This is a genomic window from Faecalicatena orotica, from assembly GCF_003149245.1.
GTDB lineage: Bacteria > Bacillota > Clostridia > Lachnospirales > Lachnospiraceae > Faecalicatena_A > Faecalicatena_A orotica.
Genome location: NZ_QGDL01000022.1, coordinates 1 through 57671 on the forward strand (window position 1 = coordinate 1; position 57671 = coordinate 57671).

General features: G+C 47.0%; 48 protein-coding genes (1 of these 48 running past the window's edge). 37 read left to right on the forward strand and 11 right to left on the reverse strand.

Going from position 1 to position 57671, the window contains the following annotated elements:
- Positions 1 to 350: 350 nt before the first annotated feature.
- The 8 genes from A8806_RS24430 (at position 351) to A8806_RS24465 (ending at position 8739) form a co-directional block, all read left to right on the forward strand.
- Positions 351 to 1655, forward strand: a complete 1305-nt coding sequence (locus A8806_RS24430) for an NCS2 family permease (RefSeq protein WP_109733783.1) — start codon at positions 351 to 353, stop codon at positions 1653 to 1655.
- A gap of 12 nt (positions 1656 to 1667) precedes the next feature.
- Positions 1668 to 3380 (forward strand): adenine deaminase C-terminal domain-containing protein, encoded by a 1713-nt coding sequence (locus A8806_RS24435; protein ID WP_109733784.1) that lies wholly within the window; start codon positions 1668 to 1670, stop codon positions 3378 to 3380.
- A 302-nt stretch (positions 3381 to 3682) separates the two neighbouring features.
- On the forward strand, positions 3683 to 3874 hold the full coding sequence (locus A8806_RS24440) for a hypothetical protein (RefSeq protein WP_109733785.1): 192 nt from the start codon (positions 3683 to 3685) through the stop codon (positions 3872 to 3874).
- Positions 3875 to 4000: 126 nt separating this feature from the next.
- Entirely contained in the window at positions 4001 to 4468 is a 468-nt protein-coding gene (locus A8806_RS24445; RefSeq protein ID WP_109733786.1) for a hypothetical protein, read from the forward strand.
- A complete protein-coding gene (locus tag A8806_RS24450) occupies positions 4465 to 5805 on the forward strand; it encodes a TrkH family potassium uptake protein (protein ID WP_109733787.1) in 1341 nt (446 codons plus the stop codon). The genes A8806_RS24445 and A8806_RS24450 overlap by 4 nt, the downstream gene beginning before the upstream one ends.
- Positions 5806 to 5821: 16 nt before the next feature.
- A complete protein-coding gene (locus A8806_RS24455) occupies positions 5822 to 6475 on the forward strand; it encodes a potassium channel family protein (protein WP_109733788.1) in 654 nt (217 codons plus the stop codon).
- Between the two features lie 53 nt (positions 6476 to 6528).
- Positions 6529 to 7965 carry a sensor histidine kinase gene (locus tag A8806_RS24460; protein WP_109733789.1) on the forward strand — a complete coding sequence of 479 codons (1437 nt, stop codon included), beginning with the start codon at positions 6529 to 6531 and terminating at the stop codon, positions 7963 to 7965.
- An 81-nt stretch (positions 7966 to 8046) separates the two neighbouring features.
- Positions 8047 to 8739, forward strand: coding sequence for a response regulator (locus A8806_RS24465; protein ID WP_109733790.1), 693 nt, complete (start codon positions 8047 to 8049; stop codon positions 8737 to 8739).
- A 51-nt stretch (positions 8740 to 8790) separates the two neighbouring features.
- Here A8806_RS24465 and A8806_RS24470 read toward each other — a convergent pair whose 3' ends face one another.
- The 5 genes from A8806_RS24470 to A8806_RS24490 are packed head-to-tail and all read right to left on the reverse strand — an operon-like array spanning position 8791 to position 12086.
- Complete coding sequence (locus tag A8806_RS24470; RefSeq protein WP_109733791.1) at positions 8791 to 9510, reverse strand: PHP domain-containing protein; 720 nt, start codon at positions 9508 to 9510, stop codon at positions 8791 to 8793.
- Positions 9507 to 9839, reverse strand: a complete 333-nt coding sequence (locus tag A8806_RS24475; protein ID WP_109733792.1) for a hypothetical protein — start codon at positions 9837 to 9839, stop codon at positions 9507 to 9509. The genes A8806_RS24470 and A8806_RS24475 overlap by 4 nt, the downstream gene beginning before the upstream one ends.
- 44 nt (positions 9840 to 9883) lie before the next feature.
- Positions 9884 to 11293 carry a [Fe-Fe] hydrogenase large subunit C-terminal domain-containing protein gene (locus A8806_RS24480; RefSeq protein ID WP_109733793.1) on the reverse strand — a complete coding sequence of 470 codons (1410 nt, stop codon included), beginning with the start codon at positions 11291 to 11293 and terminating at the stop codon, positions 9884 to 9886.
- A gap of 25 nt (positions 11294 to 11318) precedes the next feature.
- Positions 11319 to 11741, reverse strand: a complete 423-nt coding sequence (locus A8806_RS24485; RefSeq protein WP_109733794.1) for an ATP-binding protein — start codon at positions 11739 to 11741, stop codon at positions 11319 to 11321.
- Complete coding sequence (locus A8806_RS24490; RefSeq protein ID WP_109733848.1) at positions 11742 to 12086, reverse strand: DRTGG domain-containing protein; 345 nt, start codon at positions 12084 to 12086, stop codon at positions 11742 to 11744.
- A 319-nt stretch (positions 12087 to 12405) separates the two neighbouring features.
- Here A8806_RS24490 and A8806_RS24495 point away from each other — a divergent pair, with 319 nt between their 5' ends.
- Genes A8806_RS24495 through A8806_RS24515 form a run of 5 tightly spaced genes read left to right on the forward strand, consistent with a single transcriptional unit; the run spans position 12406 to position 17430 of the window.
- On the forward strand, positions 12406 to 12900 hold the full coding sequence (locus A8806_RS24495) for an NADH-quinone oxidoreductase subunit NuoE family protein (protein ID WP_109733795.1): 495 nt from the start codon (positions 12406 to 12408) through the stop codon (positions 12898 to 12900).
- Between the two features lie 4 nt (positions 12901 to 12904).
- Positions 12905 to 13465, forward strand: a complete 561-nt coding sequence (locus tag A8806_RS24500) for an ATP-binding protein (protein WP_109733796.1) — start codon at positions 12905 to 12907, stop codon at positions 13463 to 13465.
- Between the two features lie 16 nt (positions 13466 to 13481).
- Positions 13482 to 13865, forward strand: a complete 384-nt coding sequence (locus tag A8806_RS24505; protein WP_109733797.1) for a (2Fe-2S) ferredoxin domain-containing protein — start codon at positions 13482 to 13484, stop codon at positions 13863 to 13865.
- Positions 13866 to 13883: 18 nt separating this feature from the next.
- Positions 13884 to 15671, forward strand: coding sequence for an NADH-quinone oxidoreductase subunit NuoF (gene nuoF, locus A8806_RS24510; RefSeq protein WP_109733798.1), 1788 nt, complete (start codon positions 13884 to 13886; stop codon positions 15669 to 15671).
- 16 nt (positions 15672 to 15687) lie between these two features.
- The gene (locus A8806_RS24515; RefSeq protein WP_109733799.1) at positions 15688 to 17430 is read left to right on the forward strand and encodes an NADH-dependent [FeFe] hydrogenase, group A6; all 1743 of its coding nucleotides are present in this window, start codon (positions 15688 to 15690) and stop codon (positions 17428 to 17430) included.
- 99 nt (positions 17431 to 17529) lie between these two features.
- Here A8806_RS24515 and A8806_RS24520 read toward each other — a convergent pair whose 3' ends face one another.
- Positions 17530 to 18747: an amidohydrolase family protein gene (locus tag A8806_RS24520; RefSeq protein WP_109733849.1), complete on the reverse strand. Its 1218-nt coding sequence runs from the start codon at positions 18745 to 18747 to the stop codon at positions 17530 to 17532.
- Between the two features lie 291 nt (positions 18748 to 19038).
- Between A8806_RS24520 and A8806_RS24525 the strand changes: the two genes are divergently transcribed.
- The 3 genes from A8806_RS24525 to A8806_RS24535 all read left to right on the forward strand — a co-directional run bounded on the left by A8806_RS24525 (position 19039) and on the right by A8806_RS24535 (position 23125).
- Complete coding sequence (locus A8806_RS24525) at positions 19039 to 20142, forward strand: hypothetical protein (RefSeq protein WP_109733800.1); 1104 nt, start codon at positions 19039 to 19041, stop codon at positions 20140 to 20142.
- 93 nt (positions 20143 to 20235) lie between these two features.
- Complete coding sequence (locus A8806_RS24530; protein WP_109733801.1) at positions 20236 to 21948, forward strand: [Fe-Fe] hydrogenase large subunit C-terminal domain-containing protein; 1713 nt, start codon at positions 20236 to 20238, stop codon at positions 21946 to 21948.
- Position 21949: 1 nt separating this feature from the next.
- Positions 21950 to 23125 carry a SpoIIE family protein phosphatase gene (locus A8806_RS24535; RefSeq protein ID WP_109733802.1) on the forward strand — a complete coding sequence of 392 codons (1176 nt, stop codon included), beginning with the start codon at positions 21950 to 21952 and terminating at the stop codon, positions 23123 to 23125.
- Positions 23126 to 23317: 192 nt separating this feature from the next.
- Here the strand turns inward: A8806_RS24535 and A8806_RS24540 are convergent, their stop codons facing one another.
- The 3 genes from A8806_RS24540 to A8806_RS24550 are packed head-to-tail and all read right to left on the reverse strand — an operon-like array spanning position 23318 to position 26650.
- Positions 23318 to 25402, reverse strand: coding sequence for a DUF6449 domain-containing protein (locus A8806_RS24540; protein ID WP_109733803.1), 2085 nt, complete (start codon positions 25400 to 25402; stop codon positions 23318 to 23320).
- The gene (locus A8806_RS24545; protein ID WP_109733804.1) at positions 25377 to 26279 is read right to left on the reverse strand and encodes an ABC transporter ATP-binding protein; all 903 of its coding nucleotides are present in this window, start codon (positions 26277 to 26279) and stop codon (positions 25377 to 25379) included. The genes A8806_RS24540 and A8806_RS24545 overlap by 26 nt, the downstream gene beginning before the upstream one ends.
- Complete coding sequence (locus A8806_RS24550; protein ID WP_109733805.1) at positions 26276 to 26650, reverse strand: GntR family transcriptional regulator; 375 nt, start codon at positions 26648 to 26650, stop codon at positions 26276 to 26278. Before A8806_RS24550 ends, A8806_RS24545 begins: the two co-directional genes overlap by 4 nt.
- Positions 26651 to 26899: 249 nt before the next feature.
- Between A8806_RS24550 and A8806_RS24555 the strand changes: the two genes are divergently transcribed.
- The 15 genes from A8806_RS24555 to folK all read left to right on the forward strand — a co-directional run bounded on the left by A8806_RS24555 (position 26900) and on the right by folK (position 46552).
- Entirely contained in the window at positions 26900 to 27373 is a 474-nt protein-coding gene (locus A8806_RS24555; protein ID WP_109733806.1) for a complex I 24 kDa subunit family protein, read from the forward strand.
- A gap of 2 nt (positions 27374 to 27375) precedes the next feature.
- Positions 27376 to 29262 (forward strand): NADH-quinone oxidoreductase subunit NuoF, encoded by a 1887-nt coding sequence (gene nuoF, locus A8806_RS24560; RefSeq protein ID WP_109733807.1) that lies wholly within the window; start codon positions 27376 to 27378, stop codon positions 29260 to 29262.
- A 12-nt stretch (positions 29263 to 29274) separates the two neighbouring features.
- Positions 29275 to 30972 carry a [FeFe] hydrogenase, group A gene (locus A8806_RS24565; RefSeq protein ID WP_109733808.1) on the forward strand — a complete coding sequence of 566 codons (1698 nt, stop codon included), beginning with the start codon at positions 29275 to 29277 and terminating at the stop codon, positions 30970 to 30972.
- 1048 nt (positions 30973 to 32020) lie between these two features.
- Entirely contained in the window at positions 32021 to 34162 is a 2142-nt protein-coding gene (locus A8806_RS24570) for a hypothetical protein (protein ID WP_109733809.1), read from the forward strand.
- Positions 34163 to 34175: 13 nt separating this feature from the next.
- Entirely contained in the window at positions 34176 to 35471 is a 1296-nt protein-coding gene (locus A8806_RS24575) for an ABC transporter substrate-binding protein (protein ID WP_109733810.1), read from the forward strand.
- A gap of 24 nt (positions 35472 to 35495) precedes the next feature.
- Positions 35496 to 36362 carry a carbohydrate ABC transporter permease gene (locus A8806_RS24580; RefSeq protein WP_109733811.1) on the forward strand — a complete coding sequence of 289 codons (867 nt, stop codon included), beginning with the start codon at positions 35496 to 35498 and terminating at the stop codon, positions 36360 to 36362.
- On the forward strand, positions 36355 to 37182 hold the full coding sequence (locus A8806_RS24585) for a carbohydrate ABC transporter permease (RefSeq protein ID WP_109733812.1): 828 nt from the start codon (positions 36355 to 36357) through the stop codon (positions 37180 to 37182). Before A8806_RS24580 ends, A8806_RS24585 begins: the two co-directional genes overlap by 8 nt.
- Before the next feature lie 41 nt (positions 37183 to 37223).
- Positions 37224 to 38762: a response regulator transcription factor gene (locus A8806_RS24590; protein WP_109733813.1), complete on the forward strand. Its 1539-nt coding sequence runs from the start codon at positions 37224 to 37226 to the stop codon at positions 38760 to 38762.
- On the forward strand, positions 38759 to 40450 hold the full coding sequence (locus A8806_RS24595; protein ID WP_109733814.1) for a histidine kinase: 1692 nt from the start codon (positions 38759 to 38761) through the stop codon (positions 40448 to 40450). The genes A8806_RS24590 and A8806_RS24595 overlap by 4 nt, the downstream gene beginning before the upstream one ends.
- 14 nt (positions 40451 to 40464) lie before the next feature.
- The gene (locus A8806_RS24600) at positions 40465 to 42405 is read left to right on the forward strand and encodes a glycoside hydrolase family 127 protein (protein WP_109733815.1); all 1941 of its coding nucleotides are present in this window, start codon (positions 40465 to 40467) and stop codon (positions 42403 to 42405) included.
- A gap of 126 nt (positions 42406 to 42531) precedes the next feature.
- On the forward strand, positions 42532 to 43830 hold the full coding sequence (locus tag A8806_RS24605) for a bifunctional folylpolyglutamate synthase/dihydrofolate synthase (RefSeq protein WP_242996265.1): 1299 nt from the start codon (positions 42532 to 42534) through the stop codon (positions 43828 to 43830).
- 19 nt (positions 43831 to 43849) lie between these two features.
- Positions 43850 to 44404 (forward strand): GTP cyclohydrolase I FolE, encoded by a 555-nt coding sequence (gene folE, locus A8806_RS24610; protein WP_109733817.1) that lies wholly within the window; start codon positions 43850 to 43852, stop codon positions 44402 to 44404.
- Positions 44405 to 44410: 6 nt separating this feature from the next.
- A complete protein-coding gene (locus A8806_RS24615; RefSeq protein ID WP_109733818.1) occupies positions 44411 to 44893 on the forward strand; it encodes an HD domain-containing protein in 483 nt (160 codons plus the stop codon).
- A 16-nt stretch (positions 44894 to 44909) separates the two neighbouring features.
- The gene (gene folP, locus A8806_RS24620; protein WP_109733819.1) at positions 44910 to 45728 is read left to right on the forward strand and encodes a dihydropteroate synthase; all 819 of its coding nucleotides are present in this window, start codon (positions 44910 to 44912) and stop codon (positions 45726 to 45728) included.
- Between the two features lie 2 nt (positions 45729 to 45730).
- On the forward strand, positions 45731 to 46552 hold the full coding sequence (gene folK / locus A8806_RS24625) for a 2-amino-4-hydroxy-6-hydroxymethyldihydropteridine diphosphokinase (protein WP_109733820.1): 822 nt from the start codon (positions 45731 to 45733) through the stop codon (positions 46550 to 46552).
- Here folK and aroA read toward each other — a convergent pair.
- Both aroA and A8806_RS24635 read right to left on the reverse strand, forming a co-directional pair.
- Entirely contained in the window at positions 46547 to 47839 is a 1293-nt protein-coding gene (aroA, locus tag A8806_RS24630; protein ID WP_109733821.1) for a 3-phosphoshikimate 1-carboxyvinyltransferase, read from the reverse strand. The genes folK and aroA overlap by 6 nt on opposite strands.
- Positions 47840 to 47928: 89 nt before the next feature.
- Positions 47929 to 49026 carry a prephenate dehydrogenase gene (locus tag A8806_RS24635; protein ID WP_109733822.1) on the reverse strand — a complete coding sequence of 366 codons (1098 nt, stop codon included), beginning with the start codon at positions 49024 to 49026 and terminating at the stop codon, positions 47929 to 47931.
- Between the two features lie 224 nt (positions 49027 to 49250).
- On the opposite strand from A8806_RS24635, the gene A8806_RS24640 reads away from it, so the two are divergent.
- The 6 genes from A8806_RS24640 to A8806_RS24665 form a co-directional block, all read left to right on the forward strand.
- A complete protein-coding gene (locus tag A8806_RS24640; RefSeq protein ID WP_109733823.1) occupies positions 49251 to 51326 on the forward strand; it encodes an elongation factor G in 2076 nt (691 codons plus the stop codon).
- Positions 51327 to 51489: 163 nt separating this feature from the next.
- Complete coding sequence (locus A8806_RS24645; RefSeq protein WP_109733824.1) at positions 51490 to 52482, forward strand: radical SAM protein; 993 nt, start codon at positions 51490 to 51492, stop codon at positions 52480 to 52482.
- A gap of 36 nt (positions 52483 to 52518) precedes the next feature.
- A complete protein-coding gene (locus A8806_RS24650) occupies positions 52519 to 53883 on the forward strand; it encodes a uroporphyrinogen decarboxylase family protein (protein ID WP_109733825.1) in 1365 nt (454 codons plus the stop codon).
- Positions 53883 to 54797, forward strand: a complete 915-nt coding sequence (locus A8806_RS24655; RefSeq protein WP_109733826.1) for a GTP-binding protein — start codon at positions 53883 to 53885, stop codon at positions 54795 to 54797. The genes A8806_RS24650 and A8806_RS24655 overlap by 1 nt, the downstream gene beginning before the upstream one ends.
- A 187-nt stretch (positions 54798 to 54984) precedes the next feature.
- A complete protein-coding gene (gene trkA, locus A8806_RS24660) occupies positions 54985 to 56343 on the forward strand; it encodes a Trk system potassium transporter TrkA (protein WP_109733827.1) in 1359 nt (452 codons plus the stop codon).
- Between the two features lie 10 nt (positions 56344 to 56353).
- Positions 56354 to 57671 carry the 5' portion of a TrkH family potassium uptake protein gene (locus A8806_RS24665; RefSeq protein ID WP_109733828.1) on the forward strand. Its footprint extends 128 nt past the window's final position, so the window shows 1318 of its 1446 coding nt (coding positions 1-1318); the start codon lies at positions 56354 to 56356; its stop codon lies off the right edge, out of view.

Genomic DNA, 57671 nt, shown 5'->3' on the forward strand with positions numbered 1-57671 from the left:
AAAATGTTTGATGAAGAAGTGCTGAAAGCACTGCAGCTTCAGTACATAGCACCTGATGATGTGGTACTAAGCCCGAAGCTGCTTAAGCATTAAACGATAAAAATACAAGCCACCATATCCCGGACAACTTTCACATCATCATGTCCGACCTGTAGGAGTTAGTCTTGCAAGTCGATCTCCCAGAGGTCTGTTTGCTGTACCCGGTTTATGGAGTTTCTTATAAATTCATATTTATTTTAGCACGTAATGGCGCAAATGTGATGAAAAATTTCTTTAAATCAGTACGTTTTTTAATGGTACGTGGGATTTAGTCTTGCATACAGGGTTCAGTTTTGGAATTCACGGTACTTATGAAACAGTGGGTGGAAAAACAATTTGAGTTTTCTAAGTTCCATACAAATGTAAAGACAGAACTTCTGGCAGGTATTACTACATTTGTCACGATGGCATATGTTCTGGCGACGGTGCCGAACATCCTTGGAGGTGCCGGGGCAGATAAACATGTGATGCTGACTGTCATGGTTCTGCTGATTGTTCTGACAAGCTGTGCGATGGCGTTATATACAAACCGCCCATTCGTTCTGGCACCGGGGCTTGGAAGCGTCGGAATCGTAGCTTCGATGATCAGTAATGAAGGAATCCCGGCTGAGATCGCATCAGGAGTTATCTTCTGGAGCGGTGTATTATTTATACTGATTTCTTTTCTCGGACTTCGGGAAGCTGTTGTAAAAGTAATTCCAGTCAGTCTGAAGCATGCAGTCAGTGCCGGAATCGGTTTATTTATTGCACTTCTGGGGGCAAAGAGCAGTGGGCTTATTATAGCAAATGAGGCAAAGAATACACTTGGATTTGGTGATCTGAAATCACCTGCAGTTATAGTGACCGTGATTGGTTTCGTGATATTACTTATTATGAAGGTTATGAATGTTCCGGGCGGAATGATTCTTACCATTCTTTTGACAACACTGGCTGGAATTCCATTTGGTGTGACAAAAATGCCGGAGCAGATTTTCTCCATGCCGGCTAATATCGTACCGCAGTTTTTAAAGGTAGATTTCATTGGAGCATTAAATTTTGCATACATTCCATTTTTGATCGCACTGTTTGTGCCTGATTTCTTCTCAACCTTTGGTACTGTGCTGGGAGTCGGTGCCAAAGCGGGATATCTGGATGAAAACGGAAATCTTCCCGGGATTGACAAATGTTTTAAAGTAGATGCAGTTTCTACAAGCTTTGGTGCGCTGTTCGGGATGCCAAGCATGACGACCTACCTTGAGTCTTCCGCAGGAGTAGAGGCTGGCGGAAAGACAGGCCTTACTGCGGTATTTACGAGTATATGCTTCCTGCTTGCATTATTTTTCGCACCGCTTGCACTGGTGATCCCTTCCGCAGCGACGGCACCGGTATTGATTTTTATCGGAATCAATATGTTAAGCGGTATGAAAAATGTAAACTACAATGATATCACAGAATATATCCCGGCATTTATCTGTGTAACATTTACGATTTTCGCAAACAACATCGCAAACGGAATCTGTGTGGCGCTTCCTGCATACCTGATTATGAAAATCGCAGCAGGCAAAATCAAAGAGATTTCACCGGTGATGTATATTCTTGTTGCCGTCTGTGCACTTTACTTTTTTACGATTGTTTAATGGAGGCCCATGATGGAAAAAGCAGATCTTTGGATTCGAAATGCAAAGGTATACAATTCATACAGGAAAGAATTTTTTGAGGCGGATGTCTCTGTAAAGGACGGGAAATTCTTCTATATCGACCGTGAAAAGTCTACAGAGTTTGATGCCGTAAAGGAAATTGACGCGGATGGTAAATATATGATTCCCGGGATGATTGACATTCATATGCATATCGAGAGCTCAATGATGACTCCGGGGCCGTTTGGAAGATATATGGCTTCCTGCGGCGTGACAACAATCGTGTCGGAACCCCATGAGATGGCAAATGTACGTGGAATCCGCGGGGTACATGAGATGATCTGTGCCGCAGAGGAGGCGCCGATTGATATCTATTATGGTATTCCAAGCAGTGTACCGTCTACAAGCTCCAGACTTGAGACGACAGGCGGCGTCATAGACTGCGAGGCAATGAAATGTCTGTTGAAAGAAAAGGACGTAGTCTGTGTCGGTGAGATCATGAATTACCGCAAAATAATAGAAGAGGGCAACCAACTGGAGATTACGAAATTTCTTGAATACCTCAGGGAAGAAAAGCCGGGATATGTGGTCGAAGGGCACTGTCCTTCGCTGACCGGTCTTGAACTTGCGAAATTTTTATATCTGGGAATTGACGGAGACCACACAGAACACACTCTGGAAGAAGTCAGACAGCGGATTGAAAATGGAATGTTCTTCGAGATTCAGGAGAAAATGCTCAAGCCTGAAATTCTGGATTACATTGTTTCTAATAATCTCTATGAGCATGTGAGTTTTGTGACCGATGACACGATGGCCGATGCACTCTATGAAAAAGGGCATCTGAATAAGGTCGCAGAACAGGCCGTTCGCATGGGATTTCCCGTGGAACAGGCCATTTATTGCGCTACATTTACCCCTGCCAGAAGAATGCAGTTTTATGACAGGGGGAGTATTGCACCCGGAAAACTTGCAGATTTCCAGCTGCTTGAAAATCTGGAGGTGATGGAGCCATCTCTTGTCTATAAATGTGGAGTAGAGATCTATCACAGGAATTCTGCGGAGGAACCGAAAAGTTCTTATGAATTTCCTGAGGACTTTTATCACAGTGTCTGCCTGCCAGAGATTACGAAAAATAATTTTCAAATTCCGGCAAATGGTAAGAAAGCGCTTGTGCGTGCCATCTGTGTTCAGGAATCATGCACACAGACAAAGGAAGTACAGATTGAAATGCCTGTCAAAGACGGATATCTTCACTGGCAGGAGAGCGGCTGTATGCTGGCAATGGTCATTGAACGCTATGGGAAGAATGGAAATATCGGTTATGGTTTCCTGACCGGAGACTGCTGCAGGGCAGGGACAGTTGCAACAACTTACTACCATGATCATCATAATCTTCTCGTTGCAGGGCATAAACCAGAGGATATGTTACTGGCAGTTCAAAGGCTTGAAAAGCTTCAGGGAGGTTTCCTTGTTGTTAATGAAGGAGAAATTCTGGCAGAACTGGCACTTCCGGTCTGTGGGATTCTAAATGAAGGTTCTGTGGAAAACATTGGAAGGGCCGTAAAGAAAATCCGGGGTAAAATGAACAGTCTCGGGTATAAACACCTGAATCCGATCATGTCATTTGGAACACTGGGACTTCCGGTGAGCCCGGCGCTGAAACTGACAGACAGAGGATTAATTGATGTAAAAGCAGGTGAGATCGTTCCGCTGTTTGTTAAATAATTTATCTGGCGCAAAGTATACAGTGTATCTTTGAGCGTAAGCATAATAACAGGCATTGCCGATGATATTTTTGGGAAGAAGACATCTGGCAATGCCTGTTATTTAGTTGTATTTCTAATCCCCGATATGATAAAATAATATTAATATCCTCAGGAAATCCAGCAGTAAAAACAATACCGGAAAAGGAGGGATTATATGAAAAACACCCCGAAAAAACGTCAGTCAACAACAGAAAATTATTGACCCTAGCAATTGGAAAAATTATCCAGTTGCTTTTTTTATTCTATGAAAGGAGCGAAAGTATGGATATTAATTATGAATTAGAACAGGAATTTATTATAGTGTACATAAAGAAGGGAGAGATGCACATCCGGTCTTTATCTGACGGGGCATTTCAAATCGCATATCGTACACTGAAAGAAAACAAAAAAGTTAAGATACTGGAGGTATTCCGCAGACTGGGAACTGATGACCTGAAGACAATTTGCGAATAGAGGCAAATGCAGCAGTTTTATGGAAAATTCTGGTCTAAACACAATCTTAATGTTTCACTGCCTAATTTTATCACCGCCTTAATGCAAAAAAGATTATGATAATAATAAGAAAAGAAGGTGATGAATATGTTAACGAATTTAATTTTAGGGATTATAGTAACAGCCGGAGCTCTGTATGGCCTTTATCTGATGAAAGGGATTGACCGCTTTATCGATGATGAGAAAGAGCTTCAGAAGAAGGCAAAGAAGAAACAATACGCAGTGATCTTTGGAAAAAGCAAGGAAATGGAGCAGGTTGCATCCTGGTTTGAGAAGGCCGGTATTGAGCCGGTATTTCTGGAATCTGTCTATATTGACAGGGCATGGCAGCATGTAGAGTATCTGGCAGCGGTATCAGACTCCGATATTGATAACCTTTCAGCCTGCAATTTATTCCGGAAAATGTATCCGGGGGCGCAGATTTTCAGCCTGTGCAATGAGAAAATGAATATGAGGCTGTACCGTCAGTCACACGTCCAGATATTTACAGAAAAAGAAGAACTGCTGCAGCGGCTGGAATTGCTGATTATGGAAAACGAGGTCGGTGCGGCATGAAACTTTTTACAAAACGCTTAACGCAGACACAGATGATTGTATTGGGGTACTGTCTTATTATATTCATTGGAGCAGGGCTTTTGATGCTCCCGGTCTCCACAAGGGACGGTGTGGCGACTCCGGCTGTGGATGCACTGTTCACTTCAACTTCTGCAGCATGTGTAACAGGCCTTGTGATTGCGGACACATTCCAGTACTGGTCCCTATTTGGACAAAGCGTGATACTGGTGATCATCCAGCTTGGGGGACTTGGATTCATGACGATAGGCGTCTGCTTTGCCATCTTACTCAGGAGAAAGATAGGCCTGTGGACCAGAGGGACGCTTCAGGAGAGTGTGAATATTATGCAGGTCGGCGGCATCGTCAGACTGGCTAAGAAAATCATTATTGGTACAGTTTTCTTCGAAGGTCTCGGGGCGCTGATACTTGCGATTCGTTTCTGTGAGACAATGAGTCTGGGAAAAGCAGTATATTTTGGCATTTTTCATGCAATCTCGGCCTTTTGCAATGCCGGTTTTGACCTGATGGGCGGACACGGGGCTTATTCCTCTTTTACACCATATTATAATGACTGGGTCGTGAATCTCGTCATTATGGGCCTGATTGTGATAGGGGGGATAGGTTTCTTTGTGTGGAATGATATTTCCATATATAAAGTGTCCTTTAGGAGATACAGCCTTCATACGAAAATTGTATTAATATCTACGTTTATACTTATTTTTGGAGGGGCAGCACTTCTCTTTTTCTTTGAACGGAATAACACGATTGCAGGAATGCCCTTTGATGATAAAATACTATGTTCTCTGTTTGGATCCGTTACTGCAAGGACCGCCGGATTTAATACTGTGGATACGGCAGCGCTGACTGACAGCAGCAAGATTCTGACCTCCATTCTCATGTTTATAGGAGGGAGCCCGGGATCTACGGCGGGAGGGATTAAGACAACAACTTTCGTGGTACTTCTGATTTATGTCCACGCTAATCTGAGGAAAGAGATGCATTGTAAGATTTTCGGGAGAAGGCTGGATGAGGGGTCTATCAGAAAGGCCAGTGCAGTTTTATGTATTAATTTATTTTCCGTAATCCTGGCAGTGCTCGTAATCGTTACGGTGCAGCCGGTTGCAATTACTGATGCAGCGTTTGAAGTGATTTCCGCAATCGGGACGGTGGGGATGTCAACAGGGATTACAAGAGATATGGAAACTATTTCGAAGATTGTACTGATATTCCTTATGTATTGTGGAAGAATCGGCAGTATGACATTCGCCCTTTCCCTGCGCGGGCATAAGGTAGAACCGCCGGTGAAATTGCCTGTGGAACAGATTATGATAGGTTGATTGGAGGAGTTAGAATATGAAATCAGTATTAATTATAGGCCTTGGCAGACTGGGACACCATCTATGTATTAATATGTCACAGCTGGGAAATGAGGTTATGATTGTTGACAAGGACGAGGAGTGTATGCAGGACTTGCTTCCGTATGCCACGATGGCGAAGGTGGGAGACTGTACAAATGAAGATGTGCTGAAAAGTCTCGGTATAGGAAACTTTGATATTTGCTTTGTATGCATCGGCTCCAATTTCCAGAGCAGTCTGGAGATTACAAGTCTCATTAAGGAAATGGGGGCGAACTATGTTGTGAGCAAGGCAAACAGAGACATCCACGCAAAATTCCTTTTAAGAAACGGTGCGGATGAAGTCATCTACCCGGACCGGGATATCGCGGAACGTCTGGCTGTCAGGCATAGCGCAAACCATGTGTTTGACTATATTGAACTGACCGAGGGGTATTCCATTTTTGAAATACCACCGATGAAGGAATGGATCGGAAAGAGTATCCGCCAGCTTGCAATACGGTCTAAATACCATGTAAGTATTCTTGGGATTAAGACAAACGGACATCTGCAGCTTTTGCCGCAGGCAGACAGGCTTCTTACTGCAGAAGACCATCTGATGGTCGTTGGACTGAAAAAGGATATTGACCGGATATTGGCAAACATCCATTAAGGTGTTATGATAAAAAATAAATACAGGCAGGTGGAAAGGAGAGCACACAGCATATGAAGAGTGCAGCAGGGGTTATAAAGAGCATTGCAAAGAACAGAAGAGTAAATTATGCTTTGAGGACAATACTCATTGTGCTTTCTGCCAGCATGTTCTGCCTGATCCTGAACAGGGCAGGAGTTGCGAAAGAAAACTGTCTGATGGTATTCATGGTCGGTGTGCTCCTGATCAGTGTTTTCACACGGGGATATGAATATGGGATCATAGGGGCCATCGTCAGTGTCATGATGTTCAATTACTTTTTTACCGTTCCCGTGCATACATTTGCCATCATGAACCCGAATGATGTGGCACTGATGGGCTTTTTCCTATTGGCGGCCTGTATCTCTTCCAGCCTGACCGTACGGTTTCAGAAGCAGCTGCTGATTGCACAGAACAGTGAGGAGACGGCACTCAGGCTTTATGAAATGTCAGAAAAGTTTATCAATGTGACAGGCAAGGAGAATATCATACAGCTGGGGATCCGGTATATCTATGAGCATACCGGATACGATTGCATTGTTGAACTGGAAGGGGAGACAATCGGGGCCGGGGCGGCCAAAGAGTATATCTCTAAGGATTACCTGATGTTTCCGATCATAGGTATGGTAAGGCAGCTGGGAACATTAAAAGTATTTAACCACAATCAGGGACTGGCGGCGGAGGCAGAAATGCTTGTGAAGACGGCGGCCAATCAGATTGGTATCGCGCTGGACAGGGAACTGATCTATGCAGAACAGGAACAGACCAAGGTGGAAGTGGAACGGGAGCACATGAAAAGCGGCATGCTCAGGAGCATTTCTCACGACTTCAGGACACCGCTTACAGGAATCATGGGTGACTGCAGCCTGATTCTGGAGAACCACTCTATGGATCAGGATGCAAAGGACGGGCTGGTCAGGGATGTTATGGAACAGGCGATGTGGCTGATGAAGATGATGGAAAATATTCTGAGCATGACAAAGATCGAGAGCGGGCAGCAGTTTATTGAAAAACGTACGGAAGTGGTGGATGATATTGTATATGAGGCTGAGAAGCATGTGATCGGCCTGAAGAAACGGCGTAATTTCCGCATCACACTGCCGGACAGGGTTGTTGTTGCCGAAATGGACAATAAAATGATTATACAGGTTCTCGTGAATCTTCTTGATAATGCCATGAAGCATACGGAGGATGCCGGATATATCGGACTCAATGTGTTTTACCGCAGCAGCCGTGTTTATTTTGTGGTAGAGGATGACGGTGACGGGATAAAAGAAGGGATGACGGAAAAGATATTTGACGAATTTGTCTCCCTGTCAGATAAGAGTACTGACCAGAAGCGGGGGATTGGACTGGGACTTGCAATCTGCAGGGAAGTCGTGAAGGCCCACGACGGTGAAATCTGGGCTGAAAACCGGGCCGAAGGCGGCGCAAGATTCACCTTCTGGCTGAAAGCCGGGCTTGCAGATTAAATGTTACTGTTCAGACCGTGCCATACACTCCGGCGGCTGGAGAAGATGGCCTTATGACATAATGGATAACAGGTGGTAGTGATGAAAGAAAAGAAAACGATTCTGATCGTTGAAGACGATAAATATATTGTAAACTTTATGAGCATGACTCTGAAAGATGAGGAATACGGATATTTTGTGGCAAAATCTGTTAAGGAGGCGATCAGCCTGTTCTATGCAAACCAGCCGGATATGATCCTGCTTGATCTGGGCCTGCCTGACGGGGACGGGCTAGAAGTTGTTAAGAATGTCAGGGAACTGTCCAATACGCCGATCATTGTCGTGTCTGCCAGACAGGAAGAGCAGGAAAAGATACAGGCGCTCGATGCGGGCGCGGATGATTACGTGACAAAGCCGTTTTATATGGGAGAACTGATGGCCCGGATACGTGTTGCTATGAGAAAAATGGAGAGTATGGCCTTAGAGAATACAGAGGAAGTATTCCGGCAGGATTACCTGACTGTGGACTATGCAAAGCGGAGTGTGATGATTGATGAAGAGGAGATCCACCTGACACCGATTGAATATAAGATATTGGTTCTGCTGATTGCGAACCGGGGCAAAGTGCTGACCCATAACTATATACTGAAAGAGATATGGGGGTATGCAAAAGGCGCCGAGGCAGGGACACTCAGGGTGTTTATGGCTACGCTGAGAAGGAAGATTGAGAAAAACCCGGCGGAACCGAGGTTTATTGTGACAGAAGTGGGAGTTGGATACCGGTTTAAGGAGTGATTCCGGAAAATAGAGTAAGAAAAGGGGAATGCTTAAGCGGCATCCCCTTTTTTAGAGTTTATTATTAATTGCGGTTAAGATATCTTTCAGTCCCTTTGACTCAGAGAAGATCTGATACTGGGGTTCCCGGATATCCTCCAGATAATGCGCGTCAGAGCTGCTTATGATATTGCAGTTCAAAAAATAGGGATGATCTTTCTGTATCTTGTGCAGATTCTTCAAATCATGAACCTCGGCACAGGTAAATGCACTGTCAGGCGGAACAAAACCTAAGTTAGACAGAAGACTGGTAGACGTCTTGTCAATATGGGCCGGATAAGCGATTCCACCGTACTCTGCTGTCAGGCTGACTACTTCGTCAAATGGGATATCCGTGGCATTGATGAGCAGGTTACCGACCGTTCCGGTCACTTCATCGTCCTCGTTCATGATCTGCTGTTTTCCGAAAATCTCTTCTTTGTTCTTTATTGGCATCAAGTGTTCATAAACATAGGAGTCAAATGCAAGTGCATTGTCCAATTCTGAAAACAGACAGATCACATGGACCTCTTCTGCGGTACACAGTTCCATTCCCGGTATTACAGTAACACCGTAATTCTGTCCGTGAATCATGGCAGCGGGACAGTTGAGGCAGCTGTTATGGTCGGTCAGTGCAATGACATCAAGCCCCTTGATGGATGCCATACCTACAATATTGGCAGGTGTCATGTCGTCATCTCCGCATGGGGAAAGACAGGAATGGAGATGAAGATCATAATATAGCGGAATCATGCAAGTCCCGCTTCATAGACTTCCAGAGCCATATCGAAGACAGGAAGGTCTGTTGCCAGAACGGCAATCCCTTCCGCTTCTGCCTGTGCGAGAGTCCCCTCATCCAGAGCAACGCCCTCTGCCAGTATGATACAGGCAGTATCGGTCAGCGTGGCAACGGCGAGGGTGTTCTTATTCCCCATGACAGTAACCCATACGCCGTCTGCGGGAGCCTTGCCCATTGCAATGCTCAGCAGGTCGCAGCAGAATACTTTACTGACTTCCCGGTCAGGATTCCCTTTTACAAGTACGCTTAAGTCCGGTAAATCTAAAACTGACTGAAGTTTCATGTATGATTTCTCCTTTCAGAATAAAAAATATGATTAACGGCAGGTCATGACGGATCCTCATCTGAAGCTTTCTGTTCCGGTACGCCAAATGCATCCAGTTCTGTCGTCAGTTTGTGGATATATTCGTGGAGGAGCTTCGTGCTTTCATCTTCAAAGCCGCAGGACTGGCTGGAAGCTTTGGAGAGAAAGTCAATTTCCTTTGAAAGACTGGAAATGTGTTCACGCAGAACATAGATACAGTCGTTGCTTGTTGCAACACCCCTCACGATATCCTCCGCCAGGGTCTGGCATGTAGGGGCCCCACAGGAGCCGCAGTCAAGTCCCGGGAACTTTTTCGTCAGTTCCTCCACCGTACTCATCATCTCAAGGCTTTCTTTAAAGGTATTGCCCAGACGGAATACCGGTTCGTATTCCACGTCATCATCCCAATAGATATTATCAATCTCGGGGTATGTATTCAGATGGCTCTTGGAGACAGGCTGGTAACGCAGCAGTCTTTTCGTCTTTGTCGTTGCAACATAGGCATTCTCTACAGTCAGGGTGCCTCCCACACAGCCGCCGTTGCAGGCGTTGAGTTCTATGAACTTCAGGCCGTGGATCTTTTCATCCTCAATCTCTTCGAGGACGCGGAGTATATTGACAATCCCGTCGGCGGCCAGATAGCTGTCGATCAAAAGACCACCGACCTCACCGCCTGCATTACCCCAGCCGAGCCCGATTCTCCCCGAACTGGAGAGCGGCTTTAACTGGCTTTCATCCCGGCTCATGTGGGGCAGCAGGAGCGGATAAACATCCTTGATTGCTACTACATTATCTATGTTACTCTTTTCTATCCCGAGGGGGGCCTTTGCATAGGAAACCTTGGACGGGCAGGGGGATATGAAAATAATGCCGATATCCTCTGATGGAAGTCCGGTCCGTTCTATGGCCCGTGCCCGGGCTATCTCTGCGGCAACCTCGACGGGGGGCTTGATCGGCAGAAGTTTGGACAAAAGGGCCGGGAACTTCACACGAATCAGCCTGACGACGGAAGGACAGGCAGAACTGATGAACGGTCCTTCATCTGCGTGGGCCTTCATATATTCCCTTGAGGCTTCGGATACCAGCTCTGCGGCCGCGCTGACCTCGAATACGTCATCAAAACCCAGCTTCAGAAGGGCATTCAGTACGATATCCACGTTCGTCAGGTTATTATACTGGGCATAAAGAGAAGGCGCCGGAAGCGCGACTGTATACTTATAATTGTTCAGTACATTGAGTGAATCATAATTCGGTATTTTAGCATGATGTGGGCAGTAGCGGATGCAGCGGCCGCAGTCAATGCAGAACTTGTCAATGATGTGGGCTTTTCCATTATGTACGCGGATCGCCTGGGTAGGGCAGTACTTGATACAGTTGATACAGCCCTGGCAGGCATCTTCGTTCAGACGAACAGAACGAATGAACTTATCCATATTGGCTCCTTTCAATAGTAAATAATTAGATAAATACTTTCATCGTTACGGTTGTTCCGACTCCGACTTCGGACTCAATCTGGAAATCATCCGAATACTTCTTCATATTCGGGAGTCCCATACCGGCTCCAAAACCAAGGGAACGGACTTCTTCAGGTGCGGTGGAGTATCCTTCCTGCATCGCCTTTGAAATATCCGGGATGCCGGGGCCTTTATCGGCGAGGACCATGACGATCTCGGTATCCGAAATCGTAACAGTGAGTTCACCGCCGTCAGCATGGATGACCATGTTAATCTCACCTTCGTACATTGCGATTGCAACCTTCCGTATCGCGGCGTTATCTACGCCGAGCATCTTCAGTTTATTCTTGATCGCGCTGCTGGCTTCACCGGCGCGCGTAAAATCATCTCCGGGTATTTCGTATGTAAATGTCAGATGTTCACTCATTTAAGCACCTCCCCGCAGTCCATGTTCATATAATATTCCACATGTGGTGAACATATAATGTTTGGTTGCAAGTATAGCCATACCTTTTCCCTGTGCGAGTGCAATGATGTTCGCATCAGGCATCTTGCCGCGCACGAAAATAATACAGGCGATATCCAGCATCTCGGCAGTTCTGACGACCTGCGGATTGCATAATCCGGTAATGAGGACAGAACATTCTTCCGCAAAGGCAAGGACGTCGCTCATCATATCGGATGAAAAAACAAATCTGGCATCCAGATCCAGCAGCTCATCGCCAAACAAAAGTTCGGCATCCAGCAGTTTTTGCATTTCCTTTATTGTCATAAGTCCTCCAATCCAATCTACATTCTGTTTGTTTCCTTTCGTCTTCCGGGGCCGGTTATGAATCCGGAATGACATATCAGTTGTGAATTCAGTATAGCATTTGTGCCTGCAAAATGCAATGTCAGACCTTGTGCCAAATGCATATGAAATGGCGTAAAAAGCGGAAAAGAATGAAAATAATTTAACAATATACAGAAACTAAATGAGAATTGCTATCAGCAGAAACGACAAAAAGATGAAGAAATAGTGCTGGAATTTTGTAATATATTATGATATGATGAACCTAAATATAGTCCAAAAAAGAAATGGAGGTTAAGCGATGCTCGCAAAGAAAGAGACCGTTCCGTTCTCAGGAACTAAGGAACAAGAAGAATCATTATTGAAAGTGATTTCTGAGCTGAAAGATGAAAAAGGTGCTTTGATGCCGATTCTTCAGAAGGCTCAGGATATCTACGGATACCTTCCCATAGAGGTACAGACAATCATTTCTAATGAAACAGGGATTCCTCTGGAAAAGATTTATGGGGTAGCTACATTCTATTCACAGTTCACATTAAGTCCCAAGGGAAAATATCAGATTTCCGTCTGTCTTGGAACCGCCTGCTATGTTAAAGGGTCGGGTGACATTTATAATGCACTGATGGAAAAACTTGGGATTGTCGGCGGGGAATGTACACCTGACGGGAAGTTTTCATTAGACGCATGCCGCTGTGTAGGTGCATGCGGACTGGCGCCGGTTATGATGATCAATGGCGAAGTATACGGACGCCTTACCGTGGATGATATTGATGACATTTTAGCAAAATACGAATAAGCCTATGATGCCGGAAATATCACTGAACATATTGGATGTAGCAGAGAATTCTGTGCGTGCAGGAGCATCACTTATTGAAATAAGGGTTTTTGTACAGACAGAAGAAGATACTCTGACCGTCACCATTCAAGATGACGGATGCGGAATGTCACGAGAGCAGACAGAAAAGGTGCAGGACCCATTTTACACGACTAGGACTACGAGAAGAGTAGGTTTGGGAGTGCCTTTTTTCAAACAGGCTGCAGAAAGTGCAGGAGGAAGCTTTTCCATTATGTCAGAACTTGGTAAAGGGACAGTTGTAAAAGCAGTTTTTCAATTATCACATATTGACAGAATGCCGCTCGGGGACATTAGTTCCACAATACATACGCTGGTAGTCTTTAATGAGCAGATCCGTTTTATCTATACCTACAGGTATAATGAGAACGAATTTGTTCTGGACACTCAGGAGCTTAAGGAGATACTGGGTGGGGAGATATCCTTCCAGGACCTGGAGGTTTCCAGATTTATTAAGGAATTTCTGGAGTCCAATAAGGCAGAGGCGGACCAGGGAGCGGATATATAATATTAGGAGGAAATTTATGAAATCTCTTGAAGAATTACGTGCAATCAGAGAAAAGATGCAGGGTAAAGTCGGCATCCGCGGAGAGAGTGAGGACCAGATCAGGGTTGTCGTTGGAATGGCAACATGTGGGATCGCAAGCGGTGCAAGACCTGTACTTACAGCACTTTCAGATGCTGTCCAGGAGCAGGGACTTACGAATATCAGTGTTACACAGACCGGGTGCATCGGGCTGTGCCAGTATGAGCCGATCGTTGAGGTACTCGAACCCGGCAAGGAGAAAGTAACGTATGTGAAGATGACTCCTGAAAAAGCGATGGAAGTCCTGAGGATGCATCTGCTGGATGGCCAGGTGGTGACAAAATATACATTAGGTGCGGCTCAGAAGAACGCTGAAAAATAATAAAGGAGGCTAATGATTATGTATCGTTCACATGTTTTGGTTTGTGGTGGAACAGGCTGTACTTCTTCCGGAAGCCAGAGAATTATAGAGAGACTTGAAAAAGAAATCAAAGCCCAGGGTCTGGAGGAAGAAGTCGGTGTTGTAAAGACAGGGTGCTTCGGCCTGTGTGCATTGGGACCGATTATGATCGTATACCCGGAAGGATCCTTCTATTCAATGGTACAGGAAGATGATATTCCGGAGATCGTATCAGAGCATCTGCTCAAAGGAAGGGTTGTTACCCGCCTTCTTTACGATGAGACAACAAAGTCAGAAGATATCCTGCCGCTGAATGAGACCAACTTCTATAAGAAGCAGAAGAGGGTTGCCTTACGCAACTGCGGTGTCATTAATCCGGAGAATATTGAGGAATACATAGGGACCGGCGGCTATGAGGCGCTGGGAACCGTCCTGACACAGAAGACTCCGGAAGACGTAATCCAGATCCTTCTGGACAGCGGCTTAAGGGGAAGGGGCGGTGCAGGATTCCCGACCGGCCTGAAATGGAAATTTGCGGCTGCAAATGATGCGGACCAGAAGTATGTCTGCTGTAATGCCGATGAAGGTGACCCGGGAGCATTCATGGACCGCTCCGTACTCGAAGGGGACCCACATGTTGTTCTCGAAGCAATGACGATCGCGGGTTATGCAATCGGTGCTTCACAGGGATACATCTATGTGCGTGCAGAGTATCCAATCGCTGTAAAACGTCTGGAGATCGCGATCGGACAGGCAAGAGAATACGGACTGCTTGGCAAAGATATATTTGGAAGCGGATTTAATTTTGATATTGAACTCAGACTTGGTGCAGGTGCATTTGTCTGTGGTGAGGAGACTGCCCTCATGACATCTATTGAAGGCAGCAGGGGCGAGCCGCGTCCGCGTCCTCCGTTCCCGGCACTCAAAGGGCTGTTCCAGAAGCCTACGATTCTGAATAACGTTGAGACACTGGCGAATATCCCGCAGATCATTGTGAACGGACCGGAATGGTTCGCATCAATGGGAACCGAGAAATCAAAGGGAACAAAAGTTTTTGCCCTCGGAGGCAAGATCAATAATACAGGACTCGTTGAGATTCCGATGGGAACAACTCTGCGTGAGATCGTAGAAGAGATCGGCGGCGGTGTCCCGAATGGCAAGAAGTTCAAAGCGGCACAGACAGGTGGTCCTTCAGGCGGATGTATTCCGGCAGAACACTTCGATGTTCCGATTGACTATGACAACCTGATTGCGATCGGTTCTATGATGGGGTCCGGCGGTCTGATTGTCATGGATGAAGACAACTGTATGGTTGATATCGCGAAGTTCTTCCTTGAATTTACGGTAGATGAATCCTGTGGAAAGTGTACACCATGCCGTGTTGGTACAAGACGTATGCTGGAGATTCTGGATAAGATCACAAAAGGCCAGGGAACAATGGAAGATCTGGATAAACTGGAAGAGCTGTGTAACCATCTGAAGACAAATTCGCTCTGCGCATTGGGACAGACGGCTCCGAACCCGGTAATTTCCACTCTCAAATACTTCAGAGAAGAGTATATTGCACACATCGTTGACAAGAGATGTCCGGCAGGCGTATGTAAGTCACTGCTTCAGTACAAGATTGATGCGGATAAGTGTAAAGGCTGTACATTATGTGCAAGGACATGTCCGGCAGATGCAATTACTGGCAGCGTAAAAGAACCGCATATGATCAATCCTGAGAAGTGCGTGAAGTGCGGCGCTTGTATGGAAAAATGCCGTTTTGGTGCAATTTACAAAGAGTAATGGAGGGTAGAAGAATATGGAGAATGTGAATATTAAAATCAATGGCTTGAATGTCAGCGCACCGGCAGGTTCTACTATCCTGGAAGCAGCACGTCTGGCAGGGATCAAGATCCCTACACTCTGTTTCTTAAAGGACATCAATGAGATTGGTGCCTGCCGTATGTGTATTGTAGAAGTAAAAGGAGCAAGGAATCTGGTTGCGGCTTGTGTACACCCGATCAATGAAGGCATGGAAGTACTGACGAATACACCGCAGCTGATCGAGTCCAGAAAACGTACACTGGAACTGATCCTTTCTAATCATGAGAAGAAGTGCCTTTCCTGTGTCAGAAGCGGGAAGTGTGAGCTTCAGGAACTCTGCCAGGAACTGGGGGTAGAAGATGAGGACCGTTTTGCGGGTGAATCTCCGCACTATGAGCTGGATGACAGCGCACCGCATATGATCCGTGACAATAACAAATGTATCCTTTGCCGCCGCTGTTCGGCAGTCTGTGAAAAAGTGCAGGCAGTAGGCGTAATCGGACCAAACAACCGTGGATTTGAGACATTTATCGGCTCCGCTTTTGATATGGGGCTGGGAGACACAAGCTGTGTATCCTGCGGCCAGTGTATTGCAGCATGTCCGACAGGTGCCTTATATGAGAAAGATTTTGTTGATGATGTTCTCGCAGCAATCGCAGACCCGACAAAGCATGTTGTTGTTCAGCCGGCTCCGTCTGTAAGGGCGGCACTTGGGGAAGAATTCGGATATCCGATGGGAACAGACGTGGAGGGCAAGATGGCAGCAGCCCTGCGCAGAATCGGATTTGACAAGGTATTTGATACAGATTTCAGTGCGGACCTTACGATCATGGAGGAAGCAAACGAATTCCTCGGACGTGTCCAGAACGGCGGGGTACTGCCGATGATGACCTCCTGTTCACCGGGATGGATCAAATACTGCGAACACTATTATCCGGACCTGCTGGATCACCTGTCAAGCTGTAAATCACCCCAGCAGATGTTTGGTGCGATCACGAAGACATATTATGCAGAGAAGATGGGGATTGACCCGAAAGATATTGTATGTGTCAGCGTAATGCCATGTACGGCAAAGAAATTTGAGATCGGTCGTGATGACCAGAATGCAGCCGGTGTTCCGGATGTGGATATTTCTATCACTACGAGAGAGCTTGCACGCCTGATCCGTAAGGTAGGCATTGATTTCAGAGTTCTGCCGGATGAAGGTTTTGATGACCCGTTAGGAGAGTCTACAGGGGCAGCCGTGATTTTCGGTGCGACTGGCGGTGTTATGGAAGCGGCTCTTCGTACAGCAGTTGAGAAGCTGACAGGGGAAGAACTGGCAAATGTAGAATTTACAGATGTGCGTGGTACGGAAGGTATCAAAGAGGCCGTTTACCATGTCGCAGGAATGGATGTCAAGGTAGCGGTTGCGTCCGGATTATCCAATGCAAAGGTACTGATGGATAAGATCCGTGCAGGGGAAGCAGATTATCACTTCATTGAGATCATGTGTTGCCCGGGAGGCTGCGTAAACGGAGGCGGACAGCCTCAGGTACACGCTGATGTGCGTAATTTCGAGGATGTTCGTGCAATCCGTGCAAAAGTACTGTATGATAACGATTCAGCAAAGACACTGCGCAAGTCACACGACAACCCGTCAATCAAGAAAGTATACGAAGAATACTTAGGCGAGCCGGGAAGCGAGAAAGCACACCATATCTTACATACAAGCTACGTGAAACGCAGCATCAATTAAAAAAACCATAAATAAAGCAGCCGGAACCTTTTCAACAAGTTCCGGCTGCTTTATTCCCGTGAATTTGACTATATGTAAAGACCAATCCTGTTAGCTTTTTTAAACGTATCTTGTTCCCTGCTCATAAACCTTTTTCCCACCGAGGAATACAGTATTTGTTTGAAATACGCAATTAATGTCAGCGCTCAAATCTCCGTCAACCACTGTAATATCAGCAAGAAGTCCTTCTTTAATCATTCCAAGTTCATCTTCCCTGCCCAGAACCTTTGCCGGGTTTGCTGTTGCAGTCTGGATAGCCTGTACCGGTGTGATGCCGTATTTCACCATGTAGGTCAGTTCCTGCTGTACAGGAAGGACCGGGGCACCGTACATGACCATATCACTTCCCGTGCAGACTGTTACGCCGGTATCATAAAGCTTTTTAAAATTATCGCGGTAAGATTCATAGGCAGGCTCGTAGAAAGCATAATCCCTCTGTTCTTTCGCAGCAACCGGGTCACTGAATACGTCTGCATTTCCTTCTTCTATATTTTTTTTACATACTTCATAAAGATATGTATATGCGAAGATTGTAGGTGTCCAGGAGATTCCTTTTTCCTTCATCTGCTGTGCCTGCTCGACAGTCAGAAATGTGCCGTGCTCGATCGTATCGAATCCGGCATCGATACACATTTGTATGGAAGGATGTGTTCCGGCGTGAACGACACATTTGATACCTCTTCTGTGGCACTCATCTGCGGCGGCATCCAGTTCCTCCTGTGTATATTCCGGGATGTGGGAACGGTGGCTGGTCAGTACCTTAACCCATTCGGCCCCGTCTCTGACCTGCTTTCGGATCTCAGCACGAATCGCCCAGGGTCCGTCGACCTGAATCACTTCATCCCAGCAGTGCCCGCCTGTCATACACATGCCCGCATCTACGTGCGTGATTCTCGGAATTGTAATAAAACCTTTCTCTTCAGACATTTTCAACGTCCTGCAGACACCATGCGGTGAATAGCAGTCTCTTACGCTTGTGATACCTTTTGTAAAAGCCGCCTGTGCATGCTGAAGTGCATACATCATAATCATCTGGTCATTGTAATTAAAGCTGTCGGGCTGGCTGTACCAATATCCAAGGTGGCAGTGCATATCGCACATGCCCGGAATAATTGTTGCATCCCCATAATCATTGAATGTTTCCTGCGGATAGGCGGCGGCAACCTCTTCCCTGCTTCCTACCTTTTCAATAAGCCCCTTTTCATTGATTCTGACAGCGCTGTCCCTTAAGACTGTTGAGCCATCCCCTGTAATGATTGTCTTTGCACTAATAATCATATTCTGTCCTTTCCCCATATCTGCTATGGATGCATATTGAGCTTATTGTACTAGACTATAGTCTAATAGTCTATTCACGTATTCCCCAAAAATGCAGCAGTAATTTTGTGCATAAATACCGTTAATGCCCAGACCATGCCGTGCACCCTGCTGGATGTGAATAATAACTAAGTACCAGGAATCAGGTTAGAAACGAGCCCGCTTTTCGTTGATGAAACCAATAAAATAAGTTATAATTATTAACAGCAGAAAAAGGTTGGAATAGGACAATACAACAGGGGGAGTTTCAAGATGAAGAAAAAATTAATAAGCGGATTTCTTGCAGTAGTTATGGTTACGGGAGCCTTTTTATCTGGTTGCAGCACTGCACCGAAAAGGGACCCGGAAGAAGGGGTGAAAAAGGCTGTGCTGGATTCTCTGAAACGGGAACCCGTGGATTTCTCAGAGCTTCTGGAGAAAGGGATAAAAGAGACGGAGGATATGTGTGATTTTACCCTCACCTTTCCGGAGGAATTAAAATCCCCTTATCTGGATTTCCTTGCCGAAGCTTATTCAGAAGTGGAGTTTCAGGTTACCTCGATTGATGAAAAGGATGGCAGCTACACGGCCAGGGTATCCTATGAGCCAATTGACCTTGAGGCCTCTCTGGAAGAAGTAAATGCAGCTTATGTGGAGGCAATGTCAGACACAGACCTTACACAATCCGTGTCCGCACTTCTTGAGGAGGATAAGAAAGCCCTGAAGGATCATATCATCAACCTGGACGGCAGGGTATTGGATTTCACTGTAGTAGAGAAGGATGGCTCCTACAATGTGTCAGAAGAGGAGATAAAGAAGGCCTTGTCCAGAGCCGTGGACGGTTATATGAAACCATATGAGGATGTATGCAGTGTACTGGATTTACGGGACTTTTTTCAGGCATATCTGGATGCCTCATTAAAAGGGGAATTCACCCAGTTTATGAAACATTCAGGAAAGACACAGGAAGAGGCACAGGCGTGGTATGAGTCGGGCGGCGCATTTGATCCCCCGGATGATCTCTCACAGCCATATCGTGAGCGGTGCAGCGCAGCCGTGAAAAATATTGTAAAACAGTGCAGCTATTCCGTCGGAATACCGAAGCAGAACGGGATCATGGACTTTACAGTTGAAGTTGTTATAACTCCGAACAATAGTCTGACAGCTGCGTGGAATGAGTTCCAGAACGGCACCTATTATGATATAGATTCGGCAAGTGCGGCATTTGTCGGGATTCTTGAAAAGTATGCGGCTGCCCCGGCTTTTGGTGAAGAAACAATATTCAAAGCAGAGGTTAATGCGTCGTCTTTTACGTCGGTGGATGAGTCTTCTGATGTGTACAGGCTTGTTAATGCAATCTGCCCTGTCCCGGATTAAGATGTCTGCAACAGCGGTTCTGCCGGTAATTTGTAACAATAAATAGGAATTGAAAGTCCAGAAAATCTTGTAAAGCAGGAGGAAGAGAAAGTCATGAGAGTCATTGATTTTAAGGATGCAAAATGCCGACACTGTTATAAGTGTGTGCGCTATTGCATGGTAAAGGCGATTTCGGTACAGAATGAGCAGGCACATATTTTGAAGGACCACTGTATTAACTGTGGCCGCTGCATGGAGATCTGCCCGCAGAATGCGAAGACGTTTGCCAGTGACATGGACCGGGTGAAAGGATACTTAAGACAGGGGTTTAAGACCATCATCTCGATTGCCCCGTCTTATCTCGGCGTACTGGAGTTTGACCGTCCCGGCCAGGTGGTGGATGCGCTGCAAAGACTCGGTTTTGCCGAGGTTCGTGAGACTGCCGAGGGGGCGGCGATGGTTACGGATGAGTACAAGAAGATCATTCGCGAAAAGAAGATGCCGAATATCATCACGACTTGCTGTCCAAGCGTCAATGATCTGGTTGAAAAGTATTATCCGGACTGTGTGGACCTGCTGGCACCGGTCGTTTCTCCGATGGTGGCGCACGGGCGTTATATTAAAAAGGTATATGGGGACGATGTGAAGGTAGTATTTCTGGGGCCGTGCATTGCCAAGAAACAGGAGGCAATCGGGGATGAGAGGGTATTTGGTGCGATTGATGCCATCCTGACATTTGAAGAGCTTGCTATCTGGCTGGAAGAGGCCGGAATCAATATCCATGACTGTGAAGACCGGCCGATGGGGAATCCGGACCCGAAGGTCAACCGCCTGTATCCGATCAGCGGCGGTGTGATACAGTCTGTCGTAGCGGAGGAAGAGGCAGATACATACCACAAGGTTTACGTGGACGGCCTGTCAAACTGCATGGAAATGCTGGAATGCCTTCAGAGAGGCGAGCTGGACCACTGCTTTATCGAGGCAAATGTCTGTGAGGGAGGCTGTGCAAAAGGGCCGGCATCCGCCAGATGGAACACCTCCTATGTAAAGGCAAAGATAAAGATTGAAAACGAGGTATCCCACAAAGCGGCGCGGAATCTTCCGGACATGAGTACAGAGGAACTGTACAAACAATTTGAGGATAACAGGCTTAAGGACCCTGTACCTACAGAGGAAGAAATCCGGGAGGTGCTGAAATCCACGGGGAAATATTCCGTGGAGGATGAACTCAATTGTGGCGCGTGCGGGTACCCGACCTGCCGCGATAAAGCGATTGCGGTCTGCCAGAACAAGGCGGAACTGTCCATGTGCATGCCATATGCACTAACACAGGCCGAGTCCATGTCTAACGTCGTGATGGACGTTACACCGAATATGATCTTCATCATAGACAGCACCTTAAGAATCCGTGAATGCAATAAAAAGGCACAGGACCTGCTTGGTGTGGGCAGGGATGAGGCCGTGCAGCGATATATTTTTGAGTTTATCGTGGCTGACGATATCGAGGAAACCCTGCGGACCAAAGAGCCTGTGATCCATAAGAAAATCCAGCTGGAACATGGCAGGATGACTGCGGAGGAGACGATTGTATATATCGAAAATCTGGATTCAGTCCTTGTTACTTTCCAGGATATTACGAGGGAAGAAAAGATTAAAGAACAGCATTACAACCTGAAGGTAGAAACAGTGGAGATGGCCCAGAAGGTCATAGAAAAGCAGATGATGGTTGCACAGGAGATTGCGGGCCTGCTCGGAGAGACGACAGCTGAGACGAAGGTAACCCTGACAAAGCTTCGGGATTCTATCCTCAATGAAGGGGAGGAATAGTATGAGCGTTAGTATTGATGTGGCTTGGAAGAGCCTGAACAAGCACCACGAAGAATTATGCGGTGATAAGGTGGAGATATTAAAGACCGAAGATTCCGACATTGTGATTCTTGCGGACGGGATGGGAAGCGGTGTGAAAGCGAACATTCTGGCGACACTGACCTCCAAGATTTTAGGGACGATGCTGTTTGAAGGTGCCGGGATTGAATCCTGCGTGGAGACGATAGCGAAGACCCTTCCGATCTGTCAGGTCAGGAAGGTGGCATATGCAACCTTCAGTATCCTGCAGATTTTCCATAATGGGGAGGCCTATCTGGTGGAATTTGACAACCCGGACTGCGTCTTTGTGCGGGATCAGAAGATCGTAAAATACCCGTATGAAGAGCGGGTTATAGAAGGAAAGAAAATTCACGAGTACCGGTTTCAGGTCAGGCAGAATGACTGCTTTGTACTGATGAGCGACGGCGTGATTTATGCGGGGGCCGGGGAAATATTGAATCTACAAGGCTGGACGTGGGAGAGCATGGCCGAGTATACACTGCAGTGTACGAAGAAGACGCTGTCGGCTTCCAGACTCGCAGCTCTTTTGAGTCAGGCATGTGACGACCTGTATGTACAGAAACCGGGCGACGACACCACGGTAGCCGTAGCAAGAGTCATCGAGCGGAGAGTGGTGAATATCTTTACAGGGCCGCCGAAGAGCAAGGATGAAGATGAAAAGCTGATGCATGAGTTCATACATATGGAAGGGAAAAAAGTTGTATCCGGCGGAACCAGTGCCAATATCGCAGCCCGTGTGCTCCACAAAGAGATTGTTACCAAAATAGACCGCAGCGATCCGTCCGTTCCCCCGATGGCGTCCATCGCCGGACTGGATCTGGTAACTGAAGGCGTGCTGACCCTCGGAAAGACGTTAAAGCTTTTGAAACGATATATCAATGATGAGTTTGATGTTGAATTCTTTGACGAGCTGGATGCTAACAACGGTGCATCGAAGCTGGCAAAACTGATTATAGAAGAGTGTACCGAGCTGAATCTGTTTGTAGGTACGGCGGTTAATGAGGCACATCAGGACCAGGAACTTGGATTCGACCTGAGTGTGCGGATGAACCTGGTTGAACAACTGATCCATGCGGCTGAAAAAATGGGAAAGAGAGTCACGGTAAAGTATTATTAAACAGACTTTATAAGAAAAAATTTCTTAAAAAATGCCTACCCTGTCCGACCAACAGAGTAGGCGCATCCTTGATTAGGATGTAAACAATACTTGAGGTTCCACCTTTTGGGCGGTGCTCTTTTATGAAACTACTATAACACATTTCTTTATATATCGAAAGTAATAGGTAATCTAATATTTATATCAACTTTGTTACCGTGCCTCAGGAATGATGTATACATTAGGATAAGCCTGGCCTGCTAATATGATTTCTACAGATCCGGCGGCAGTCTGTCTGCTGCCGAGGATTCCGGAACATTCGTCGTAGTCTATTTTTTTCAGTATCTGTCCGATTTTAGCGGGGTCTGTGATGGTGATTCCTGCGCCGGATGTGTAATCTTTGATATAAGCTTTTGCATCCAGATCATCCTGACCGTCGATATTCGGGTAGTATGTGATAGAAGTTACATCTTCCGGGGCTATTTTCTCCCGAAGGGTAATTCCATAATCATGCAGCAGTTTTAATGTGCCTGTATATGATTTATAAATATAGAACTGTCCGAGCTGTGCGGTTTTTTCACCCGCATAGATGTCCTGTTCCGGGTATGTGTTTGAAATCTCCAGAACCAGTTCGCCCAAGGGGGATTCATATTGCAGATCGGCAATATCTGCTGCCAGAACGTCTTTTTCATATGCCTCGAGAAGCTCATTCTGCTGTTCACGGCTGAGCGGGAGGGACATGGGCTGGTAATAGAGGTCCTGCACGGAAACCTTTAACACATCATCTTTATCGAGATGGAAGACAGGAAACAGTTCTCTCCGGTAATCCTTATTTTCACACAGCTTTGATAATGTATTCAACAGTCCGGTGCGGTCGACGGCATATCTCCGGTAAATATCTCTTCCGTTTTTCATACCATACCTTACAGAGATACTTAAATAATTGTAGGAGGAAGATTCATAATCCACTGTCTTGGGCGTAATCTTGTCCTGTACATTCTGGATACCGTCTTTCGCCAGCTGGTAAAGCGGCGCATAATCGGTAAAGGCGGCGTTTTTGGCAGTAAGCTGGTCGTAGGAGAGAGAGTAGATGTTTTCGGGGTAAGTAAAATAGCCCGAAAACAAGTCTGCATAAACAGACATATTGTCAAGTCTGCGCTCCGGCGGCAGGTAAGAGTCATAGCCAAACAAATCGAACTGCAGAATACAGAGAATGACGATGACTGCGCCGACAGAGATTCCCGAAGAGGCCTTCCCAGAAAGAAGTTTCGCGAGATCTCTGTGATAAATAAATTCGATGAGCATACACAAAAGGACAGCGGCCAGTATACTGGTAATTATGAGCCACCTTACACTGCCATAAAATTTCAGGGAAATGATGAACATGCCCAGAAACAGCGAGGTGGGAATCGTTATCAAAACCTTAATCACCGGTGCAGAAGACCGGAATGCAAGGGCATTCTCAGCAGCCTCGGCAGGGTAATGCCGGTATACGAAAAGTGCGGCGCCGAGAAACAGGACGGCAGTTATGACCGAACAGATGATCAGGACGGGGGATGAGGGTGACGCTGTGGAGACCCTCAATACCTTCGTATACAGCAATGCAGGGGACGAATAAGACTGCAGTTTGTCTATAAAACCTGTAGGCATTCCATTATACCATGTTGCGAAAAACTGATCGGACAATCCATCGAACAATGAAAGTATAACGGTGCCGTAAACTAAAAGGACCAGTGATGCCAGAACGCCTGTGACGATCCGTCCTGTCAGGAACATGGCCAGGATACTAACGTGATAGCAGATGAGAAATCCCAGAATACCCCCCAGAAGTGCGCTTACACAGAGAAGTGGGATGTTTCCGGTCATCAGCCCATTCGCATAACCAAGCAGTATGGTGCAGAGACCAAACAGGAGGTATGGCACGAGAAAGATAAGCAGTCCCCCGGCATAAGAGATCGTGAACCACTGCATCCGGCTTAACGGCATCCCATGATAGAAGTCCTGTTTTTCTCTGGAATGCAGATAAGCAAAACCGCTTACTGCACAAAGTACGGCAATTACAAGAATAAATATGGAAAGAGGTCTGCGCCCGGTCCCATTGAGCATCTGGGGAAACAGTTCGGAGATCCATTTCAGGCTCTGTCCGTCTCCGGAGCTCTGGTGTTTCATCGTGTCAAGAGTGATCATCGTATAAACAGGCATCAGCAGGAAGGTAAAGACAGCGGTAAGTGCGGCGAGCCAGCCCCGGTTCCTGATGTCCGCTTCAATGAATTTAAAGTATGATATTTTTGATGTCATAGCCGGCTACCTCCGTTTCACTGATAAAGATTTCTTCAAGTGTCAGTGGCAGTACTTCTGCAAATACCGGATTCTTCCGGTTTACACATTGCAGGAGCGATTCCTTCGTTCCCCTTGCAGTAAGCAGAAGAAGGGAACCTGTCTTTTCGTACTGCAGAACTGTGAGTTCCTTTATAAGCTGCTGTTCCAGGGCTTCGTTCGGAAGTACACACTGAATTTTATGTACATGATATTTTAAATGGTCCAGCTCTTCGGTCAGAAGAAGCTTTCCGTTGTGGATGAGTCCGATGCTGTCACAGATATCCTCCAGCTCGCGGAGATTATGGGAGGCGATGACCGGAGTGAAATCCCGCTTCATAAGTTCGGATGCAAACAGGCTCTTTACGGCCTGCCTCATAACCGGGTCAAGCCCGTCAAAGGTCTCGTCACAGAGCAGATAATCTGCCCCAGTGCAGATACCAAGCAGGATGGATACCTGTTTCTTCATTCCTTTTGAAAAGGTATTCAGCTTTCTGCTGAAATCAATATTGAGCTTATTGGCGAGTGTATTAAAAAGTTTACAATCGAACCTTGGATATGCCAGAGCATAATAATCACGCATAAAGGCTGCCGATGCATTTGGAAAAAAGTAAGGGGTATCTGATAAAAAACAAATCTTTTCTTTTGCAGCAGGGTTTTCCGATACGGGTATCCCGTCTGCCAGAACCTGTCCCTTATCCGGCATCAGTACTCCGGCGATCAGACGCAGCAGCGTGCTCTTGCCGGCACCGTTGCTCCCGACGAGTCCGAAGATCATTCCTTCCTTAATGGAAGCATTCATATGGTCGATTGCATGGACATTCTGAAACGTCTTATCAAGATTCTTTAATTCGATCATGACTCCCCTCCTTCTGAATAATACTGGTCTATATAATTCCTGCATTCGTTCTGGGTGATGCCGATTTCCCTTCCATAAGCAAGCAGAGCGTCCAGATCCTGAAAAAATGCCTGCTTCTTCTCTTCAGCCAGCTTACCGGAACCCGAGACAAAATTTCCTCGCCCCTTAACCGGGTAGATATATCCCTGCTGTTCCAGCTGTGTATAGGCTTTCTGGATTGTATTGGGGTTAATCGAAAGCTGCAGGGCAAGTGAGCGGACAGAAGGCATCTGGTCATCCGGTTCGAGAACACCCTTTAAAATGAGCATCTCAAACCGCTCTACAATCTGTTCGTAGATGGGGATCCTGCTCTGATAATCAATGGTAATCATACCGGTCCTCCTGTTTTCTTGAGTGTATCAAGTGTACTATTTCAAATAATACACTTATGATAACATGATGTGGTTAAACTGTCAACAAAAGAAGAACTGTTTTCACTTGAAAAAAAACTGTTTTCCTATTGCTAATTAGAGGGATTTAACATATAATTATTCGTAATTGATAATTTTTTAACTATATTATACAATGGTTGATTTACAGCAGATTTTTTTGTTCTGTAAACAAAATGAAGGAGGTATCCCATGTTAGAACAGACCTACTATGATAAGGCCGATGAGATTATTGAATCGCATGGAGCCAAAGCGGCATCCCTTATCCCGATTATCCAGGACATTCAGACAGAGTATCGCTACCTGCCGCCCGAACTGCTAAGTTATGTGGCGGGAAAATTAGAGATCAGCGAAGCAAAAGCCTACAGTGTGGCAACTTTTTACGAGAACTTTTCTTTCGAACCGAAAGGAAAGTATATCATTAAAGTCTGTGACGGAACAGCCTGTCATGTCCGCAAGTCTATTCCTATTCTGGAGAGACTTTATACAGAACTGGGGCTTTCGAAGGAGAAAGCGACCACGGATGATATGATGTTTACGCTGGAGACAGTATCCTGTCTCGGGGCCTGCGGACTCGCACCGGTTCTGACGGTGAATGACAAGGTCTATCCGGCTATGACCCCGGATGCAGCTGCTGAACTGGTTCGTGAATTGAGAGGAGCTTAAAGATGGAAAGAATTGAAAACAGAGAAGCTCTCGGAAAGGTTCGTGAAACTTCCAGAGCAGAAATCGAGAAAAGTAAATGCAGAGTCCTGATCTGTGCAGGGACAGGCTGTCTGGCAGGAGGCTCAGGCGCTATTTATGACAGAATGTGCGAGCTGGTCAAAGAAAATCCGGATGTGGAGGTGCACTTCGGGCCTGAAATTGCACACGGCGACGGGGAGATCGGCATCAAGAAGAGCGGATGCCACGGTTTCTGTGAGATGGGTCCCCTCATGCGGATCGAACCGCAGGGAATCCTGTATACAAAGGTACAGGTTGAGGACTGTGAAGCGATCTTCCACAGGACAATTGAAAAAGGGGAGCCGATCCGCCATTTATTGTTTAAGCAGGATGGAATCGAATATCAGAAGCAGGAAGACATCCCATTTTATAAGAAGCAGACGAGAAATGTCCTGAAGAACTGCGGACACATTGATTCAGAGCATATCGAGGAATATTTTTCCACAGGCGGATATCAGGCGCTGGAAAAGGTACTGTTCCATATGAAACCGGAAGACGTGATTCAGGAAATTACAGAAGCAAACCTGCGCGGACGCGGGGGCGGCGGTTTCCAGACAGGGTATAAATGGTCACAGGTTGCGAGGCAGGCGGAGAAAGAACGCTACGTTGTCTGTAACGGTGATGAGGGCGACCCGGGTGCTTTTATGGACAGAAGTATCATGGAAGGCGACCCGCATAAGATGATCGAGGGTATGATGATCGCGGCATATGCTGTCGGCGCATCACAAGGGTATATCTATGTACGTGCAGAATACCCGCTGGCAATCAGCCGTCTGAAACTGGCGATTGCCCAGGCTGAAGAGTGCGGCCTGCTCGGAGACGACATTTTAGGAACCGGTTTTTCATTCCATTTACATATCAACCGCGGCGCGGGAGCTTTTGTCTGCGGTGAAGGAAGCGCATTAACTGCATCGATCGAAGGCAGCAGGGGTATGCCCCGTGTAAAACCGCCAAGAACGGTAGAACAGGGCCTGTTCGGGAAACCGACCGTATTGAATAACGTAGAGACGTTTGCTAACGTTCCGATGATTATTTCAGAAGGCGCAGAGTGGTTCAAGAGCATCGGGCCGGAGAACAGCCCGGGAACGAAAGCATTTGCCCTGACCGGAAGTGTAAAGCACACCGGATTGATCGAGGTCCCGATGGGGACGACACTGCGTGAAGTGATCTATGACATCGGCGGTGGAATCAAGGGCGACGGAGAGTTCAAGGCCGTCCAGATCGGCGGGCCGTCAGGCGGCTGCCTCATCACACCTCATCTGGATGTAAATCTGGATTTCGATTCCCTTAAAAAAATGGGGGCCATGATCGGTTCCGGAGGGCTGGTTGTCATGGATGACCGCACCTGTATGGTAGAGGTGGCGAGATTCTTTATGAATTTCACACAGAATGAAAGCTGTGGAAAATGTGTGCCATGCCGGGAAGGGACGAAGCGTATGCTTGAGATTCTGGAACGTATTGTGGCGGGCAACGGAAAACTGGAGGATCTGGACCTTCTGGAGGAACTGGCAACGACGATCACAGAGACAGCACTGTGTGGTCTGGGCAAGAGTGCGGCACTGCCGGTTGTAAGTACACTGAAGCTGTTTAGGGATGAATATGTAGAGCATGTGGTGGAGAAAAAGTGTGCGTCCCATAACTGTACGGCGCTCCGTAAATATATCATCAGTCCGGAGAGGTGCAAGGGATGTTCCAAGTGTGCAAGGAACTGTCCGGTTGGCGCGATAACCGGGCGTATCAAGGAACCATATGTCATCGACAATGAGAAATGTATCAAGTGCGGTGCCTGTGAGAGTGCGTGTGCATTTGGCGCAATACATGTGGAAGGATAGGAGGATTCGAACATGAATTATATGACAATTAATAATAGAAGGGTAGCCTTTACTAATGAAAAGAATGTTCTTTCCGTTATCCGCAAGTCAGGAATCGATCTGCCGACATTCTGCTATCATTCAGAACTTTCTACATACGGTGCATGCCGCATGTGCGTGGTAGAAGATGACAGGGGCAGGGTATTTGCGTCCTGTTCAGAGACACCGAGAGACGGGATGGTCATTTACACAAATACCCCGCGGCTCCAGCACCACAGAAAGATGATTATTGAGCTTTTACTGGCTTCCCACTGCCGTGACTGTACAACATGTGCGAAAAACGGTGTCTGTACCCTGCAGAAGCTGTCCAGACAGCTGGGTGTCATGGAGGTCCGTTTCGAAAATAATAAGAAACAGCTGCCGAAAGACATGACTTCTGAATGTATCGTCAGAGACCCGAATAAATGCATTCTCTGCGGTGACTGCGTAAGGACCTGTGATGAAATACAGGGGCTCGGTGTTTTGGACTTTGCATTCCGAGGTTCCAAGATGCAGGTTACCCCGGCGTTTAATAAGGACCTGGCGCAGACAGACTGTGTAGGCTGTGGACAGTGCCGTGCAGTCTGTCCGACAGGTGCGATTACCATTAAGCAGAATGTAGGCGCTGTGTGGAGGGCACTGGCAGATAACAACACAAGAGTCGTAGTGCAGATCGCTCCGGCAGTCCGTGTAGCGATTGGAGATAAATTCGGAATCAAGAAGGGTGAAAATGTATTAGGACGCCTCGTTGCGGCACTGCGCCGGATTGGTTTCGATGAGATTTATGATACAAACTTTGGCGCAGACCTGACCGTTATGGAGGAATCCAAGGAACTGGTGGAACGTCTGGAATCAGGGGAGAACCTTCCGTTGTTCACATCATGCTGCCCGGCATGGGTGAAGTTCTGCGAGAAGAAGTATCCGGAATTCAGGAAGAACATTTCGACCTGCCGCTCCCCGCAGGAAATGTTCGGTGCGTTGATTAAAGAAGAGGCACGTATGAATGCTAAGAAGGATACGAGAAAGACGATGGTAATCTCCATCATGCCGTGTACGGCGAAGAAGTCGGAGATTACACGTCCGGAACACTTTACGGACGGGGAGCAGAACGTGGATTATGTACTCACGACCACAGAAGTAACCCGTATGATCCAGGAAGCCGGAATCGACCTCGCCCAGGTAAAACCAGAAGCACTGGATATGCCGTTCGGCATCGCATCCGGTGCAGGGGCAATCTTTGGAGTTACCGGCGGTGTTACCGAAGCTGTCTTAAGAAGACTTGTGAACAGCAATAAGGTAGAAGATCTGGAAGCAATCAGTTTTACCGGAGTGCGCGGCGTGGACGGAATCAAAGAAGCAAAGGTACAGTTAGGTGACCGGGAAGTCAGAATCGCAGTCGTAAACGGGCTCCAGAGCGCTTCCGAGGTTCTGGACCAGATGAAGGCAGGAGAGGTGAACTATGATTTTGTAGAGGTTATGGCATGTAAGAGAGGATGTATCGCCGGAGGCGGACAGCCCGTGCCGATTGGACCAAGAACAAAGAAAGCAAGACTGGAAGGACTCTACAAGATCGACAACCTGGCACAAATCAAACTGTCAAACCAGAACCCGATCGTCATGACAGCCTACGACGGAATCCTCAAAGGGAAAGAGCATAAACTTCTGCACAATGAGTATTCGGCTGGTGAATAAGGGGACGCCTGTGGCAAGACAGCCGCGGAAGTTCCGGCAGGGCCTGTATGGTCTGTTTGGATGCTGTCCATTTACGAAGAACCACTAATGATAAAATCGGCCTTTCACAGGGCATCGACCACATTTACCGTCCAATCTTGATGATTGAACGGTGCAGGTGGTCTTACAATCTGTTTTGGAAAACAGATTGCATCCCTGTGAAAGGCCGATTTTAACATAAGTGGTTCTAACGTGCATTCTACGCATCCAAACAGACCACACAGACCCAGCCAAAACTTCCACGTCTGCCTTGCCCCAGCCTCACGTTCATCCACCGGACGAAAAATCATTTGCGGAGGTTTACTGTCTGCCAGTGAAGTGTAACGAGCTGTCAGAAGCCGTAGAATAAACTTAAAATGATATCACACCATAACTGAAAACTTCTTACGCCAGGTTCTATTTATCCTGCGAATTGATACATTGCTGCCGCCGAACGACGCCGTCAGGCGGAGATTTTTCCGCTGGCTGGATGAAACAGCTTCATGAAAGGGGGATGGGGAAGGGGGCCGGGGGTGGTATGTGGGAGTTCGAAATACTGAAGTGTGTTTACGGATACTAGAAAAAATGACGTCTGCAATGCAGGAAAAAATATGATTCCGAATCATATTTTTGGAGAACCCAGCGCGAGAAATCATCAGATTTCTTGTGATGTGTTCTCCGTGCCTGCATTTCAGACGTCATTTTTTCGTAGAATCCGTTAACAACACGGTGTGTATTTCGAACTCCCACATACCACCCCCGGCCCCCTTCCCCATCCCCCTTTTATGAGGCGTCCTCCTCCAACCACCCCCCAGAAAATCCCCTAGTTCTCTTTTTGTGGATTTTGTATAGTTTTGGGGGTGTTTTTTTGTTAGTGATTTTAAAATGAAAGAAAAATGTAATGTTTTGTGCTGATTAGTTTATTTTTTTGTTTGATGTGAGGGGGTAAAATGGAAATATCTTAAGAGATGACAGAAAACGGGTCATGAAAAGATAAAAACGAAAAGACACGAAGAAGGGGGGCTGTAAGATGGACAGTCTGAAAATCATCAGCTGGTATGAGGTGTTTCCTGACGGGGATGGACGGAAGATTTATGCGGAGACAGTTTTAGGCGGGAAAGAGATTCATGCAGAAAATGTGATTGAAGTATCAGGCAGAGAGATTGCAGTTGAGGATGCCTTTTTACAGGAAGAGGGATGTGTTAAGATCGTCCGGCGTATCAGGAAAAAGGAGAGCGCAGGGACGGGACGCGAAAAGAGCGGGATTGCATTTGGGATGGATATCCTGTTAGATGAGGGACGGCAGCTGCGGTATGGAATTCCTTCCTGCCGGTATTCTTCCGGGTTGAAAGGGAAACATACCTATATGGAGGAACGGCTGACGGCACCGATGGTTATGGCATATGTGGAAGGTACACAGACCGCGGTTTCTCTCGCAAGAACGAGGACACCTGAGTGTTCGCAGGAGGAAGAAAGGAAAAGAGGGGATTCCTGTTTTCTGCACAGGACCCTGGCCGGTTCCCTTGGATATGAGTGGCGGGATGGCAGGGAGAACTTCCTGTGTGCCCGCTGGCCCTATGAGGAGATGGACAGCAGTGTGGCGCTTGATTCGAAGGGAACGCCTGTACAGGCCTTTTATCCGGTGGATGAAGAAGCGTGGGAGGCCGAACTTCATTATGAGATTAAGTGTACTTGTGACAGAACGTTTACCGACAGCCTGTATGAGAGATATCAGGAACTGGCGGGGGAGTTTGAAAATGAAGGACACCAGATAGTCAGCCTTCCGTTTACTTTACAGGAGGAAATCATCTGCCGGGAGACAAGCCTTATGAAGAGCTACCGGGAATTTGGGGAAGACGGGGCAGGATTTTTCTTTCATTTTGATCCGCGCAAAGGATATGGTTCCGAGCCGTCGGGATTTGGGACTTCCTTTAATACGATACCACACAGCACTTATGTACACATTCTGGAATATGGATTTACCGGAAGGCAGAACCACGCGGCTTTGATACTGGCAAGGGACAAAGGCGGCGAATGGGTGGAAAGGGGCAGGAAGGTGGTGGATTTCTTCCTGAATCACTGTATTCTGGAGAATGGCTGGGTCTACTCACTCTATGACCTTAGCAAGGAGGAGCCTTTCTTTTCCTTCGGGGATCCGGAGGCACCTAAGCTCCATTATATGGATTACAGGGAAGCGAAAGGTAATTATCTCCGGACCATGACAGAACCGATGAACGATGTACTGGAATGCTATAAGTGGTATCACGATCAGGGAAGTGAGCAGAAACCGTGGCTGGAGGCTGTGATACAGTTTGCAGATCTGCTGGTCTCTCTTCAGAATGGGGACGGTTCCTGGTACCGGGCTTATGAGCCGGACGAGACGCCTGTCTTTATGCTGGAGGACCCGGGGATGGCAGAGCGGGAAAGAGAACGGGGAAGAAAAGCGGCATCGGCGATTCCTATCGTGTTCCTCTGCAATCTGGCAGAATACCTGCGCAGCAAAGGAGAAGATGCAGATGCCGGCAGCATTGTATTTAGATGGCAGGGCTATCAAAGGGCGGCTGTCAGGGCCGGAGAGTATGTCCTTTCCAGCGGATGCAGGGAGGAACTCTTTCAGGGCGGTACGCTGGATAACCCCAATGTAGTCGACAAGGAAGCGGCACAGTATGCGATGGCCGGATGCTGGCATTTGTTTGAACAGACCGGGGAGAAACGTTTTCTGGATGGTGCGGTGACGGCTGCAAGGCAGTTCGTGACATGGAACTATATCTGGAATGCGCCGGTGAAAAAGGAAACCCTTCTCTGTGAGAAAAAGTTCCGGACAAAAGGAATGGGAGCAATCAACTCAATCTGGTGCGGAGGCGTCGTTGATATTTATTCTTTGTTCCATATACGGGAGCTATATTTGACAGGACGCAGGGCAGGAGATACGTTTCTAATGAAAATGGCAGACTGGATCAGTACGGCGGCACACCAGATTATGTCCTGGCCGGGAGATAAGATGGGATTTACCGATATCGGGATGCAGCCGGAAGGTTTTGGCATCTGCCCACAGGGAATGGATGAAGGAATGATTCAAAAAGGGGATATATGGGGGACACTCGGATGGATTTATTCCGCCGGAATAGACGGCGTGGATAGATATGTAAAAGAACTGCGTAAGGCAGACTGAAGGAGGAAAAGTAATGAAGAAAAAAAGAGTATTGAGTGTGTTACTGGCGGCAGCGATGGCGGTTTCCATGCTGGCAGGGTGTGGTTCATCCAAGAAGGATGACCAGCAGAAGGCAGAGAAATCTGACTCAGGGGCAGTTGTCCTGAACATGTACCACAGCTGGAGTACGGATTCGGAGAGAGGGGCGGCGCTGGACAAACTGATTCAGGAGTTCAATGATGAGAATAAAGGAAAGATAGAAGTAAAAGTGACCGTGAACCCAGATTTCCCGGCATATCAGGAAAAAGTAAAGACGATGATTTCCACGGATACGACCCCGGATATCTTCCATTATAATTTTAACCCGAACGACCTGTCCAGACAGGAATCAGGGAAACTGATGGACTTTACAAAGTATATGGATGACGAGTGGGCTGACAGATTCGGCGAGGGCGACCTCGAGACGCTGACTGTGAACGGTGAAATCTCATCGATTCCGTTTGAAAAGGCCGGAGCGGTTTTTTATTATAACAAAGAGCTTTTTGCGCAGGCAGGAATCGACGAATTCCCTGATACATGGGACGGGCTCCTGAAGGCATGCGCGGACTTAAAGGATGCGGGAATCACTCCGTTTTCACTGTATACAGCAGACGATGCGTGGTATACATGCAACCTGTTTACTTATCTCGCGGCAAGCTATGCAGGGACAGAGACGCTCAATGAGGGCGGAAGCATTGATACGGCTGAGATGAAAAAAGCGGCTGAGATGCTGAGGAAATTCTGGGATTATACGACCGGGGATGCCATTGGGGCAAACTATTCTGTAGCTATGAATAACTTTGCGTCCGGTAAAACAGCGATTGCGATCGACGGCCCGTGGCTGATCGGTTCCCTGACGGATATCCAGGATAAGGTCGGGATTGCCAAAGCACCGTCATTCAAAGATGGCAAGGTGGCAGAGAATTATCTTGTGACAGATGCACAGACACCCTGGGCTGCGGCGAAAACAGATGATGCAGAAAAAGAAGAGGCAATCGTGGCATTCATGAAGTATATCACTTCCGAAGAAAGTGTTAAACAGCTGACGCTGGAAGGCGCGGTTTTCCTGTCACCGAAGTTAAATATGGAAGATCCTGACGTAAAAAATACAGAAGGGCTGCTTGGAGAATATCTTGCCCTGAATTCAGTTGTTGAGGGAAGTACCGTTAATATCCAGAGAAATCTGACGACAACAGCGAATACAAAACTGCCGTCTCTTCTGGAAAGCCTTGCACTGGACAGTGTGACTCCGGATGAATTTATCGGACAGCTGTCCAAAGAAAACCAATAGGAAAAAGAAAGGGGCTGGCAAACAATGAAAAAACGGCAGACAGTGTTATATATGGCACCAGCGGTAATTCTTATCCTGGCATTCTTCTTAGGTCCGCTGTGTTATCTGGGATATGTAAGCTTTTTTGAATGGAACGGCCTCGGGCCGAAGGCATTCGTTGGATTCGCAAACTTTCAGTATATATTCTCAGATCCTGTTTTTAGGATGGCATTTAAAAATACCGTTATCTGGCTTCTGTCAGCCCTGTTTTTACACATTCCCTTCGGGCTGCTTCTGGCGCTGCTTTTAAACAGGCAGCCCAGAGGATGGAAATTTCTGAGAGTCATGTATTTCATTCCCAATGTGATTTCAACGACAGCAGTTGCCTTTCTGTGGTATTTTATCTATCATGTTGATGTAGGTCTCTTAAATAATATACTGAAAAGCATTGGATTGGGAAGACTGGCGCATGCATGGCTCAATGACCCGGGGACCGCACTGGTCTGCAATCAGGTTCCGTTTATCTTCTATGTAGGGCTGACAATGATCATATTCCTGACACAGCTTTCTACCGTGCCGAAGGAACTGAAAGAGGCCGCGATGGTGGACGGCGCGACAGGGATCCAGATCGATATCCATGTCTACCTGCCAATGATGAAACCGGCAATCATTACGAATATCATGCTGAATCTGGCATTCTGCCTCAGAACGTTTGAATATCCGTTCCTGATGACAGGAGGTGGTCCGGCGAACAGTACGACGAACCTTTCACTGTATATTTACAGGGAAATGGTCGGCTCCAACAGATACGGGATATCGATGGTGGCAGGTCTGGTAACAGTACTGCTCGGTTTCGGAATCATGATACTTGTAAATATGCTTCAAAGAGAAAGGAGGAGCTGCCATGAATAGCAGAAAATCACCCGAGCGTACAATCATGTACATATTTCTGGCAGCCGTGCTCGTATTTATGATGGTGCCGTTTTTCTGGCTGCTTGTTTCATCCTTCCGGCCGAATGCGGATCTCTTTAACGAACCGTTTGCGGTGCCGAAGCATCTTTCGCTTGAGAACTTCAAGGCAGTGATGGAAAGCCATCCGATGGTATTGTATTTTTTCAATACGGTGGCAGTGGCGGCTCTGGCAACCGTGATTTCTATTCTGTCAGCCACTCTGGCTTCCTATGCCATGCTATACAGGTTCACAAGCAGGAAAATCCTGACCGTGCTTTTCTCTATGTGCCTGTTTATCCCGACCAATGCATTCTTAGTGCCATACTATGTGATGATTAATAAGATCGGGCTCTATGATAACATTCTCGGGATCGCGCTGGTGTATGCGGGGGTAAACCTGCCGATGAGCCTGATGGTGGTGCGCGGATATATGGAGACGATTCCCGGGGAACTTCTGGAATCAGCGAAAATAGACGGGGCAACAGCGGGACAGGCTTTCCGGAAAATCATACTGCCTATTTCAAAACCCGGTATCGTCACCGCCTGTGTATTCATCGTCATCAATTCCTGGAATGAACTGCTCTTTGCAAATCTTCTGAACCAGAGTGACGCTTCCAGAACGATCCAGGTGGCGATCCGTTCCTTCCTAACGACCTTCGAGGCCAATTATGCATATGCATTTGCGGCGATGGTGATTTCCATCCTGCCTACCATCGTGATTTATGCCATGCTGACAGACAAGATCATAGGGGGAATGACAGCCGGGGCGGTGAAAGGGTAAGTGAGTCCGGAAATGTATAAAAAGTAAAAGGGGGATATCTTATGAGAATGATGATCGTGGAAGACGAGGACAATATCCGGGAGGGGCTTGTATCCCTGCTGGACTGGCAGGAAGAAGGGTTTGACCCTCCCGTACTATTTGGGGGTGCAATCGAGGCGCTGGAATATCTGGAAACAGAGAAAGTGGATGTAATTCTGACAGATATTTATATGCCGGTCTTAAACGGTCTGGAATTTATTAAGATGATACGCACGGAGAACCTGACGTGTGACATTATTATACTGACCGGGCATGACAGGTTTGAGTTTGCACAGGAAGCCGTGGAGCTGGGCGTGAAGCGTTACCTGTTAAAGCCGGTATCCCCCGATAAACTGAGGTCGGTGCTCTCGGATATACGCAGGGACATTGCAGAGCGGATGAAGCTCATGGACTGGATCGCGATTGCCGAGAAACAGCTGGAAGAAAATCTCCCGGTTCTGCGCAACCAGTTCTGGAACGACCTGCTGGCAGAACGTTTCGCAGAGAAGGAACAGATGGAACTGCGGGCGGGAAAAGCATCGGTTTATCTTCCAAAAAGCGAGGTCACCTGTGTGGCGATCCGTTATTTTAACCAGAACTCCAGTCTGACAGAGGAGGTGGCTTTGAGGCAGATCGTGGATGAAATACTGGGTGATGCGGTCGTCTATCTGATGCCTTATGACGGGACCGAACTTGTCATCATGGAGGGAAGGCTGTACCAGTTCAAGCTGGAGATTCTGAAGGAGTCTATCGCACAGAATCTGGGACTGGAAGTATGTTTCGGCGTCAGCAAAACCGGAGCAGAACTGCTTACGGCAGGCAGGCTGGCGAGGGAGGCGGTGGAAGCGGCAAAGTCCATACGAGACATACACGAGATGTATTACCTCTATTTTGCCGATATTGCCCCCAAACGTGCGGGCGAATCGGAATATCCATATGCAGATGAAAAACAGATACTGGATATGCTTAAGTTTCACGATACGTTAAACAAGAGGCTCCTCCAGACTTTTTTCCAGAAAGTGATGCCTCCCCGGTATCCTGTCGAGGAGTCAAAGGTGATGCTGCTCCAGCTGCTGGTCGCCATGAACCGTACGGCAAATGATATGGGGGTCGATGTTCTGGAAGAGTTCAGGAATACGGAAAGCTGCATCAGGAATTTTGACGGACCGGAGCAGTCCTTTCAGGATATGGCCGGGAGGATTATACAGAAAAAACGCAGTTCAACAAGAAGATATGTGGAAGTGATTGCCGGGCAGGTAGAGGAAATTGTCGAAAGAGAGTATTCTAACCCGGAGCTGTCCGTGAGTTATCTCGCTGACAGGCTCGCCCTGACATCCAATTATCTGTCCAGAATCTTCCGGAGCCTGACAGGGGAAACCTGTATTGAATATATCACAAAGGTACGTATGAACGCAGCGAAAGAGATGCTCGAACATACAGACAAAAAGAGCTATGTGATTGCCGGAGAAGCCGGCTATAAAAATGCAAATTATTTCAGCGCGATGTTTAAGAAATATACGGGACTGTCTCCAAAGGAATATCGGGAAAGGAGTAAAGCGTGAAGCGCAGATTCAAATCCATAAAGAACAGAATCATGGTTTTCTTTATCGGTGTGGCAGTCTTCCAGATTGCGGCTATGGCTTTGTTTGCGGTTTTCCATCTTCGCCCGTCTCTGACGAAAATGTATGAAGAGCATCTGGAAAAGTTTACAGAGTCTGCATTCTGGGAAATTAATTCGGCAAAGATGAAGATAGAAAATTATACGGTGAACATGATTGGTGATTCCGACATACAGGAGTTTTTAAGATACGCAGATAACAGCAGCCAGAACTATGTGCCGTCCATGACGGCAGAGATGCGGAACCGGATTCTGTCTTATACGGATTATGACAGCGCGATCAGGTCCATTTACCTGATCGACAATTACGGGAGGATGTACAGCAACCTTTCCCATAATGCGGTGTCCGGGTATCTGGAGTCAAAGGAGGATCTAAAGGGCAGAAAAGATGCATCCGCCGTATGGTTTACAGATTTTAATGACAGCAGCATCGTTGTGTACCGGATTGTGAACAATAATACAACGGATCTGACGCAGAAGATTGGTGCAGTCTGCATGGTGATTGACAAAAGCCTCTTTGTGGACCGGATCGGCCAGTTTCTTCTGGAAGACACACAGAATTACCGCCTGGAGAGTGTGGACGGCAATTTCAGGCTATCTTCTGTTGGTGACGGGGACACGCTTTCAGATAAAAAGTATATTATCAGCTCCCGGGACAATGGTATCTGGAGGCTGAAAACCTGGATTGATAAGAACGAGGCCTATGCCTCTATTTATTTGATTTTCAAAATCCTTTCACTGGAGCTGATGGTACTGCTTGTGATTAGTGTGTGTATGGTCATCTATCTTTCCGGCAGGATTACAAAACCCATTTCAGATATCAGGAATGCCATGAAACAGGTCGGAAAAGGCAATATGCGTTCAGAGGTGCCTGTCAGCGGTGAGGATGAGATCGGGCAGCTTGCGGAAACGATGAACAGGATGTCAAAAAAAATCGGGGAGCTGGTAGAAAAGATAAGGCGTGAGGAGACCAACCAGCGCCTGCTGGAGTTAAAGGCCATGCAGTACCAGATCAACCCGCATTTTCTCTATAACACGCTGGATTCCATCAGCATGTTTGCGCGGAAGAACCATGATGTACAGAGTGAGGAGCTTGTGATTGCGCTGTCTGATTTTTTTAGGATCAGCTTAAGCCACGGACAGGAATTTGTGACACTGGAAAAGGAGGCAGAATATGCAGTGTGCTATCTGGAAATCCAGAATATTCGTTTTCCTGACCAGATCACATGGGATGTCTCTGTCGATGAAAAATTGAAGGACATAAAAATCATGAAGTTTATTCTCCAGCCCCTTGTAGAAAACAGTATCTACCACGGAATCCGTGATGCAGGCAGGAAGGGGCATATACAGATATCTGCTTATCAGGAGTGTGACGGACTTGTCCTGTGTGTGGAGGACGACGGGACGGGCATGCTGCCGGAGGAACTGAACGAGCTTATGAAGGAACTGGAATCAGAGGAAATCCGCGAGAAAGATATCCATGAGGGCGGTTTCGGACTTAAGAATGTCCATCAGAGGCTGAAACTGATGTATGGAGAAAAAAGCGGGCTTCAGATCGAAAGTGAATGGGAGGAAGGGACAAGGATTAAAATTTTCATTCCACTCAGATGTAAATCTGGAGAAAAAGTGTGAGAAGAGGGAAAAAGATGGAAAAATTAAAACTGGCAGATTTAAAGGACGTAAAGATTAAGGACCCTTTCTGGGACAGGCATACGCAACTGGTAAAGTCCGAAATACTGGACTACCAGTGGAGGGCAATGAACGACCAGATTGAGGATGCGCCGCCCAGCCACTGCATCGAAAATTTCCGGATCGCGGCAGGGGAGTCAGATGGAGAGTTCTTTGGAGCGGTCTTTCAGGATTCCGATGTGGCAAAATGGCTGGAAGCCGTGGCGTATACGCTGGCGGCAGAACCGGATGCAGAACTGAAAAAACGTGCAGACGGTGTGATTGACCTGATCGGCCGCGCACAACAGCCGGACGGATATTTTAATACCTATTTTATACTGAAGGAACCGGGCAAAAGATTTCAGAATCTTTGTGAGGGACATGAACTATATACACTGGGACACATGATAGAGGCCGCCGTTGCATATAATCAGGCGACCGGTGAAAGAAGATTTCTCGAGATTGTCTGCCGCATGGCAGATCTTGTCGCAGATACATTCGGACCAGAAGAAGGAAAGCTTCACGGGATGCCGGGACATGAAGAGATTGAGCTTGCCCTCGTGCGTCTGTATGAGGTGACCGGGGAAAGAAAGTATCTGGAAACGGCTAAGTATTTCATTGATGTAAGAGGCACGGGAGAGAAAAACTACTTTCTGAAGGAGATGGAACAGGAAGGATTCCGGAATATCTTCCCGGAATTTGAAGACTACCAGCCAGAGTATTCCCAGTCCCACCTTCCGGTCAGGGAACAAAGGACGGCAGAAGGGCATGCCGTGCGCGCCGTGTATTTATACTCCGCAATGGCAGATCTTGCAGACCTGTACCATGATGAAAAACTTTTTGAAGCATGCACGAAACTCTGGGACAATATCGTACAGAGAAGAATGTATGTGACCGGCGGGATCGGTTCTTCCGGTATTCTGGAACGTTTTACAACGGATTATGACCTGCCGAATGACTGCAATTATGGGGAAACGTGTGCTTCGATTGGGCTGGTACTGTTTGGGAGAAGAATGGCCCAGATAACCCGCGATGCCAGATACATTGATGTGGCAGAGCGCGCTTTGTATAATACTGTTCTTGCAGGCATTGCCCTGGATGGAAAAAGTTTCTTCTATGTAAATCCACTGGAAGTATGGCCGGATAACTGCATGGAGCGCACCTCCAAAGAGCATGTAAAAAGCATTCGCCAGAAATGGTTCGGGGTTGCGTGCTGCCCTCCCAATATCGCGAGGACTCTTTCTTCGCTGGGGCAGTATATATACGGGTATGATAAACACACACTGTTTGTCAACCTTTTCATAGGAAATGAAACAGAACTGGAATTAGAAGGTGGCAGAATCCGGGTCAGTCTGGAAACGGAATTTCCCTATAAAAATACATATTCCCTTCGGATTCACGGTGAAGCAGGACGGATGACACTTGCACTTCGGATTCCGGATTATGCAGTTGATTACCGTATCTTTCAGGACGGTACTGAGGCTGTCTATACGGCAGAAAAAGGCTATGCATACATAAGCGGTGATTTCAGCGGGAAGACACTGGAAGTCCGGTTTCGTTCGGAACCACGTTTCATCAGGGCAAATCCTGCCGTACGCGCCGATGAGGGTAAAGTGTGCATGATGAACGGGCCGCTTGTTTATGCATTGGAAGAAGCAGATAACGGCGCGAATCTTTCCGGAATTTATCTGGATACCTCGACCCGGCCCGCAATGCGGCTGGACCCGGAACTCTTCGGGGGGACATGGGTATTGTCGGCAGACGGATACCGCATTGCGGCAGACAGCTGGGCCCCGGGCGAGCTGTACAAAGAAGAAAAACCAAAGTTTTTGAAGACAGAAGTACGGGCCATCCCCTATGCATACTGGAATAACAGGGGCAAAGGGGAGATGACAGTATGGGTAAAAGAATGGATATAAGATGATTAGACCGGTAAAAATTTTCCTTGTGATATATCTGATTTAGTGCTATGATGGACAACAGTGATAATGAAATCACGACAAGGCATATTTAGATATTTTAAAAAAGGAAAGGAAACGAGAAACGTGACCTATAAAGAAGCAAGGGTATATTTGGACGAAGTGTCGAAATACGGAAGTGTACTTGGCTTGGATACGATTCGAGGTCTGTTGCGTGAACTTGGGAATCCTCAGGATGACCTTACGTTCATACATATCGCAGGAACGAATGGAAAGGGATCTGTGCTTGCATACACTTCTACAATCTTAAGTGAGGCAGGATACAGGACCGGGAGATATGTATCGCCAACAGTGGTTTCCTATTTAGAGCGGATTCAGGTAGACGGAGAATGGATACCGGAAGAAGATTTCGCCGGATTAGTGGAAGAAGTTCAGAAAGCTATTGCACGTATGGAAACCTCAGGGGAAGCAAGCCCCACTGTATTTGAGGTCGAGACGGCAATAGCTTTTTTGTATTTTAAAAAGAAGAACTGTGATATCGTTGTACTGGAAACCGGTCTGGGCGGCACGCTTGATGCCACGAATATTGTGGAGCGTACGGCTGCTGCCGTTTTTGCATCCATCAGCCGGGACCATATGGGATTTTTAGGGGATACACTGGAAGAAATAGCCGGTAATAAAGCAGGCATCATCAAGCCGGGATGCTTTGTGGTGACGGCAGGGCAGAAGCCGGAAGTCATGAAGATTTTAAAGGATAAGGCAGACGCGCTCTCATGCAGGATGTATACGGCTTCTGTAAAAGATGCGGTGGTGCTTAAGGAGAACTGGGACGGACAGGAATTTACCTGCGGGAAATGGAAGAATATCCATATTCCACTGGCGGGAAGACATCAGATTAGTAATGCAGTTACGGTTCTTGAATTGATAGACGGATTGAATGAAAACGGATTCCATATCACAGAAAAAGCTGTGCGGGACGGTTTTGCGAAAACAAGCTGGCCCGGGAGGTTTACCTGCATTCATAAGGAGCCTCTGTTTATCGTAGACGGGGCACATAACGAGGATGCGGCTTTAAAGCTGCGGGAAACACTGGAACATTATTTCGCGGGCAGAAGGCTGATCTTTATTATGGGTGTATTCAAAGACAAGGAATACACAAAGATCGCACAGATCATGGCCCCGCTGGCAGAAAAGATCTATACGGTAGACCTGCCGGATACAGGGCGCACCCTGAAAGCGGAAGAACTTAAGGAAGCAGTGGAGCCATACTGCCCCGGTGTGGAGGCGGTATCTGATATCGGTGCGGCAGTCGGTGCGGCATACCATGTGGCAGGTGCAGAGGATGTAATACTGGCTTTTGGTTCCCTGTCCTATTTAGGACAGGTCATGAAGATGGCAGAGTCTGGATGTCAGACAGCAAAGTAGAGCCATATAAGGAGACATTATGATAGATCAGGAAAAAGTAAAGCAGGCAGTTAAGCTTCTGCTGGAAGGAATCGGGGAAGATATTACACGTGAAGGGCTGAAAGATACACCCGACAGGATTGCGCGGATGTATGAAGAAATATACGGGGGGATGGAAGAGAATGCGGCACAACATTTGAAAAAGACGTTCCATGTCGATGATAATGAGATGGTGATTGAGAAAGATATCACCTTCTATTCGACCTGCGAACACCATCTGCTCCCGTTTTATGGAAAGGCCCATATCGCTTATATACCGGACGGAAAAGTGGTGGGCTTAAGTAAGCTTGCAAGGACCGTGGAGGTGTTTGCCAAGAGGCTGCAGCTTCAGGAACAGCTGACGGGGCAGATCGCAGATGCCCTGATGGAGAATCTGAATCCGAAAGGGGTCCTTGTCATGATCGAGGCGGAGCATATGTGCATGACCATGCGGGGAATCAAAAAGCCGGGGAGCCAGACAGTTACAATCGTCAAACGCGGCGAATTTCTGGAGAATACGGAACTTACAAACCAGTTTTTCCAGATGCTCAGGTAGAATATTATGGAAGCAATAGAAAAAATCAGGAACCATCCACTTTACCGGGAAAGCTATGCATTACTGGAGGAAGCAGAAAAGGATCGGATATTCTGCCGCCACCAGATAACGCACCTTCTTGATGTGGCGAGGATTGCCTATATCCGTAATCTGGAAGAAGATCTGGGGATGAAAAAAGAGCTCATTTATGCGGCGGCCCTTTTACATGATATCGGTAAATACAGGCAGTATGAGGATGGCACACCCCATGAAATAGCGGGGATTAAGATAGCAGGGCAGATACTTACGGACACAGACTCCTTTACAGAAGAAGAAAAGCAGATGATCCTTAAGGCAATTCTGGAACATCGCAGAAGCAAGGAAGGGATGTCGGTACTGGGAAGGCTTTTATATGAAAGCGACAAGCTCTCCAGAGTATGCTGTATGTGTCCGGCCGAACCGGAATGCAATTGGAGCAGGGAAAAGAAAAACATGGAAATAAAGTGGTGAAAGGATTGATAATCATATGATCATAGGCAGCAGGGAATTTGACACAGACAATCATACATATATCATGGGAATTCTGAATGTAACACCGGATTCTTTTTCTGATGGCGGGCGTTACAGCCGTCTCGATGCAGCACTTACGCATGCGCAGGAGATGGTCATGGAGGGGGTGGATATTCTGGATGTGGGCGGAGAGTCCACGCGTCCGGGACACGTACAGATCTCAGAAGAAGAGGAGATCGAACGTACGGCGCCTGTCATTGAGAAGCTAAAGAAAGAGTTTGATGTACCAGTTTCCATTGACACTTATAAAAGCCGTGTCGCAAGGGCGGCCCTTCAAGCAGGAGCCGGTCTGGTAAACGATATCTGGGGGCTGAAATACGATGAAAACATGGCCTTACTGATTGCAGAAAGCGGGGCGGCCTGCTGTCTGATGCATAACAGGGAGAAGGCCGAATACCAGAACTTCCTTCCAGATGTGCTGATGGATCTGGAAAAGAGTGTAAATATTGCCAGAAAAGCCGGGATTAAGAAGGACAAGATTATTCTTGACCCGGGTGTGGGATTCGGCAAGACTTATGAGATGAATCTGGAGATTATCAAACAATTGAACCGTCTGCAGTTTCTGGGGTATCCGGTTTTGCTTGGCACTTCCAGAAAGTCGGTGATCGGTCTGACGCTGGATCTCCCTGCGGACCAGAGAGAAGAAGGTACATTAGTGACAACCGTCATGGGAATGTTAAGCGGCTGCGCATTTGTCAGGGTACATGATGTGAAGGCGAATAAGCGTGCGCTTAAGATGGCTGAAGCAATCATGAGGGAGCATCAGGGGGTATGATCATGGATAAAATTAAGATAGAAAATTTAGAGGTATTTGCAAAGCACGGTGTGTTCCCGGAGGAGAATGTACTGGGGCAGAAGTTCCTTGTTTCAGCCACCTTATATACAGATACGCGGCGTGCGGGAAAGACGGACGACTTAACCGCATCCATCCACTACGGGGAAGTGAGCCAGTTTATCGATGCGTACTTAAAGAGGCATACATTTAAGCTTATCGAGCGGGCTGCGGAGAGTCTGGCAGAAGAACTTCTCCTGCATACAGAGCATTTACAGAAAGTAGAACTGGAAGTAAAGAAGCCGTGGGCGCCGGTAGGACTGCCTCTGGAATATGTTTCCGTAAAGATTGAACGGCAGTGGCACACAGCATATATTGCCCTAGGCTCGAATATGGGAGAGAAACAACAGTATCTGGACGGCGCAGTAAAGGCACTCGACGCGTGGGAGGGCTGCCGTGTGGAAAAGACATCGTCCTGGCTGGTAACTCCTCCCTACGGCGTGACAGACCAGGATGATTTCCTGAACGGCTGCCTTGAACTGAAGACACTGCTCACTCCGGAAGAACTATTGGAAGCCCTTCATGAGATTGAACAGGAGGCCGGACGGGAGCGCATCATCCACTGGGGGCCGAGGACACTGGATCTGGATATCATTTTTTATGATGACCTCATTATGGGGACAGATACGTTATGCATCCCGCATGTTGAAGTGCAGAAGCGGGATTTTGTCTTAAAGCCGCTGCATGAGATTGCACCTTACAAGCACCATCCGGGGAATGGGAAGACAGTGCGGGAGATGTTGGAGGAAGTAATGAGCAGCCTATAAGAGCTGCTCAAAAGTATCGTAAAAGGTTGGATAGGATACATCTACACAGTGGCTGTCAAGGATATTTGTATTACCCTCCGCAACCAGTGCTGCAATGCTGAAAGCCATCGCAATCCTGTGGTCCAGAAGCGTGTGGATCGTGGCTCCGTGAAGCGGCTTGCCGCCATTTATCACCATTCCGTCAAAAGCCGGGGTGACATCGCAGCCCATTGCAGTCAGGTTGTCGGTGACTGTCTCGATCCGGTCAGTTTCTTTTACCTTCAGTTCCGAAGCGTCCCGTATGATTGTTGTGCCTTCTGCCACAGCGGCCATGACCGCAATGACAGGAATTTCGTCAATCAGGGTCGGGATGATATCCCCTTCGATCGTTATACCGTGAAGTTTACTGGAACGGACCAGTATATCGGCAATCTTTTCCCCGCCTTCGGTGCGCTCATTCAGGAGTGTGATATCCCCGCCCATATCTTCACATACTTTCAGGATACCTGCACGGGTCGGATTGATTCCAGTGTTTTTGATGAGGATTTCGGAATCAGGGACAAGCAGGCCGGCGGCTATGAAGTATGCCGCAGAGGAGATATCTCCCGGCACCATGATCTTCTGGCCGTACAATTCTTCGCAGGGACGGATGGATGCCGTCGCCCTTGTAGAATCCAGTTCGTGCTTCGTGGTCAGGTCGGCCCCGAATTCTTTCAGCATCAGTTCCGTATGGTTCCGGGAAAGACTCGGTTCCATGACAGAAGTTTCCCCGTCTGCGTAAAGTCCTGCAAGCAGGATACAGGATTTGACCTGTGCGGAAGCGACCGGGGAGATATAATGAATCCCGTGGAGGGAGCCTTTTGTGATATAGAGAGGGGCACACCCGTTGCGGAGAATGCTGGATATATTCGCCCCCATGCGGGTCAGCGGGTCGATGATCCGTTTCATGGGACGTGAATTCAGGGAATCATCCCCGGAAATCTTGCAGTCAAAGGACTGTCCGGCAAGAATGCCTGAGATCAGCCGGGTAGTCGTTCCGCTGTTGCCTACATCCAGTATATCGTCCGGGGCACTCAGTCCGTGCAATCCTTTTCCATGTACGGTAATGATATCACCGTCCTCGACGATATCGATCCCGAGCCTGCGGAAACAATTGATCGTAGCCAGACAGTCGGCACCTTCCAGAAAATTATGAATCTCAGTCGTCCCTTTCGCGATGGACCCAAACATAATGCACCTGTGGGAAATAGATTTGTCGCCGGGAACGGAAACTTCCCCTCTTAATCCTGTAATATTCGTTAATTCCATAAATTTTTGTATATCCTTTCTGTATCCTTGTGTGTATTTCTGCATCTGCACAGTTACTATTTACGGGGCCGTGCACCGCGCTGTACACATTACACTTCATAAACAATGTATCTGTATTTCTTCAAGAGTTCCGCCGCCTTATTGGAAGAAGGTCCGTCATAGAATTCAATTCTCAGTACACCCTCTTCGAACTCTCTGTTATGTATAATCCCGATATTCTTAATACTGATATTGTTGCTCGCAAGAATGGTAGCGATGGTTGCAATACCGCCGGCCTCATCAATAATATCACAGTAGAGTGCAAAGCTTTTCTTGATAGGGCCTGCCGAACTATTCGGCATGGAATCCCTGTAGTCCTTAGAATCCTCGAAAAGGGAATAGAGCTCGCCCTCCGCCCCCTCGTCGACCGCTTTCTTCGCTTCCTGAAGCACTCCGATATAATCTTCCAGTATCTGGGAAATATTTTTCTTATTCTTCAAACAGATCTGCTGCCACATGACAGGGGAGGAGGAGGCGATACGCGTGATATCTTTAAATCCCCCTGCAGCCAGATTCTTCATCAGCTCATCCTTCGTATCCGTATCGCGCACAAAATTTACGAGACTGGAAGCAATAATGTGGGGCAGGTGGCTGATCGTCCCGGTGACATAATCATGCTCCTCGTAGTCCAGGACAACAGGGAGTGCCTTCAGTGCCGTTACAAATTCCCTGTATGCATCTACCTTTGCCGGGGAAACTTTTGCCGAAGGCGTCAGAATATAGTAGGCATTTTCGATCAGAACCGGTTTTGAATTCACAAACCCGCTTTTTTCGGAACCGGCCATCGGGTGCCCGCCGATGAAATTCTCTTCCAGCCCGAGCTGTATGATCTCTTCATGGATAGAGCTCTTTACGCTCCCCACGTCCGTCAGGATACATTCTGAACCTACGAAATCCTTAAGCTGGCTGAGATAAGCTGTATTATAAGCAATCGGGGCACATAGAAATATATAAGCGCACCCCCTGAAATTTTCATCTATTGAAGAGCAGGAAGTATGGATCGTCCCCTCCTGAACCGCCAAAGCCAGTGTCTCTTTACTCTTATCAAAAGCCAGCAGCTCGTATTCCGGAAAATACTGCCGCACAGCCTTGGCAATAGAACCGCCGATCAACCCCAGACCAATAAATCCAATCTTTTTAGTCATCATACTGTAAGTCCTTTCTGGTAGTAATCTAATAAATTTCACATTAACCAGTTTACCATTTTAACGGGGAAAAGTAAACGGACTTTCGAAGCAAAAAATCTTTGTTAAAAATTCATAAAGCAGTTGTAATACGACTCGTTTTTTAGTACAATATACACATAACACGTGTGCGCCGGAAGTACATTATAAAGCATGCGCATAATAACGACACACAAGGAGGCAGCAGCATGAAGGTTTACAGAACAGACGAGATTAGGAACGTAGTATTGCTTGGCCACGGCGGAAGTGGCAAGACGAGCCTGGCAGAGGCGATGTTGTATGTATCAGGGGCAACGAACCGTATGGGTAAGATTTCCGATTCTAATACGGTTAGTGATTTTGATAAAGAAGAGCAGAAACGCGGATTCTCTATCAGCACAACTCTGATCCCGGTTGAGTGGGAGAAGGCTAAGATCAATATTCTGGATACACCGGGATACTTTGACTTTGTCGGTGAGGTAGAGGAAGCAGTAAGTGCAGCTGATGCAGCTGTTATTGTTGTATCCGGTAAGGCCGGCGTACAGGTTGGTACGGAGAAGGCATGGGAACTGTGCGATAAGTACAATCTCCCGCGTATGGTCTATGTCACAGAGATGGACGTGGATGATGCCAGCTTCCGCCAGGTGGTGGCAGACCTGACAGAGAGATACGGGAAGAAGATAGCACCTCATTTCCAGCCGATCCGTGAGAATGAGAAGCTGGTTGGATATATTAATGTTATTAAGAATGCGGCAAGAAGATATACAGATATCGGACAGAGAGAGGAATGCGAGATTCCGGATTACTGTCTGCCGAACCTCGAGATCCTGAGAGATTCACTGATGGAGGCAGTAGCCGAGACGAGTGATGAATTCATGGAGAGATATTTTGCAGGGGAAGAGTTCTCCGTAGAAGAGATTCGTGCAGCCATGCGTACAGAGGTTATGGACGGGGACATCGTTCCTGTAGCTATGGGGTCCAATCTGCAGGCACAGGGAGTTGCAAACCTGTTATCTGATATTGTAAGATTCTTCCCGAGCCCGGACAGAAGGAGCTGTGCAGGACTGAACCGCAGGACGAACGAGATCTTTGAAGCGAACTATGAATTCTCAAAGGCTAAGACAGCATATGTCTTTAAGACAATGGTAGACCCGTTCATCGGTAAATATTCCTTCGTAAAAGTATGCTCAGGTGTTATCAAGGGCGATGATGTGCTCTATAATGCGGACTCGGATGCAGAAGAGAAGCCGGGCAAGATTTATACCATGTGCGGGAATAAGCCGTCGGAAGTGACAGAATTATTTGCAGGTGATATCGGAGCGATTGCGAAGCTTTCCAACACACGCACCGGGGATACGCTCTCCACAAAGGCAACGCCGGTATCTTTCGCAAGGACAGACTTTTCTGTTCCTTATACATATATGAAGTATTCAGTGAAGACCAAAGGCGATGATGACAAGGTATCACAGGCTCTGGCTAAGATGATGGCGGAAGATATGACTCTGAAGGCTGTCAATGACAGTGAGAACCGTCAGTCTTTACTTTATGGTATGGGGGACCAGCATCTGGAGATTACAGTGAGCAAGCTTGCTTCCAGATATAAAGTAGATGTCATTCTGGAAATGCCTAAGGTAGCATTCAGGGAGACGATCCGCAAGAAATCTGATGTAGATACAAAGTATAAAAAGCAGTCAGGCGGACATGGACAGTATGGCCATGTTAAGATGAAGTTCGAACCATCAGGCGACCTTGAGACGCCATATATATTTGAAGAGGTTGTTGTCGGCGGGGCAGTGCCGAAGAATTATTTCCCGGCAGTAGAGAAGGGCCTTCAGGATTCCGTTGTGAAGGGACCACTTGCAGGATACCCGGTTGTAGGTGTGAAGGCGATCCTGTATGATGGATCTTACCATCCGGTTGACTCCTCAGAGATGGCGTTTAAGACGGCTACAGTCCAGGCATTTAAGAAAGGCTTTATGGAGGCAGGACCGGTTCTCCTTGAACCAATCGCTTCCTTGAAAGTGACAGTTCCGGATGAATATACCGGTGATGTTATGGGTGATCTGAACAAGAGACGTGGGCGCGTGCTCGGAATGAATCCGATAGCGGGTGGTAAGCAGGTGATCGAAGCAGATATCCCGATGACAGGATTATTCGGATACTGTACAGTACTCCGATCCATGACTGGAGGCCGCGGCACTTATGCTTATGAATTTGCAAGATATGAGCAGGCACCGTCTGATGTACAGGAGAAGGAAATTGCAGCAAGGGCTGCGGAAGAATAGAATAAGCACTCCGTATGGCTTGATGAAAATCGGCTGTACGGAGTTTTTTTGTGCATTTATTCATATCATCCTTATTTATTACAAAATATCAAAAAAAAGTACAGGAAGAAAGTTCTTGAAATTTATATGATAAGAACAGAAAAGAACGGAGGCGTGACATTATATGAATACAGAGGGATTACAAAGCAGCAGACTTGAAGAGATATTTGCTAAAGTAGATGCGAATGAGGATTTGACGAAAGAAGATGCGCTGGAACTGCTGAGTATCAACAATCAGTCGGCAGATTTTTACACATTGATTCAAAAGGCAAATGAATTATCAAGAAAAGAATTCGGACAAAGAGGATATGTTTTTGCACAGATCGGTCTGAACAGCGCACCGTGCACCGGTAATTGTAAATTTTGTTCACTTGGGAAAGACAATTTTGTGGCAGAGGAAAAATCCGAAAAGTCATTGGAAGAGATTCTTCAGCAGGCAAGGTGGATCGTAGAAGAAAAGGCAGATGCACTGTTTCTGATGACAACTGCAGATTACAGTATAGAAAAATTTCTCCAGATTGCCAAAGAAGTAAAAAAACTGCTTCCAGAGGACATGATGTTTATTGCCAATATCGGTGATTTTAATGAGGACACAGCAGTACGTCTGAAAGAGGCCGGTTTTACGGGGGTATACCATATTGTAAGAATGAATGAGGGAATTGATACAGACCTCCCGGTGGAAAAGAGAATCGCCACACTCGACGCCCTTAAAAATGCCGGATTGGAATTGATCTACTGTGTAGAACCGATTGGGCCCGAGCATACATACGGCCAGATCGCGGATGAGATGCTGCGTGCAAGGGCATATGATGTAAATGTCATGGCATGTATGAAACGTGTCGGTGTCCCGGGGACTCCTCTTTATGAGAAGGGGGAGATTACAGATCTGGAACTGACGAAAATCGCTGCAGCGGCAAGACTTGTTACGAGACCGAAGAAGTCTATGAATGTTCATGAACCAAAGGCGATGGCTTTGATAGCAGGTGTGAACCAGTTATATGCGGAAGTCGGGATGAATCCGAGGGATGTAAACGCGGAGACCGGGAACGGACGCGGTTTTTCCATTCAGAATGTAAAAGATATGCTGGCCCAGGCCGAATATGTGACTCGTGCATAAAAAAATAATTATAAATATTAAAGGAGAGATACAAACATGAATCAGAAAGAATTATTATTGAAAACACTGCACCATGAGGAAACAGAGCAGGTAGCATGGATACCGTTTGCAGGCGTGCATGCGGGCAGCCTTCTCGGGTATGATGCAACAGAAGTCTTACAGGACGAAGAAAAGCTGTTTCAGTCACTGATGGAGGTAAACAAGCTTTATAAACCATCCGGGCAGCCGGTGATCTTTGACCTGCAGGTGGAGGCCGAATGTCTGGGATGTGATCTCGTATGGGCGAAAGATGCTCCGCCGTCTGTTGCAAAACATCCGCTGGAAGGCACGGAAGATCTGGAAACACCTTGCTACTGCACGATACCGACGAAAGAATCAGGACGTATTCCGATGATTCTGAATGTGATGAGAAGAATGAAAGAAGCAGTAGGCGGTACGACAGCTTTATACGGACTGATCTGCGGACCGTTTACACTTGCAACACACCTGCGTGGAAATGATATTTTTATGGATATGTATGACGATGAGGATGCCGTGATTGAATTTCTGGCATACTGTAATGCGATTGCAATGAAGATGGCAGAGTATTATATCGAGGCAGGCATGGATGTGATTGCAGTGGTTGACCCGCTGATCTCCCAGATTTCTTCTGATCACTTTGAACAGTTTATGAGCGAGCCGTTCAGTAAATTATTTGCCCATATCCGTGAATTAGGGGCACTTTCTTCCTTCTTCGTATGTGGGGACGCTACGAGGAACATAGAAGTGATGTGCCAGACAAAGCCGGATTCCATTTCCATCGATGAAAACGTTGACCTGTTTGCTGCCAAGAAGATTACGGATAAATATAATGTGGCAATCGGAGGGAATATTCCTTTGACAACGGTCATGCTGCATGGGACACAGCAGGACAACATGAAGTTTGTGGTTGATCTTCTGGATAAACTGGAGGACAAGAAAAACTTCATCCTTGCTCCCGGATGTGATATGCCTTATGCGGTGCCGGTTGAAAATACGATCGGTGCGGTACAGGCGATACACGAGACGGATGCCGTGCGTGAAATTCTGAAGAACTATGTTGCCGCAGACGAAGAGATAGAAGTGGAACTTCCGGATTACGGGCATCTTGAGAAACCGCTTGTGGAAGTCTTCACACTGGATTCTGCGACCTGTGCTGCCTGCACTTATATGATGGGTGCCGCAAAGGAGGCAAAAGAGACATTTGGAGATGCAATCGACATGGTAGAATATAAGTTCACCATCAAAGAGAACATTGCACGCTGCAAGAAGATGGGAGTGCCGAATCTTCCGTCCATGTACATTAACGGAGAGTTAAAATTCCGCTCTCTTGTACCGGCAAAAGAAGATCTGGAAGCAGCTATCAGGGCTGTGATGAAATAATGAGCAGACTGTATTTAATTACCGGCTTCTTAGGAGCCGGTAAAACTACTTTTCTGAAAAACTTTATAAAGGAATTTTCAGGGGAACGCATTCACCTGATTGTAAATGAATTCGGAAAAGAAGGAGTTGACGGCAGAATTCTGGATGAGCTCGGTATGGTTCTGGATGAGATCAATAATGGTTCGATCTTCTGTTCGTGCAGATTGGATAAATTTGAAGAAGTGCTCGAAAAGGCACTCGTCAGGCAGCCTGATGTTATTATAATAGAAGCATCGGGCCTTTCCAACCCGACAAACGTAAGAAAAATCCTGGATCAGGAAGGAAAATTCGAGTCTGCCGAATACATGGGGAGCATCTGCCTGATTGATGCAAAGCAGTTCCTTAAAGTGTATGGGACGGCGGTCGTGGTAAAAAAGCAGATAGCAGTCAGCGATATGGTCCTGATCAATAAGACAGACCTTGCCACGCCGGAAACTGTCGCAGATATCAGAAAAACAATCCGTAACCACCGGCCGGATGTCCCTGTCTACGAGACTACGTTCGGCCGTATAAAGAAAGAATGGCTCGACCGCATGTCAGAGGCCCGTGGGGAAGATGCGGACCTGATGCAAAGTGCGGATATCACTCTGCGTAAATACCTGCTGCACATTAAAGAGAACCAGACACTATATACGCTGCAGAAATTTCTGGAAATGTTCTTAATTGACACGTACCGTGTGAAAGGAATCATAGAACTTCAGGAGGGCTGTTACCTGATCAGCTGCACCGGGGAAATGTTCCATGCAGAAGTATTCAAAGGCAGTTTAGGAGTGACAAACGATCTGGTCGTTCTTTCAGGCAATGGGCTGCCCACGAAAAGAGCCATTAAAAAGGCAATGGAATGGTATCCTGACATCGCTGAAATCATAAAATAAGCCGGCCGCTGGCCGGCTTATTTTATCCCTTTCGCAGACCCGGTTTAATATTTATTAAGAAATCTGCAAAACGATTGTATTTACGATTCAAAAGTGCTATAATTGCTCTGCCATTATGGAAAAATAGCGATTACATACCTTATAGAAAGATTCAATAAGGTATAAGAATGAAGTTGAGGGTAGACAAATGAAGATAGTCATCATTGGAGACGGTAAAGTCGGCTATAAGCTGGCAAAACAGCTCTCCGCAGAGAATTACGATATTGTAATGATCGACAGCAATGAAAAGAAATTGCGTGCTGCTATTGACCGGCTTGATATTTTCTGTGTGACCGGCGATGGGGGAAGTGTAGCAGTACAGAAGGAGGCAGATGTACCGCATGCGGACCTGGTTATCGCATGCACATCTACGGATGAGTGCAATATGTTAAGCTGTCTCATTGCAAGAAGGCTCGGGGCCAGGCACACGATTGCCAGGGTGCGTAATCCGATTTATTATCAACAGATTGATATTTTAAAGGAGGACCTGCACCTGAGCATGGCAGTAAATCCTGAACTGGCAGTGGCAGGAGAGATTGCCCGTCTTTTACTGTTTCCGGATGCAAGCAAGATAGAGACATTTGTAAAAGGAAGAGTAGAGCTCATTGAATTTCCGCTTTCCCAGAACAGCATGCTGGCAGGCATGTCCCTTGCGGAGATGTACAACAAGTTCCAGATCAAGATACTTGTGTGCGCTGTAGAGCGCGGCGATAATGTGGTGATTCCGGACGGTGAATATATTCTGCGTTCAGGAGACCGCCTCCATGTGGCAGCATCCCATGTAGATATTGAATTGTTCTTTAAACTGCTCGGCAAGAAGCGGGAGAAGATCCGTAAGGTCATCATATGCGGCGGCGGACGTGTCAGCTATTACCTTGCCACCCAGCTCTGCAAACTGGGGATGCAGATCAAGATTATCGAGAAAGAAGAAGAGAAGTGCGAGAATCTCTGCGAGCTTCTTCCAAAGGCGACTATCATCAACGGTGATGCGTCAGACCATGACCTGCTTATGGAGGAAGGAATCCAGGATGCGGACGCACTGATAGCCCTGACAGGAATGGACGAAGAGAACATTATCATGTCCCTGTTTGCAAAGAGTCAGGGAGTGTCCAAGATCATTGTCAAGGTCAATGAGGACCGCAGGGCGAGGATGATCGAGGAATTTGGGATTGACAGTATCGTTTCCGCGAAGACGGCAACGGCAGATGCAATCATGAGTTATGTGCGTGCACGCCGGAATTCCCAGGGAAGTGCAAATGTAGAGACAATGTACCAGCTGGTGGACGGAAAAGTAGAGGCACTTGAATTTATTGTAAAATCAGAAACTAAGTATACAAATAAGCCTTTAAAGGATTTATCCTTAAAGCCGAACAACCTGATTGCAGGTATCGCAAGAAAGCGCAAGATTATTATTCCGAATGGCGATGACTGTATCAAGGTTGGGGACAGTGTCATTATCATAACGATGGAAAAGCAGATCCAGGATATCCAGGATATCTTAATGTAGGTGCAGACTGATGAATTATAAGATGACGGTTTTTATCATAAGTAAAATGCTGGGGGTCGAAGGGGCGCTTCTTTTGATTCCGGCTATGGCTGCATTTTTATATGGTGAAAAAAGTGGATTGACTTTTTTAGTAGTGAGTGTAGTTCTTTTCATAATCTTTCTTGCTTTTGGCAGGAAGGTGCCGGAAAATAAGACAATTTACGGGAAAGAAGGTCTTGTGATCGTAGGCTCTGCATGGATACTGTGGTCCCTGTTCGGTGCGCTGCCATTTTTCCTTTCAGGAAGTATACCGAATTACCTGAATGCGTTTTTCGAGACTGTTTCCGGCTTTACGACGACGGGATCTACCATACTCACAGATATCGAAATTCTGCCGAAGGGGATGCTTTTCTGGAGGAGCCTGACACACTGGATTGGCGGCATGGGAGTACTTGTATTTGTTATGATGCTGACTTCTCTGGATGACGAGAACTCGATGCACCTGATGCGTGCCGAAGTTCCGGGGCCGGAAGCTGACAAGCTTGTTCCCAAGGCCAGAAGTACAGCGAAGATACTCTATTCGATGTATTTTGTACTGACGGCGGCCGAGGTGGTGTTCCTTCTGTTTGGTGGAATGAGTTTCTACGATGCTCTGATTCATGCATTCAGTACAGCGGGTACCGGCGGATTCTCCAATAAGAACAGCAGTATCGCGTTTTATGACAGTGCATATATTGACGGTGTGATTACGGTATTCATGATATTATTCGGAGTGAACTTTAACCTGTATTTCCTGCTTCGCCTGAAGGAGTGGAAGACTGTATTAAAAAATGAAGAACTCCATGCTTACTTAGGAATTATTGCAGGTTCGATTATTTTTATCACGCTGAATATAGTGGGGATGTATGGGAACATTTTACATGCATTCAGATATGCATCCTTTCAGGTTGCGGCTATTATCACAACGACGGGATTCTGTACAGCCAATTTTGACCTGTGGCCCGAGCTGTCAAAGGTTATTATACTGGGGCTGATGGTGATCGGTGCATGTGCAGGGTCGACCGGAGGCGGTATTAAAATATCACGTCTGCTAATCATGTTTAAGAGTGTAAAACAGGAGATCAGGCGGATGCTGCACCCGAAGTCGGTGACAATCGTACAGATTAACGGGAGAAAAATCAGCAGAGATACGATGCATAGCGTATATATTTATTTTATATGTTACATCCTGATCTTAATGGGGTCTGTTTTCCTCGTTGCATTCAATAATTATGATTTTACGACTACATTTAGTGCCGTACTTACGACTCTGAATAACGTCGGACCGGGTCTTTCCCAGATAGGACCCG

Bases quoted from the DNA above. Each gene is read 5' to 3' on its own strand.
- A8806_RS24430 (WP_109733783.1), top strand. From the start codon at position 351: ATGAAACAGTGGGTGGAAAAACAATTTGAGTTTTCTAAGTTCCATACA.
- A8806_RS24435 (WP_109733784.1), top strand. From the start codon at position 1,668: ATGGAAAAAGCAGATCTTTGGATTCGAAATGCAAAGGTATACAATTCA.
- A8806_RS24440 (WP_109733785.1), top strand. From the start codon at position 3,683: ATGGATATTAATTATGAATTAGAACAGGAATTTATTATAGTGTACATA.
- A8806_RS24445 (WP_109733786.1), top strand. From the start codon at position 4,001: ATGTTAACGAATTTAATTTTAGGGATTATAGTAACAGCCGGAGCTCTG.
- A8806_RS24450 (WP_109733787.1), top strand. From the start codon at position 4,465: ATGAAACTTTTTACAAAACGCTTAACGCAGACACAGATGATTGTATTG.
- A8806_RS24455 (WP_109733788.1), top strand. From the start codon at position 5,822: ATGAAATCAGTATTAATTATAGGCCTTGGCAGACTGGGACACCATCTA.
- A8806_RS24460 (WP_109733789.1), top strand. From the start codon at position 6,529: ATGAAGAGTGCAGCAGGGGTTATAAAGAGCATTGCAAAGAACAGAAGA.
- A8806_RS24465 (WP_109733790.1), top strand. From the start codon at position 8,047: ATGAAAGAAAAGAAAACGATTCTGATCGTTGAAGACGATAAATATATT.
- A8806_RS24470 (WP_109733791.1), bottom strand. From the start codon at position 9,510: ATGATTCCGCTATATTATGATCTTCATCTCCATTCCTGTCTTTCCCCA.
- A8806_RS24475 (WP_109733792.1), bottom strand. From the start codon at position 9,839: ATGAAACTTCAGTCAGTTTTAGATTTACCGGACTTAAGCGTACTTGTA.
- A8806_RS24480 (WP_109733793.1), bottom strand. From the start codon at position 11,293: ATGGATAAGTTCATTCGTTCTGTTCGTCTGAACGAAGATGCCTGCCAG.
- A8806_RS24485 (WP_109733794.1), bottom strand. From the start codon at position 11,741: ATGAGTGAACATCTGACATTTACATACGAAATACCCGGAGATGATTTT.
- A8806_RS24490 (WP_109733848.1), bottom strand. From the start codon at position 12,086: ATGACAATAAAGGAAATGCAAAAACTGCTGGATGCCGAACTTTTGTTT.
- A8806_RS24495 (WP_109733795.1), top strand. From the start codon at position 12,406: ATGCTCGCAAAGAAAGAGACCGTTCCGTTCTCAGGAACTAAGGAACAA.
- A8806_RS24500 (WP_109733796.1), top strand. From the start codon at position 12,905: ATGATGCCGGAAATATCACTGAACATATTGGATGTAGCAGAGAATTCT.
- A8806_RS24505 (WP_109733797.1), top strand. From the start codon at position 13,482: ATGAAATCTCTTGAAGAATTACGTGCAATCAGAGAAAAGATGCAGGGT.
- nuoF (WP_109733798.1), top strand. From the start codon at position 13,884: ATGTATCGTTCACATGTTTTGGTTTGTGGTGGAACAGGCTGTACTTCT.
- A8806_RS24515 (WP_109733799.1), top strand. From the start codon at position 15,688: ATGGAGAATGTGAATATTAAAATCAATGGCTTGAATGTCAGCGCACCG.
- A8806_RS24520 (WP_109733849.1), bottom strand. From the start codon at position 18,747: ATGATTATTAGTGCAAAGACAATCATTACAGGGGATGGCTCAACAGTC.
- A8806_RS24525 (WP_109733800.1), top strand. From the start codon at position 19,039: ATGAAGAAAAAATTAATAAGCGGATTTCTTGCAGTAGTTATGGTTACG.
- A8806_RS24530 (WP_109733801.1), top strand. From the start codon at position 20,236: ATGAGAGTCATTGATTTTAAGGATGCAAAATGCCGACACTGTTATAAG.
- A8806_RS24535 (WP_109733802.1), top strand. From the start codon at position 21,950: ATGAGCGTTAGTATTGATGTGGCTTGGAAGAGCCTGAACAAGCACCAC.
- A8806_RS24540 (WP_109733803.1), bottom strand. From the start codon at position 25,402: ATGACATCAAAAATATCATACTTTAAATTCATTGAAGCGGACATCAGG.
- A8806_RS24545 (WP_109733804.1), bottom strand. From the start codon at position 26,279: ATGATCGAATTAAAGAATCTTGATAAGACGTTTCAGAATGTCCATGCA.
- A8806_RS24550 (WP_109733805.1), bottom strand. From the start codon at position 26,650: ATGATTACCATTGATTATCAGAGCAGGATCCCCATCTACGAACAGATT.
- A8806_RS24555 (WP_109733806.1), top strand. From the start codon at position 26,900: ATGTTAGAACAGACCTACTATGATAAGGCCGATGAGATTATTGAATCG.
- nuoF (WP_109733807.1), top strand. From the start codon at position 27,376: ATGGAAAGAATTGAAAACAGAGAAGCTCTCGGAAAGGTTCGTGAAACT.
- A8806_RS24565 (WP_109733808.1), top strand. From the start codon at position 29,275: ATGAATTATATGACAATTAATAATAGAAGGGTAGCCTTTACTAATGAA.
- A8806_RS24570 (WP_109733809.1), top strand. From the start codon at position 32,021: ATGGACAGTCTGAAAATCATCAGCTGGTATGAGGTGTTTCCTGACGGG.
- A8806_RS24575 (WP_109733810.1), top strand. From the start codon at position 34,176: ATGAAGAAAAAAAGAGTATTGAGTGTGTTACTGGCGGCAGCGATGGCG.
- A8806_RS24580 (WP_109733811.1), top strand. From the start codon at position 35,496: ATGAAAAAACGGCAGACAGTGTTATATATGGCACCAGCGGTAATTCTT.
- A8806_RS24585 (WP_109733812.1), top strand. From the start codon at position 36,355: ATGAATAGCAGAAAATCACCCGAGCGTACAATCATGTACATATTTCTG.
- A8806_RS24590 (WP_109733813.1), top strand. From the start codon at position 37,224: ATGAGAATGATGATCGTGGAAGACGAGGACAATATCCGGGAGGGGCTT.
- A8806_RS24600 (WP_109733815.1), top strand. From the start codon at position 40,465: ATGGAAAAATTAAAACTGGCAGATTTAAAGGACGTAAAGATTAAGGAC.
- folE (WP_109733817.1), top strand. From the start codon at position 43,850: ATGATAGATCAGGAAAAAGTAAAGCAGGCAGTTAAGCTTCTGCTGGAA.
- A8806_RS24615 (WP_109733818.1), top strand. From the start codon at position 44,411: ATGGAAGCAATAGAAAAAATCAGGAACCATCCACTTTACCGGGAAAGC.
- folP (WP_109733819.1), top strand. From the start codon at position 44,910: ATGATCATAGGCAGCAGGGAATTTGACACAGACAATCATACATATATC.
- folK (WP_109733820.1), top strand. From the start codon at position 45,731: ATGGATAAAATTAAGATAGAAAATTTAGAGGTATTTGCAAAGCACGGT.
- aroA (WP_109733821.1), bottom strand. From the start codon at position 47,839: ATGGAATTAACGAATATTACAGGATTAAGAGGGGAAGTTTCCGTTCCC.
- A8806_RS24635 (WP_109733822.1), bottom strand. From the start codon at position 49,026: ATGATGACTAAAAAGATTGGATTTATTGGTCTGGGGTTGATCGGCGGT.
- A8806_RS24640 (WP_109733823.1), top strand. From the start codon at position 49,251: ATGAAGGTTTACAGAACAGACGAGATTAGGAACGTAGTATTGCTTGGC.
- A8806_RS24645 (WP_109733824.1), top strand. From the start codon at position 51,490: ATGAATACAGAGGGATTACAAAGCAGCAGACTTGAAGAGATATTTGCT.
- A8806_RS24650 (WP_109733825.1), top strand. From the start codon at position 52,519: ATGAATCAGAAAGAATTATTATTGAAAACACTGCACCATGAGGAAACA.
- A8806_RS24655 (WP_109733826.1), top strand. From the start codon at position 53,883: ATGAGCAGACTGTATTTAATTACCGGCTTCTTAGGAGCCGGTAAAACT.
- trkA (WP_109733827.1), top strand. From the start codon at position 54,985: ATGAAGATAGTCATCATTGGAGACGGTAAAGTCGGCTATAAGCTGGCA.